The organism is Actinoalloteichus sp. GBA129-24 (genome assembly GCF_001941645.1).
Lineage (GTDB): Bacteria > Actinomycetota > Actinomycetes > Mycobacteriales > Pseudonocardiaceae > Actinoalloteichus_A > Actinoalloteichus_A fjordicus.
In genome coordinates, this window is record NZ_CP016077.1 from 2,757,421 (window position 1) to 2,815,091 (window position 57,671).

General features: G+C 70.4%; 49 protein-coding genes and 1 pseudogene (1 of these 50 running past the window's edge). 36 read left to right on the plus strand and 14 right to left on the minus strand.

Going from position 1 to position 57,671, the window contains the following annotated elements:
* The 6 genes from pyrF to metK all read left to right on the plus strand — a co-directional run.
* Positions 1 to 715: the 3' portion of an orotidine-5'-phosphate decarboxylase gene (gene pyrF, locus UA75_RS12350; RefSeq protein WP_075740369.1), read on the plus strand. The gene continues 128 nt to the left of window position 1, outside the view; 715 of the gene's 843 nt are visible here — the last part of the coding sequence; its start codon lies off the left edge, out of view; its stop codon occupies positions 713 to 715.
* Positions 716 to 1,702: 987 nt separating this feature from the next.
* Complete coding sequence (mihF, locus tag UA75_RS12355; RefSeq protein ID WP_069848754.1) at positions 1,703 to 2,020, plus strand: integration host factor, actinobacterial type; 318 nt, start codon at positions 1,703 to 1,705, stop codon at positions 2,018 to 2,020.
* A complete protein-coding gene (gene gmk / locus UA75_RS12360; RefSeq protein WP_083683151.1) occupies positions 2,017 to 2,655 on the plus strand; it encodes a guanylate kinase in 639 nt (212 codons plus the stop codon). Before mihF ends, gmk begins: the two co-directional genes overlap by 4 nt.
* Positions 2,652 to 2,942 (plus strand): DNA-directed RNA polymerase subunit omega, encoded by a 291-nt coding sequence (rpoZ, locus tag UA75_RS12365; RefSeq protein ID WP_075740370.1) that lies wholly within the window; start codon positions 2,652 to 2,654, stop codon positions 2,940 to 2,942. The genes gmk and rpoZ overlap by 4 nt, the downstream gene beginning before the upstream one ends.
* On the plus strand, positions 2,939 to 4,195 hold the full coding sequence (gene coaBC / locus UA75_RS12370; protein ID WP_075740371.1) for a bifunctional phosphopantothenoylcysteine decarboxylase/phosphopantothenate--cysteine ligase CoaBC: 1,257 nt from the start codon (positions 2,939 to 2,941) through the stop codon (positions 4,193 to 4,195). The genes rpoZ and coaBC overlap by 4 nt, the downstream gene beginning before the upstream one ends.
* 78 nt (positions 4,196 to 4,273) lie before the next feature.
* Positions 4,274 to 5,488, plus strand: coding sequence for a methionine adenosyltransferase (gene metK / locus UA75_RS12375; protein ID WP_198042999.1), 1,215 nt, complete (start codon positions 4,274 to 4,276; stop codon positions 5,486 to 5,488).
* 664 nt (positions 5,489 to 6,152) lie between these two features.
* Here metK and UA75_RS12380 read toward each other — a convergent pair.
* Positions 6,153 to 6,683, minus strand: a complete 531-nt coding sequence (locus tag UA75_RS12380; RefSeq protein WP_075740372.1) for a GbsR/MarR family transcriptional regulator — start codon at positions 6,681 to 6,683, stop codon at positions 6,153 to 6,155.
* 118 nt (positions 6,684 to 6,801) lie between these two features.
* On the opposite strand from UA75_RS12380, the gene UA75_RS12385 reads away from it, so the two are divergent.
* The 4 genes from UA75_RS12385 to UA75_RS12400 all read left to right on the plus strand — a co-directional run bounded on the left by UA75_RS12385 (position 6,802) and on the right by UA75_RS12400 (position 11,457).
* Complete coding sequence (locus UA75_RS12385; protein ID WP_075743724.1) at positions 6,802 to 8,007, plus strand: cytochrome P450; 1,206 nt, start codon at positions 6,802 to 6,804, stop codon at positions 8,005 to 8,007.
* A gap of 14 nt (positions 8,008 to 8,021) precedes the next feature.
* Positions 8,022 to 8,219, plus strand: coding sequence for a ferredoxin (locus UA75_RS12390; protein WP_075740373.1), 198 nt, complete (start codon positions 8,022 to 8,024; stop codon positions 8,217 to 8,219).
* Positions 8,220 to 8,309: 90 nt separating this feature from the next.
* Positions 8,310 to 9,077 (plus strand): class I SAM-dependent methyltransferase, encoded by a 768-nt coding sequence (locus tag UA75_RS12395; protein ID WP_075740374.1) that lies wholly within the window; start codon positions 8,310 to 8,312, stop codon positions 9,075 to 9,077.
* Positions 9,078 to 9,444: 367 nt separating this feature from the next.
* On the plus strand, positions 9,445 to 11,457 hold the full coding sequence (locus UA75_RS12400) for a primosomal protein N' (RefSeq protein WP_075740375.1): 2,013 nt from the start codon (positions 9,445 to 9,447) through the stop codon (positions 11,455 to 11,457).
* 875 nt (positions 11,458 to 12,332) lie between these two features.
* Here UA75_RS12400 and UA75_RS12405 read toward each other — a convergent pair.
* From UA75_RS12405 to def, 3 genes are read right to left on the minus strand one after another with little or no spacing between them, the layout of a single operon-like run.
* Positions 12,333 to 13,775, minus strand: a complete 1,443-nt coding sequence (locus UA75_RS12405; RefSeq protein WP_075740376.1) for an RsmB/NOP family class I SAM-dependent RNA methyltransferase — start codon at positions 13,773 to 13,775, stop codon at positions 12,333 to 12,335.
* Positions 13,772 to 14,701 carry a methionyl-tRNA formyltransferase gene (gene fmt, locus UA75_RS12410; RefSeq protein WP_075740377.1) on the minus strand — a complete coding sequence of 310 codons (930 nt, stop codon included), beginning with the start codon at positions 14,699 to 14,701 and terminating at the stop codon, positions 13,772 to 13,774. Before fmt ends, UA75_RS12405 begins: the two co-directional genes overlap by 4 nt.
* Before the next feature lie 6 nt (positions 14,702 to 14,707).
* Positions 14,708 to 15,253 carry a peptide deformylase gene (gene def / locus UA75_RS12415; RefSeq protein WP_075740378.1) on the minus strand — a complete coding sequence of 182 codons (546 nt, stop codon included), beginning with the start codon at positions 15,251 to 15,253 and terminating at the stop codon, positions 14,708 to 14,710.
* A gap of 252 nt (positions 15,254 to 15,505) precedes the next feature.
* Here def and UA75_RS12420 point away from each other — a divergent pair, with 252 nt between their 5' ends.
* The 18 genes from UA75_RS12420 to UA75_RS12505 all read left to right on the plus strand — a co-directional run bounded on the left by UA75_RS12420 (position 15,506) and on the right by UA75_RS12505 (position 35,662).
* Positions 15,506 to 16,087 (plus strand): RNA polymerase sigma factor, encoded by a 582-nt coding sequence (locus UA75_RS12420; protein ID WP_075743725.1) that lies wholly within the window; start codon positions 15,506 to 15,508, stop codon positions 16,085 to 16,087.
* Complete coding sequence (locus tag UA75_RS12425) at positions 16,084 to 17,463, plus strand: hypothetical protein (RefSeq protein WP_075740379.1); 1,380 nt, start codon at positions 16,084 to 16,086, stop codon at positions 17,461 to 17,463. The genes UA75_RS12420 and UA75_RS12425 overlap by 4 nt, the downstream gene beginning before the upstream one ends.
* A 57-nt stretch (positions 17,464 to 17,520) precedes the next feature.
* Positions 17,521 to 18,621: a homocysteine S-methyltransferase gene (mmuM, locus tag UA75_RS12430; RefSeq protein WP_075743726.1), complete on the plus strand. Its 1,101-nt coding sequence runs from the start codon at positions 17,521 to 17,523 to the stop codon at positions 18,619 to 18,621.
* Positions 18,622 to 20,069: 1,448 nt separating this feature from the next.
* Entirely contained in the window at positions 20,070 to 20,768 is a 699-nt protein-coding gene (gene rpe, locus UA75_RS12435; protein WP_075743727.1) for a ribulose-phosphate 3-epimerase, read from the plus strand.
* A 591-nt stretch (positions 20,769 to 21,359) separates the two neighbouring features.
* Positions 21,360 to 21,995, plus strand: a complete 636-nt coding sequence (locus tag UA75_RS12440) for a riboflavin synthase (RefSeq protein ID WP_075740380.1) — start codon at positions 21,360 to 21,362, stop codon at positions 21,993 to 21,995.
* The gene (locus tag UA75_RS12445; RefSeq protein ID WP_075740381.1) at positions 21,992 to 23,323 is read left to right on the plus strand and encodes a bifunctional 3,4-dihydroxy-2-butanone-4-phosphate synthase/GTP cyclohydrolase II; all 1,332 of its coding nucleotides are present in this window, start codon (positions 21,992 to 21,994) and stop codon (positions 23,321 to 23,323) included. Before UA75_RS12440 ends, UA75_RS12445 begins: the two co-directional genes overlap by 4 nt.
* Positions 23,320 to 23,814 carry a 6,7-dimethyl-8-ribityllumazine synthase gene (ribH, locus tag UA75_RS12450; protein WP_075740382.1) on the plus strand — a complete coding sequence of 165 codons (495 nt, stop codon included), beginning with the start codon at positions 23,320 to 23,322 and terminating at the stop codon, positions 23,812 to 23,814. The genes UA75_RS12445 and ribH overlap by 4 nt, the downstream gene beginning before the upstream one ends.
* Positions 23,811 to 24,281 (plus strand): PH domain-containing protein, encoded by a 471-nt coding sequence (locus tag UA75_RS12455; RefSeq protein ID WP_075740383.1) that lies wholly within the window; start codon positions 23,811 to 23,813, stop codon positions 24,279 to 24,281. Before ribH ends, UA75_RS12455 begins: the two co-directional genes overlap by 4 nt.
* 512 nt (positions 24,282 to 24,793) lie before the next feature.
* The gene (locus tag UA75_RS12460) at positions 24,794 to 25,885 is read left to right on the plus strand and encodes a hypothetical protein (protein WP_075740384.1); all 1,092 of its coding nucleotides are present in this window, start codon (positions 24,794 to 24,796) and stop codon (positions 25,883 to 25,885) included.
* 156 nt (positions 25,886 to 26,041) lie between these two features.
* Entirely contained in the window at positions 26,042 to 28,366 is a 2,325-nt protein-coding gene (gene uvrC, locus UA75_RS12465) for an excinuclease ABC subunit UvrC (protein ID WP_075740385.1), read from the plus strand.
* Between the two features lie 41 nt (positions 28,367 to 28,407).
* Positions 28,408 to 29,265 (plus strand): RNase adapter RapZ, encoded by an 858-nt coding sequence (rapZ, locus tag UA75_RS12470; protein ID WP_075743728.1) that lies wholly within the window; start codon positions 28,408 to 28,410, stop codon positions 29,263 to 29,265.
* Positions 29,266 to 29,315: 50 nt separating this feature from the next.
* Entirely contained in the window at positions 29,316 to 30,332 is a 1,017-nt protein-coding gene (locus UA75_RS12475) for a gluconeogenesis factor YvcK family protein (protein WP_075743729.1), read from the plus strand.
* Between the two features lie 2 nt (positions 30,333 to 30,334).
* A complete protein-coding gene (whiA, locus tag UA75_RS12480) occupies positions 30,335 to 31,321 on the plus strand; it encodes a DNA-binding protein WhiA (protein WP_075740386.1) in 987 nt (328 codons plus the stop codon).
* 548 nt (positions 31,322 to 31,869) lie between these two features.
* The gene (gene gap / locus UA75_RS12485; RefSeq protein ID WP_075740387.1) at positions 31,870 to 32,889 is read left to right on the plus strand and encodes a type I glyceraldehyde-3-phosphate dehydrogenase; all 1,020 of its coding nucleotides are present in this window, start codon (positions 31,870 to 31,872) and stop codon (positions 32,887 to 32,889) included.
* A 19-nt stretch (positions 32,890 to 32,908) separates the two neighbouring features.
* On the plus strand, positions 32,909 to 34,144 hold the full coding sequence (locus UA75_RS12490) for a phosphoglycerate kinase (RefSeq protein WP_075740388.1): 1,236 nt from the start codon (positions 32,909 to 32,911) through the stop codon (positions 34,142 to 34,144).
* A gap of 6 nt (positions 34,145 to 34,150) precedes the next feature.
* Positions 34,151 to 34,939, plus strand: coding sequence for a triose-phosphate isomerase (gene tpiA, locus UA75_RS12495; RefSeq protein WP_075740389.1), 789 nt, complete (start codon positions 34,151 to 34,153; stop codon positions 34,937 to 34,939).
* Between the two features lie 73 nt (positions 34,940 to 35,012).
* Positions 35,013 to 35,249, plus strand: coding sequence for a preprotein translocase subunit SecG (gene secG, locus UA75_RS12500; RefSeq protein WP_075740390.1), 237 nt, complete (start codon positions 35,013 to 35,015; stop codon positions 35,247 to 35,249).
* A 71-nt stretch (positions 35,250 to 35,320) separates the two neighbouring features.
* A complete protein-coding gene (locus UA75_RS12505) occupies positions 35,321 to 35,662 on the plus strand; it encodes an RNA polymerase-binding protein RbpA (RefSeq protein WP_075740391.1) in 342 nt (113 codons plus the stop codon).
* 60 nt (positions 35,663 to 35,722) lie between these two features.
* Here the strand turns inward: UA75_RS12505 and UA75_RS32790 are convergent, their stop codons facing one another.
* Positions 35,723 to 35,893 carry a hypothetical protein gene (locus UA75_RS32790; protein ID WP_157434143.1) on the minus strand — a complete coding sequence of 57 codons (171 nt, stop codon included), beginning with the start codon at positions 35,891 to 35,893 and terminating at the stop codon, positions 35,723 to 35,725.
* Between the two features lie 200 nt (positions 35,894 to 36,093).
* Between UA75_RS32790 and UA75_RS12510 the strand changes: the two genes are divergently transcribed.
* A complete protein-coding gene (locus tag UA75_RS12510) occupies positions 36,094 to 37,629 on the plus strand; it encodes a hypothetical protein (protein ID WP_075740392.1) in 1,536 nt (511 codons plus the stop codon).
* Positions 37,630 to 37,857: 228 nt separating this feature from the next.
* On the opposite strand, the gene UA75_RS12515 is transcribed toward UA75_RS12510, so the two are convergent.
* Positions 37,858 to 38,265: a DUF2267 domain-containing protein gene (locus tag UA75_RS12515; RefSeq protein WP_075740393.1), complete on the minus strand. Its 408-nt coding sequence runs from the start codon at positions 38,263 to 38,265 to the stop codon at positions 37,858 to 37,860.
* 141 nt (positions 38,266 to 38,406) lie between these two features.
* A pseudogene (locus tag UA75_RS35145) lies at positions 38,407 to 39,539 on the minus strand (FAD-dependent monooxygenase).
* Positions 39,540 to 39,599: 60 nt separating this feature from the next.
* Here UA75_RS35145 and UA75_RS35150 point away from each other — a divergent pair.
* Positions 39,600 to 39,758: a TetR/AcrR family transcriptional regulator C-terminal domain-containing protein gene (locus UA75_RS35150; RefSeq protein ID WP_404799988.1), complete on the plus strand. Its 159-nt coding sequence runs from the start codon at positions 39,600 to 39,602 to the stop codon at positions 39,756 to 39,758.
* A 216-nt stretch (positions 39,759 to 39,974) separates the two neighbouring features.
* On the opposite strand, the gene pgl is transcribed toward UA75_RS35150, so the two are convergent.
* The 6 genes from pgl to tkt are packed head-to-tail and all read right to left on the minus strand — an operon-like array spanning position 39,975 to position 48,338.
* Entirely contained in the window at positions 39,975 to 40,745 is a 771-nt protein-coding gene (gene pgl / locus UA75_RS12530; RefSeq protein WP_075740396.1) for a 6-phosphogluconolactonase, read from the minus strand.
* Positions 40,732 to 41,952 carry a glucose-6-phosphate dehydrogenase assembly protein OpcA gene (gene opcA, locus UA75_RS12535; RefSeq protein WP_075740397.1) on the minus strand — a complete coding sequence of 407 codons (1,221 nt, stop codon included), beginning with the start codon at positions 41,950 to 41,952 and terminating at the stop codon, positions 40,732 to 40,734. Before opcA ends, pgl begins: the two co-directional genes overlap by 14 nt.
* Positions 41,949 to 43,493 carry a glucose-6-phosphate dehydrogenase gene (gene zwf, locus UA75_RS12540; protein ID WP_075740398.1) on the minus strand — a complete coding sequence of 515 codons (1,545 nt, stop codon included), beginning with the start codon at positions 43,491 to 43,493 and terminating at the stop codon, positions 41,949 to 41,951. Before zwf ends, opcA begins: the two co-directional genes overlap by 4 nt.
* Positions 43,490 to 45,121 (minus strand): glucose-6-phosphate isomerase, encoded by a 1,632-nt coding sequence (locus UA75_RS12545; protein ID WP_075740399.1) that lies wholly within the window; start codon positions 45,119 to 45,121, stop codon positions 43,490 to 43,492. The genes zwf and UA75_RS12545 overlap by 4 nt, the downstream gene beginning before the upstream one ends.
* Complete coding sequence (gene tal, locus UA75_RS12550) at positions 45,118 to 46,242, minus strand: transaldolase (RefSeq protein WP_075740400.1); 1,125 nt, start codon at positions 46,240 to 46,242, stop codon at positions 45,118 to 45,120. The genes UA75_RS12545 and tal overlap by 4 nt, the downstream gene beginning before the upstream one ends.
* Positions 46,242 to 48,338, minus strand: coding sequence for a transketolase (tkt, locus tag UA75_RS12555; RefSeq protein ID WP_075740401.1), 2,097 nt, complete (start codon positions 48,336 to 48,338; stop codon positions 46,242 to 46,244). Before tkt ends, tal begins: the two co-directional genes overlap by 1 nt.
* Before the next feature lie 517 nt (positions 48,339 to 48,855).
* On the opposite strand from tkt, the gene UA75_RS12560 reads away from it, so the two are divergent.
* Entirely contained in the window at positions 48,856 to 49,788 is a 933-nt protein-coding gene (locus UA75_RS12560; RefSeq protein ID WP_075740402.1) for a heme o synthase, read from the plus strand.
* On the opposite strand, the gene UA75_RS12565 is transcribed toward UA75_RS12560, so the two are convergent.
* Positions 49,707 to 50,600 carry an SGNH/GDSL hydrolase family protein gene (locus UA75_RS12565; protein ID WP_075740403.1) on the minus strand — a complete coding sequence of 298 codons (894 nt, stop codon included), beginning with the start codon at positions 50,598 to 50,600 and terminating at the stop codon, positions 49,707 to 49,709. The genes UA75_RS12560 and UA75_RS12565 overlap by 82 nt on opposite strands.
* Before the next feature lie 60 nt (positions 50,601 to 50,660).
* On the opposite strand from UA75_RS12565, the gene UA75_RS12570 reads away from it, so the two are divergent.
* The 5 genes from UA75_RS12570 (at position 50,661) to UA75_RS12590 (ending at position 56,942) form a co-directional block, all read left to right on the plus strand.
* Positions 50,661 to 51,233: a PadR family transcriptional regulator gene (locus tag UA75_RS12570; RefSeq protein WP_075740404.1), complete on the plus strand. Its 573-nt coding sequence runs from the start codon at positions 50,661 to 50,663 to the stop codon at positions 51,231 to 51,233.
* 186 nt (positions 51,234 to 51,419) lie between these two features.
* Positions 51,420 to 53,375 (plus strand): M6 family metalloprotease domain-containing protein, encoded by a 1,956-nt coding sequence (locus UA75_RS12575; protein ID WP_075743730.1) that lies wholly within the window; start codon positions 51,420 to 51,422, stop codon positions 53,373 to 53,375.
* Complete coding sequence (locus UA75_RS12580; protein WP_075740405.1) at positions 53,372 to 53,899, plus strand: hypothetical protein; 528 nt, start codon at positions 53,372 to 53,374, stop codon at positions 53,897 to 53,899. Before UA75_RS12575 ends, UA75_RS12580 begins: the two co-directional genes overlap by 4 nt.
* A 301-nt stretch (positions 53,900 to 54,200) precedes the next feature.
* On the plus strand, positions 54,201 to 54,806 hold the full coding sequence (locus UA75_RS33815) for a TlpA family protein disulfide reductase (protein ID WP_075764406.1): 606 nt from the start codon (positions 54,201 to 54,203) through the stop codon (positions 54,804 to 54,806).
* Between the two features lie 648 nt (positions 54,807 to 55,454).
* Positions 55,455 to 56,942 carry an MFS transporter gene (locus tag UA75_RS12590; protein ID WP_075740407.1) on the plus strand — a complete coding sequence of 496 codons (1,488 nt, stop codon included), beginning with the start codon at positions 55,455 to 55,457 and terminating at the stop codon, positions 56,940 to 56,942.
* The last annotated feature ends 729 nt before the right edge of the window (positions 56,943 to 57,671 follow it).

Sequence of the window (57,671 nt, forward strand, 5' to 3'; positions counted from 1 at the left end):
GAGCTTCGCCGCGACCTGCGTGACGGCCCTGGCCGGGGAGGTCGCACTGCTCAAGCCGCAGTCGGCCCTCTTCGAGGCGCACGGCTCCGGCGGCGTGGCCGTCCTGGAACAGCTGATCGCCGATGCGCGGGCCGCGGGCGCGCTGGTGCTGGTCGACGCTAAGCGCGGCGACATCGGCTCGACGATGACGGCCTACGCCAAGGCCTATCTGACCGAGGGCTCGCCGTTGGCAGGCGACGCGGTCACGCTGTCGCCCTATCTCGGCTTCGGCTCGCTGGAGCCCGCGCTGGAGGTGGCGCGCGACTCCGGACGGGGAGTGTTCGTGCTCGCCAGGACCTCCAACCCCGAGGGCGCGTCGGTGCAGGACGCCGTCGTCTCCGACGAGAAGGGGACGCGGAGTGTCGCGCAACGCGTGGTCGACGCCGCGGCCCAGCTCAACGTGGGCGCCCCCCGACTGGGTGACGTGGGTCTGGTGGTCGGCGGCAATCTGCCGAGCCTGCAGCTCGATCTGAGCGGCCTCAACGGGCCGATCCTGGCTCCCGGGTTCGGGGCGCAGGGCGGCACCGTGGCCGATCTGCGTCGACTGTTCGGCCCCGCCCTGCCCGACGTGCTGCCGACCAGCTCTCGAGACGTCCTGCGCCACGGGCCGGACGTGGCGGCGCTGCGGGACGCCGTTCGCGGACTGCACGCCGGGCTGGCGCACTCGGGCAGCTGACCGGCCGGAACCGGCAGCCCGGCTCGGGAGCGACGACGCCAGGACGCGGGGTCACCAGCGGCGTCCGAGGTCGACGGCAGCCGGACTCCTCGACGGGGCGGCAGGCGGCGACCAACGGCTCTCGGCGGCTGCCGGGCGTCGAACTCCGCACCGCGGTCTGCGGCCACCGAGGATCACCCGGCGTCCCGTCGGCGGCCCCGCGAACGCCGATCGGCGGTGCGGGCCCGTCCGCCGGGGCCACGTCGAGGAGCGACCGCAGGCTCCGTCGGGCCCGACCTCCCGTGGCGGACGCCTCGTCGCCCGAGACCGATGCGCGGGTCGCCTCCGGTCACCGGAGGCGACCGGGAGCAGACGCGGACGCGGCGTCTGCGACGGGTGCCCTACGGCGCTGCCACCGGAGGCGAATCGGGCCGTCGATCGCTGCCCCGCACCGCCCTCGGCCGGTGCTCGGGAACGTTCCCGCCCCGGTCGCCTCTGGGCCTGCGGGTGCCGGAACGGGTGCCGGACCGACACGTCGGAGTCGGTCGACCCGCCCGACTTCTCGGGCGATCTCGGTCTCCTTTTCCGGTGGCGGGACGGCCCGTGCGGACCGGTTCGCGAAAGGAGGGAGACGGCCGCGCCTCGGCCCGGTCGACCAGCCGTCTCGTCGTGCGCCGAGCCTGTCGGAGCGCGGTCGACCCGACGCGGACGGGACGTCGCGACATCCCGCCTGCATCGAGCTGGCCAGCGACTTCGGTGCTCTCGGTAAGTCCATCATGATCATCTTAACGCGCGATCGGGTTCCGTCGATCGAGAGTGCTCCCGGCTTGATCGGCACCCTGGGTAATGAGCGCTCTACGCATGGCGGTAGCTTGTGCGCCCGCGCCACCGAAGGCGAACGCCCAGGTGAGAATCGCCTGGGTAGGCCGGACCCGTGTTGTGCCGCGTCAGACGCGGTCGGTACGGTCGCGGCACCGATCCAGAGGAACCCACACCACGGAGGAGATCGTGGCCCTTCCCCAGCTGACCGAGGAGCAGCGGGCCGCAGCATTGGAGAAAGCGGCTGCTGCCCGCCGCGCCAGGGCGGAATTGAAAGAGCGCCTGAAGCGCGGTGGCACCACTTTGAAGCAGGTGCTCACCGACGCGGAAGCCGACGAGGTCCTGGGCAAGATGAAGGTGTCCGCACTGCTGGAAGCGCTTCCGGGAGTCGGCAAAGTCCGGGCCCAGCAGATCATGGAACGCTTGGAAATCGCGTCCAGTCGTCGTCTGCGTGGATTGGGTGATCGGCAGCGCAAGGCGCTGCTCGCCGAATTCAGCAGCGAGTGAGTGATCCATCAAGGAGGGGCCGGCTGGTTGTACTGGCCGGCCCCTCCGGTGTCGGCAAGAGCAGTGTGGTGGCCCGGCTGCGGGAGCTCATTCCCGATCTGTGGTTCAGCGTCTCGATGACCACGAGGTCGCCTCGCCCCGGCGAGGTGGACGGCCGGGACTACCATTTCGTCGCCGCGGAGCGGTTCGATCAGGCGATCGCCGACGGCGACCTGCTCGAGTGGGCCGACATCCACGGCGGCACGCATCGATCCGGCACCCCACGCAAGCCCGTGGAGGAACGGCTGGCGCTCGGACGCCCTGCTCTGGTCGAGCTCGACCTTCAGGGCGCCAGGAACCTTCGGGAAGCGCTTCCCGAAGCTCTCACCGTCTTCATCGCCCCGCCGAGCTGGGACGCGCTGGTGTCTCGACTCGTCGGACGCGGCACCGAGCCCGACGACGTCGTGCGGCGGAGACTGGAGACCGCGCGACGCGAACTCGCCGCTCAAGGCGAGTTCGACGTGGTCGTGGTGAACGAGGACGTCGACCATGCCGCAGAACAGTTGCTAACCTTGTTGACCGGGCCCGATCCGCGCGCAGAGCCGCGGAATGGCGTCACGAGTCCGTCAAGCAGATCCCAGGAGTCAGCCACGTGATCACCCCCGCCGAACTGGGCGCGCTGGGCGCGCCGCCGAGCACCGCCCTGGAGGGCATCACCAACCCTCCCATCGACGATCTGCTCGAGCAGGTCAGCTCCAAGTACGCGCTGGTGGTCTTCGCGGCGAAGCGTGCTCGGCAGATCAACGACTACTACGCCCAGCTCGGCGAGGGCCTGCTGGAGTACGTCGGCCCCCTGGTCGAGCCGGGCCCCAGGGAGAAGCCGCTGTCGATCGCGCTTCGCGAGATCCACGCAGGGGTGCTTGAGCACACCGAGGGCGAGTGACCACACCGGAGACTCGGCAGGCTCCGCAGGCGGCGGAGTCCCGCTCGCCCGAGGTCGTGCTCGGGGTGGGCGGGGGCATCGCCGCCTACAAGGCGTGCGAGGTGCTGCGGCGTCTCACCGAGTCCGGCCATCGGGTTCGGGTGGTGCCGACGGCATCGGCACTGCGTTTCGTCGGAGCCGCGACCTTCGAGGCGCTCTCCGGCCGACCGGTGCACACCGACGTCTTCACCGACGTCCCCGAGGTCCCGCACGTCCGGCTGGGCCAGACCGCCGACCTGGTCGTGGTGGCGCCCGCCACGGCCGACCTGATCGCCAAGGCGGCCAACGGCCTGGCCGACGATCTGCTGACCAACACGTTGCTCACCGCGAGATGTCCCGTCCTGCTGGTGCCCGCGATGCACACCGAGATGTGGGAGCACCCCGCCACTCGGGCGAACGTCGCGACGCTTCGTTCGAGGGGCGTGGTGGTCGCGGAGCCCGCCAGCGGCAGGCTGACCGGTGCGGACACCGGTCGAGGCAGGCTGCCGGACCCGGCCGAGATCGTCGAGCTGGCTCGGCTGCTGCTGGCCAGGCGTGATGCGCTCCCGCGTGATCTCGACGGTCGTCGGGTGCTCATCTCGGCGGGCGGTACCCGCGAGCCGTTGGATCCCGTGCGCTTCCTCGGCAATCGGTCTTCTGGCAGACAGGGATACGCCCTGGCCAGGGTCGCCGCCCAACGCGGGGCAGAGGTCACCCTGGTTGCCGCGAACAGCGAGCTGCCTGCCCCGGCAGGCGTTCACGTCGTTCGGGTGGGCAGTGCGGCCGAGCTGCGCGAGGAGATGCTGCGGCTCGCCGCAGAGTCGGACGTGGTCGTCATGTCCGCCGCGGTCGCCGACTTTCGTCCGGTGAGCCGTGCTGAGCACAAGATGAAGAAGGGTGCCGCCGACCCCGAGGCACTCGAACTGACCCGCAACCCCGACATCCTCGTCGAGCTGGTCGCAGGCCGACGCCCCGGTGTCGTCGTCGTCGGCTTCGCCGCGGAGACGGGCGACGTGAGTGGTGACGTCCTGCATCACGGCAGGGAGAAGCTGCGCCGCAAGGGTTGCGACCTGCTCGTCCTCAACGAGGTCGGTGAAGGCCGGGCCTTCGAGACCGAGGACAACGAGGGCTGGCTCCTCTATGCGGACGGCCGTGAGCAGACGTTGCACCGGGCCGCGAAGTCGGAACTCGCGTCCATGGTGTGGGATGCGGTCTTGCGCCTGCTTCACGCTTGAGAATCCCTTCGACGCCGATGGATACGCTGGGCACAACTTGAAGCGCCCGGTGAAGTGGCGAACCGGGGCCGGAAGCGGATGGAGATTCACGTGAGTCAGCACGCCCGCAGGTTGTTCACCTCCGAATCCGTCACGGAGGGACACCCCGACAAGATCTGCGACGCGATCAGCGATTCCATCCTCGACGCGTTGCTGAGCAAGGACCCGCGTTCGCGAGTGGCCGTCGAGACGATGGTCACCACCGGGCAGGTGCACGTGGCCGGTGAGGTGACCACCGACGCCTACGCCGACATCCCGACCATCGTCCGCGAGGTCATCCTCGGCATCGGATACGACTCCTCGGCGAAGGGCTTCGACGGCCACTCGTGCGGGGTCAACGTCGCCATCGGTGCTCAGTCGCCCGACATCGCCCAGGGCGTCGACACGGCACACGAACGCCGCGTCGAGGGCCTGGAGGACGAGATCGCCCAGCAGGGCGCGGGCGACCAGGGCCTGATGTTCGGCTATGCCTGCTCAGACACCCCCGAGCTGATGCCGCTGCCCATCGCGTTGGCCCATCGGCTGTCCCGGCGTCTGACGGCCGTGCGCAAGAACGGCGAGCTGCCCTACCTTCGCCCGGACGGCAAGACTCAGGTGACCATCGAGTACGCGGGCGACCAGCCGGTTCGCCTTGACACGGTGGTGGTCTCCACGCAGCACGCGGCCGACATCGACCTGGACCGCATGCTCGGCGTCGACGTCCGGTCCAAGGTCGTCGACCCGGAGATCGCCGATCTCGGTATCGACGTCTCCGACGTCCGGCTTCTGGTCAACCCGACCGGACGGTTCGTCATCGGGGGCCCGATGGGCGATGCGGGGCTGACCGGGCGCAAGATCATCGTTGACACCTACGGCGGGATGTCCCGGCACGGCGGTGGCGCGTTCTCTGGCAAGGACCCGTCCAAGGTCGACCGCTCGGCCGCGTACGCGATGCGGTGGGTCGCCAAGAACGTGGTGGCGGCGGGCCTGGCGACCAGGGTGGAGGTCCAGGTGGCCTACGCCATCGGCAAGGCGGCGCCGGTCGGCCTGTTCGTCGAGACCTTCGGCACCGAGACGGTCGATCCGCTGAAGATCCAGGCGGCGATCGCCGAGGTGTTCGACCTGCGGCCTGGCGCGATCATCCGCGATCTCGACCTGCTGCGCCCGATCTACGCGCAGACCTCGGCCTACGGCCACTTCGGCCGGACGGACTGCGATCTGCCTTGGGAGCGCACGGATCGGGCCGATGCGCTGCGGTCCATCGCGGGGTCCTGACGGTTCGCCAGGACCGACCATCCGGTCGGGCCCGACGCCGTTCACGTCGGAGGAACGGGCCGAAGGTTGATCCGCCTGGTGCGATGGCGAGCATCTGACACGGTGCCCACCTCGATCTGATTCGAGGTGGGCGCCGTTCGTCATGCGGGGGAGGACCGATTCGTGTCTCGCGGGCGCGCCTCATCCGCACCACGACGTGATCGACGTCGTCGGTCTCGACTGCTCGTGGTCGAGATGTCTTCCGGCCTGCCCTGCGCGGGCTTCGGCCGGGTTTCGGTGTCGGCGAAGTCCGATTCCGACCGGCTCGGTTCTGACCGGGCTCGGTTCCGACCGAGTCCGGCCTCGACGGGGTGCCGGCCTCGGCGGAGCCGCGGTCGGGTTCGCGTGGCTCAGGTGGCCTGGCGGGGCGCGGTGTCGGGGCGCGACAGGAGGCCGGCAGGGTCTCCGTCAGGAAGCGGTGGCAGGCAGATCATCGAGCATGGCGGGGTGTCCTGAGACGCACCGGCTGGTCGGCGGCGGCGGTTGCGGCGAGCTGCTGCGCATCCCGCGTCGGGCCGATGCCCGCGCCATCCGCAGATCCAAGTCAGAGCCGGTCTAGAGGACCCGCGCGAAGCGGTCGTCCTGCCCGCCAGGAGAAGGACCAAGGATGGTGCGGGCTCGGCGATCAGCCCGCTTCGGCCTTGCGCAGAGCGGCCAGATGCTCCGACCACCGTCGCATCAGCTTCGGCAGCTCGGCGCGGATGAACGTGAGGAACTGCTCCGTCTCGGCGAGGCGTCGTCCGGCCGGGGTGGCGGGGCCCATGATCTTCTTGCCGTCGCGTGCACCCTCCTGCCAGGACAGCAGCCATTCGCTTCGTCGCGTGAGCAGCTCGCCCCACATGTCGTCGTCGATGCGGTAGTGGTCCCGACGCCTGCCCGGCTCACGCTCGCGAATGACCATCCGAATCTCGGTGAGGTGCTTGACCGCACCGGAGATTGCCGGCGCCCCCGCGTTCAGCAGCTCGGCCAGTTCCGCAGCGGTGCGCCGACCGTCGTCGGCGATCAGGATCGCCGCGAACGCCCTTGCCGCCATCCGGGGGATGCCGCTCGACGAGAAACCGATGGCGAGACGCTCCAAGAGGCGGGCGACCTCGGCGGGGTCACGTTCCTCCGGTGTCTGGGGTGGACCGGTGTTGTGCAGGGTGTCCTGATTCATCCGCTGATGTTATCTAATTCGAACACTTCACGAAATTCATGAACTTCGGGTAGCGTGATCTTCGGGCGACGCGATGAGGGCGATCCCGCTCTCCGTCGTCTCGGAGATGGAGTTCTCGATGACTGAGGCTGTCGACCGACCCGCCACGCTGACCCTGCCGACCACGCGAGACCACCCCTTCGATCCGCCCGCCGAGCTGTTACGGCTGCGGGCGGAGCGGCCGATGCACCCGTTGGCCTTCCCGGACGGCCATCAGGGCTGGCTGGTCACCGACTACACGCTGATCCGCGCGATCATGGCTGACCCGAGATTCAGCTCCAGGCAAGAACTGCGACACGTCCCCTTCGATCATCCGTTGGGCAAGACCCTGCCGCCGCCTGCGGAACCGGGAACATTCATCCGGATGGACGCGCCGGAGCACACCCGGTACCGCAGTGAGCTGACGGCGCAGTTCACCGTGCGGCGGATGCGTGCCCTGGAGCCGCGGATCACCGAGATCGTCGAGTCACACGCCCAGGCGATGCGCGAGCAGGGCCGGCCTGCGGATCTGGTGTCGTCCTTCGCGCTGCCGATCCCCTCCCGGGTGATCTGCGAACTACTCGGGGTCTCCTACGACCAGCGTGAGGTGTTCCAGGAGGCGACGCGTGACCTCCTGCAACTGCAGGGAACGCCGGAGAAGTTCGCTGCCGCGTTCACGAGCATCGAGGAATTCTTGACAGAATTGATCCTTGTCAAGCGCGCCGCTCCGACCGACGACATCCTCGGCGGGCTGATCACCGACACCGAACTCACCGACCTGGAACTGCGGAACATCGCCGTCGTGCTCTTGATCGCCGGGCACGAGACCACTGCGAACATGCTCGGTCTCGGCGCCTTGGCGCTGCTGCGCAATCCCGATCAACTGGCACTCCTGCGCGCCGATCCGACGTTGATCGACGGTGCGGTCGAGGAACTGCTCCGATACTTGTCGATCATCCAGTTCGGTGCGATTCGCGCCGCGTTGGAGGATGTCGAACTCGGCGGGGAGACCATCACGGCAGGGCAGACGCTCGTCCTCTCGCTCCCAGCGGCGAACCGCGACCCCGAGAGGTTCGCCGACCCGGACCGACTCGACGTGACCAGGGACTCGGTTCGCCACCTGTCCTTCGGCCATGGCATCCACCAGTGCCTCGGGCAGCAGCTCGCCCGCGTGGAGATGCGGGTTGGTTTCAGTACGCTGCTGCGCGAGTTCCCCGACTTGCGGCTGGCTGTGGAGCCCCACGAGGTGCCGCTGCGTACCGACATGGCCATCTACGGCGTGCACAGCCTGCCGGTGACCTGGTAGAGGGGGCGAAGTCGATGCAGGTCGAGGTCGACAAGGACCGTTGTGTCGGGGCGGGCATGTGCGCCCTGACCTGTCCGGAGGTGTTCGATCAGGACGAGGAGCAGGGTCGCGTGGTCCTGCTCCAGGCGGCGCCGGACGTGGAACGACAGGACGCCGTGATCGAAGCGGCGGAGGTCTGTCCCTCCGGGGCGATCACAGTCCACACCGAGTGAGCCGATTGAGCGATCGGGAGTGCAACGAGGGGCCTAGGGCGGTCACGGCATTTCACATCGGTGGACGTCCGCCGGCCTAACCTTGCTCGGATGAGATCGGTTCGCGTGGTTCTGGAAGATCGTCGGATTCATCCGGTCGACCCGCTGCCGGATCTGCCGCCCGAGACGGCCGAGGAGTTCTACGGGGGCATGGCGGCGGCCTGGTCGGAGACGGGCCTGGTGCTCGACGTGGGCACCGGTTCCGGCCTGGTCGCCGCCGAACTCGTCCGGCGAGGCGTGCCCGTGGTGACCTCGGACGTCGTGGACCGACGCGGTCCGACCTGTCCGAACGTGCCGTTCCTGCTGGCCGACGCCACCGCGCTGCCCCTGCGCAGCGGGTCGGTGGCGGGAGTGCACATCGCCAGGGTTCTGCACCATGTCATGGACTGGAGTGGGGCGGTCGGGGAGGCGACCAGGGTGCTCAGACCCGCCGGGGTGCTGTGTCTCGATCTGGGCGGCGGCCGCGCCCCCGACCCGATCGAGGAACTCCTCGACGACCTGCGTCGTCGCGCCGCCGAGGTCGGGGTACTGCCGCCTGCGGCGGGCAATGGCCTGAACTCCGCGGACCAGGTCGACGAGGTCGCACGGCGTGAGCTGACCCGCGCGGGCGACGTGGTCGTCGACTACGCGGTGGAGCGGACCCCCCGCGCCGCAGCGCAGTCCGCCGTCGACGACCCCGATCGCTGGGCGCCGGGCACCGATCTCCGTCCGCTGGCGGGGCTGCTCGACGACCTCCTCGCGGACACCGGACTGGACCCGGATCGGCCCTTGCGGCAGGCCAGGACCGCCCGCTACCGGGTGTACCGGCGCCCCGGCTGACCGGAGTCTCCAGGAACAGACGTCCTGACCGGGGACGACGCTCGGCGAGGGAGCAGACCACGGACCGGAGCAGGCGCCAGGCGGTGACACCCCCGCCGAGAACGAGGTCGGTCGGGCCCGCTCCGGCTCACGCGATCTCGACAGGCTGGGCGCGCAAGCGCAGACCCGGCAGGCAGCACGTGGCGATCATCACGGCGATGACTCGGGAGTCTGCCGAGCTCGCCGGGGCGTCGTCCTGAACGCGCTCGTCGCGATCTCCCGACACAGCTCACGCAGGCAGCCGATCGCCGACCGCCGTCCAGATCGACACGATGATCGGAGTGAGGCAGCACGGACACCGTCCGGCCGGTCTGGTAGACCCAACGACATGGCACGGTCGACGACCCCGCGACGCGGGGAATGGCAGCGAGCCTCGGCCGCCTCGGTCGCCAAGGTGTGCGTGAACCTTCCGCTGGCCCACCTCGACCACACCTTCGACTACCGAGTGCCCGCCCACCTTGACGAGCAGGCGCAGCCCGGTGTCCGGGTTCGCCTGCGATTCGCGGGGCAGCTCGTCGACGGATTCCTGCTCGACAGAATCGAGGAGTCGGACTTCGACGGGAAGCTGCTCTGGATCGACAAGGTCATCTCCCCGGAACCGGTGCTCAGCACGGAGATCGCGACGTTGGCCAGAGCGGTCGCGGACCGATACGCGGGCACTTTGACCGACGTACTCCGGCTCGCCATACCACCGCGTCACGCGGCGGTGGAGAAGGAGGACCGGCCGTGCGCCGCCGACCCGCCGCCGCGCCCCGACGTCGCGGGCTGGCGGCGTTATCAGCACGGTGAACAGCTCATCGGCGCACTCCATGCCGGGAAGCCCGCACGGGCCGTCTGGCAGGCGCTGCCCGGCGAGGACTGGCCCGCCCGATTCGCCGAGGCGGCCGCCTCGGTCGCCGCGACCGGCCGGGGCGTCGTCATCGTGGTCCCCGACCAGCGAGACCTCCTGCGGGTGGCCGCCGCCTGCACGACGCTCTGCGGAGCGGACCAGGTCGCCGCGCTGTCCGCAGGACTCGGCCCGGCCCGGCGCTATCGACGTTGGCTCGCCGTGCGACGCGGTACCGCCCGCATCGTGGTCGGCACCAGATCCTCGGCCTTCGCACCGGTCGCCGATCCCGGACTGTTCATCGTGTGGGACGACGGCGACGACGTGCACTCCGATCCCCATGCGCCGTATCCGCACACCCGTGAGGTGCTGGCCCTACGTGCCCACCTCATCGGCGCCGGGATGATCGTCGCGGGCTTCCCCCGCACCGCCGAGGCGCAGCTGCTGGTGGAGACCCGCTGGGCGCACGAGGTCATCGCGACCCGGGCCGTGGTTCGTGCCACTGCACCACGAGTGGTGGCGGTCGGCGCCAGCGCCGAGCAGGAGGCCCGCGATCCGGCGGCGCACAGCGCCCGCCTGCCCGGCATCGCCTTCGAAGCGGCCAGAGCAGCCCTGGGTGCCGAGGCCCCCGTGCTGGTCCAGGTCCCTCGACGTGGCTACGTCCCGACCCTGGCCTGTGGACAGTGCCGGTCCCGCGCGCGGTGCAGGCGTTGCGCCGGACCGCTGGCTCTGCCCGGCTCGGCCGACGGGATGCCACGGCCCGCCGCCTGCCACTGGTGCGGTGCGACCGAGGCGGGCTTCCGTTGTCCCGACTGCGGATCGCGTCGGCTGCGTGCCGTCGTCGTCGGTGCCGGGCGGACTGCGGAAGAACTGGGACGAGCCTTTCCCGGTGTCGTCGTGCGAACCTCCGGCGGCTCGGACGTGCTCGACACGATCCCGGCAGGCCCCGCCCTGGTGGTGTGCACGCCGGGGGCCGAGCCGTTGGCGCCGACGGGATACGGCGCCGCATTGCTGCTGGACGGCTGGGCACTGCTGACCCGGCCCGATCTGCGTGCCGAGGAGGAGGCACTGCGACGGTGGCTGTCGGCCGCAGCCTTGGTGCGGTCCGCCGAGGCGGGCGGGCGGGTGGTCGTCATGGCCGAGTCCTCGCTGGCCCCGGTGCAGGCGCTCGTCTGGTGGGACCCGGTCCGACACGCGACCGCCGAACTCGCAGGCAGGCGGGAACTCGGCTTTCCGCCTGCGGCGCGGATGGCCGCTCTCGACGCCGTCCCGCAGGCCGTCGAGCAGGTGCAGGGACTGCTGCGTCTTCCCGAGGGAGCCGAGGTGCTCGGCCCGGTCCCGCTGGGCGAGGTGGACGCCGACGGCGGTGCGGTGCGGGAGCGGCTGCTGCTGCGGGCGCCCCGCAGCCAGGGACGTGCCCTCGCCGCCTCGGTCGCCGAGGCGCTCGCCATCCGCACCGCACGGAGGGAACCGGACCCCGTTCGAGTACGAGTCGACCCGCTCGACCTCATTTGAGGCTTGCCCTCTCCTCGGCCACCGCCGGTGGTTCTGCCGGGCCGCAGTCTGCCCGTATCGGACAACCACAGCCTGGTTGTGACGACCACGGTTGCCTGCGGGAACCGCAGCCCCGTTCCGGCAACGCCTCGAACCTTCGAGGGACTCCTCGAACGCTGACGCCGAAGCTGTTGAGGGCTGGGTCTTCACCCGGCTCATCGATTCCTGGGCTCACCGACCGCGCGACCGAGGAATACTTCTCGCGACCTGCCGAATCCGTCTCGGGGTCGCTGTCTGTGGGGTCCGAGGCGGCCACGGGCCGGGGATCGGTCCGGTGCCGCCGTACCGTGCGTGCCCGGACCCGGCCTGGCGGGAGAGTCCGGCCGGTCGGAACAATGCGGCCTCACTGGATTCGGCCTCACCGGATCTTGTCTGCCGCTTCGGGCAGGCGAAGGGTCGGCACCGAACCGGTCGGCAGGGCTGCGGCGGGTTCTGCGTATCGCGCACGGTGGTCGGCTACTGGAAGCCCTGGAGCTGATCGGGCGCGAGTGCGACGGCGCGCGACGGGGCGGCCGACCAGGTGCGGCCTGCCAGCGGCGTCGGCACGACCCGGTGCGGCCTTACCCGGACCAAAGGACGCGCTCCGCAAGGTGCTTCCGGATCACGGTCCCGCCGCGCGGTGCCGCCCGCAGCCCTCCGGTGGTCGGCGACGTCTGGTCGCCGACCACCATCGGTGCGCCGGGCATGACCGGGCGACGCCGAGCACACCACGGCTGTCGGTGACACCCGCCCGACGGTGTGGGCCGAGTCCTTCGTCTAGACCGTGGTCCACCTCGGCTCAGGTCGGCTCGACTCGGGTCGGCTCGATCTGCTTCAGCCTGAACTGATTCGGCGGATCAGCCGGTCGTCGGGGTCTCGCGGCGGAACAGCGCGCAGAACATGGCGTCGGTCCCGTGGCGATGTGGCCAGAGCTGGACACCGGGACCGTCGCCGAGCCGTGGGACGTCCGGGAAGAACGGCCTCGCGTCGAGCTGGATCACACCCTCGCGCTGTGCTGCCTGTCTCGCCACGTCGACCGTCTCCGCCAAATGCGGCGAGCACACGACATAGGCCACCACCCCGCCGGGCCGCACCAGCTCGAATGCCGCGCGGAGCAGCTCGCTCTGCAACCGGGCCAGCTCCGCGACGTCCGACGGCCTGCGCCGCCAGCGAGCCTCCGGCCTGCGCCGCAACGCGCCGAGCCCGGTGCACGGAGCATCGACCAGCACCCGGTCGAAGCCGCCCGCCTGCAGCCCGCTGTCGCGACCGTCCCCGACGTGCACGGTGACCGGCAGCCCACGGACCAGCGAGCGGATCAGATCGGCCCGGTGCACGGCCGGTTCCACGGCATCCAGGGTGCCGCCGTCGATACCAACCAGTGCACCTAGCAGCGCGGCCTTCCCACCTGGCCCGGCGCACAGGTCGAGCCAGCGGAGATCCGAGCCCTCGACCGACGGCCTGGTCAACGCCAGCGCGGCGAGCTGGCTGCCCTCGTCCTGCACACCGGCGAGGCGCTCCCGGACCGGTTCCAGGTCGGCAGGGTCGCCCGCGCCCGCTTCCAGCCGCACTCCATACGGGGAGTAGGGGGCCTCATCACCTCCGGTGACTGCGGCCAGCTCGGCCGAGCTGATCTCGCCAGGGCGGGCGACCAGGTGGACGGCCGGTCGTGCGTCGTCGGCGGCCAGCGCCTCGGCGAGTTCGTCCGCTGCCGGGCCGAGCGCAGCAGCGAAAGCCTCCGCGACCCACCTCGGGTGCGCGTGACGCAGGGCCAGATGCCCGACCAGGTCCGATGTCGCGTCCGGGGCGAGCAACTCCATCCATTCGTCCTCGGTTCGCTCCGAGACCCGCCGCAACACCGCGTTGGCGAACCCGGCGGCACCGCTGCCCGCCCGACCCCGCACCAGCTCCACCGTGGCCGACACGGCCGCGTGCGTCGGAATCCGGGTCCGCAGCAGCTGGTAACAGCCCAGCCGCAAGGCGTCGAGGACGACACCGTCGATCTCGTCGACCGGCCGGTCACTGCATTCGCCGAGCACCGTGTCCAACAGTCCGGTGGCCCGGCAGGCGCCATAGGTCAGCTCCGTGGCCAGCGCCGCGTCGCGGGTCGTCAGCCGTCGGTCCCGCAGCAGCCTCGGCAGCACCAGGTTCGCGTAGGCGTCCTTCTCTCGGACCGCCCCGAGCGCGTCCAACGCGGCCTCCCTGGCCGAATCCTGCGCAGGCGGGCGCCGCGGCCCCTGCCGACCGCGCGGCGGCCCGGAAGGTCCGCCTCGGCGATCCCTTCGCGCGGGTGACGGGCTCATCGCAGCTCCTCGCCTTGCTCCATGCGTACCCCTCGTGCCCAGTCTGTCGCCGCCATCCGACGTTTGCCCTGCGCCTGTACCTCACCCAGTGCCACCGGGTCGGTCGCCGTCCCGACCAGCACGCGTTTGCGCTCGACGAGAATGCGGCCCGGCGGCAACGGATCGTCGAAGACCACCGGCAGCACGGGACCGAGCTTGAGTCGCTCGTCCCGAAACCGGGCCCAGGGGCCGGGCTCCGGCGTCAGCGCCCTGGCCGCGCGGTCGACGGCGAGCGCGGGCAGGGTGAAGTCGAGCCGAGCGTCCTCCACGGTGATCTTCGCCGCATAGCTGACGTCGGCGGGAGGCTGCTCCTGCGCCGACACCGTGCCGTCCTCGATGCCGTCGAGGGTGGCGCTCAGCAGACCCGCACCCGACTCGGCGAGCCTGCCCAACAGCTCGCCCGCGGTGTCACGCCTGCCGATCCGCTCGGTGACCACCCCGAACACCGGACCCGCGTCGAGTTCCTTGACGATCCGGAACGTGCTCGCCCCGGTGATCTCGTCGCCCGCACGGATCGACGCCTGAACCGGCGCCGCGCCGCGCCAGGCAGGCAGTAGGGAGAAGTGCAGATTGATCCAGCCGTGACGCGGGATCGCCCGCGCGGCCTTCGGCAGCATGGCGCCGTAGGCGACCACCGGGGCGCAGTCCGGCGCCAGTTCCGTCAGCCGTGTCAGGAAGTCGGGATCGCCCGCCTTCGTCGGCGTCAGCACCTCGATGCCGTGCTCCTCCGCCAGCGCGGCCACCGGCGAGCGCAGCAGGCGCCGCCCTCGGCCCGCCGGGGCGTCCGGTCTGGTCACCACCGCGACGACCTCATGACGTGCCGAGTCGATCAGCGTGCGTAGCGCCGGGAGCGCGGGCTCCGGCGTGCCCGCGAAGACGAGTCGCATGGTCTTCTAGTACCTCCGTGCCAGCGCGGGTGAGAGTTCCTCGGTGGAGACGTCGTCACCGTCGAACCAGGCGGTCTGTCGGATGTCCCGCATCACGCGGGCTGCCGTGTCCGGGGACAGTCGATCGATATAGAGCACGCCGTCGAGGTGATCGATCTCGTGTTGCAGGCACCGGGCCAGCAGCCCCTCGCCCTGGACCTGAACCGCTTCGCCGTGCACGTTCCAGCCGGTCGCCAGCACGCGATTCGCCCGCCTGCACGGCCTGCTCATGCCGGGAATGGACAGGCAGCCCTCCGGCTCCTCGTCGAGATCGTGCCCGAGCAGCCGCACCGTGGGATTGACCAGATGTCCGGCGTGCCCTGCGCAGTGATAGGCGAAGACCCGGCGGCCCACACCGATCTGCGGCGCTGCGATCCCGGCGCCGCCCTGCTGCTCCATGGTGTCCCACAGATCCTGGACTAGGGCGCGCAGCGCCTTGTCGAAGTCGACGACCTCCCGAGCTCTGGTGCGGAGCACCGGATCACCGAAGAACGTGATGGGCTGGACGGACACGAGGCTCCTCGTCCCAGGGGGACACTCGCCGGGTCGTTGGTCGCCAGGAGTCTAGCCGGCGACGGCCGAGGACCCGGTGCGGTGCGAACGGTGGCGGACTGATCGGCCCGCTGCCGGATCGGTTCGGGAATCCGGCGATTCCGTGCAACACCGTGTCGTGTTCGGCGACCAGTCACCGTGACCTTGCACTTGAACCCCGAGGAGACCGCCGTGGCGAAGAGTCCACCGAATGCGGCTCAGGGAGAGGGGCCGTTGCCTGCCGAGCAGATTCCCCTCGCCGCGCTCGCCGACGCTGCGCTGTGGCAGCGTTCGGCGCAAGGCGACCACGCGGCCTTCGGCGCGCTGTTCGAACGCCATTCCGAGGCGGTGTGGAATCACGCCTATCGCCTGACCGCATCGTGGAGCACCGCCGAGGACCTGACCTCCTCGACGTTCCTCGCCGCGTGGCATCGACGTGCCGACATGCGGTTGACGCGAGAGAGCGCCCTGCCCTGGCTGTTCACCGTCGCGGGCAACCTCGCCCGCACCGAGTTCCGGGGCAGAAGCAGGCTCCGCCGAGCGCTGAGTCGGCTGGGCGGCGACCGGGAACCGGTCACCGACCACGCCGAGCGGGTCGAGGACCGACTCGACGGCGAGGACAGGCTGCGGCGCGTCCTGGCGGCCGTCGACCGGCTGCCTCGGGCGGAACGAGAGGCGGTCCAGCTCTGTCTGCTGGGCGAGCTCTCGACCGCCGAGGCGGCCGATGCGCTCGGCATCGCCGAGGTCTCCCTCCGATCCCGTATCTCGCGTGCCCGCTCCCGGCTGCGCGCGCTGCTCGCCCTGGAGGCACGATGAACGACGACTTCGATCTGCCACCGCGTCGCGAACTTCCGCAGGAGGTCCGTGATCGGATGAGGTTTCGCCTTCGGCAGGGACTCGAGGGAGCAGGCTCGGCGCAGTCGAGGGCGAGCCGCCTTCGCGCCCCGGTTCTCGTCGCAGCCTCGGTGGGCCTGCTCGCGATGGCGGCGGTGGTGACGACCAACGTTCTCGCGGGCGATGCGGACGGCCCGGCCGGGCCTGCGCCGTCCGGTGAATCGGAAGCGTCCGAGGTGCCCGTCGGCGACGAGCCGTTCGATCGGTGCGGCGCGGCCGTCGCGGAGGCGGGGGCCGGCGAACAGTTCCCGGACCCGGGCTCCTGGACGGTCTCCAAGACCTTGTTCGACGGACAGGTCCTGGAGATCGAGGCGGCGGACCAGCGCTTCTTCTGTCACGTCACGGCGCTGTGGGCTCACGTGAGCGACCCTGCGGCGGCTGTCGCCGAACCCACCGACGACCGTCCGGTGGCCAGTATCGAGGTGACGGCGACGGGGAGCATCCTCGGACGGGTACCCGCGGACTACGGCGGAGAGTTCCCCTACGGGCTGTACTTCGAGGTGAGGGACGGCCAGGGGACCCTCACGGTCGACGTCGTCGTCGAGGACGGTGTGTTCTTCGCGCCGATGCACGGCGACCAGACCTTCGCCGAGGACTACCTGCCCTCGGCGGAGTTCTACCGCACCGGGCCCGCGCCTGAATATCAGCAGATCCCACTCGGCGATCTTCCCCCGGTCGCTCCCTTCCTGGTTGCGGTGGAAGACCGCCCCGACGCGGTGGAGGAATGGGAACAAGAGCGTGATCCCGGGCCTGATGCGCCGGGCGGCCCCGAAGACGAGGAGTGGGCGAGCACGGCTCCGGGCCAGGGCGTGGCGGAGAACGAGTGGCTGCGTCAGTGCCTGGAGGATTCCGCGTCGACGAGCCCGCAGTCGTGGCGGGCAGGGCCTGCCTTCTCGGTCTACCCGGAATCCGGCGCGGTCCCGAGGATATTGGTCGCCAGGACCAGGGCCGCGATGGGCATGTGCTGGCTGAACGCGGCGACGCCGGGGCCCGGTGCCACCAGCAGCCTGTGGGCGGCCAAACACCTCCCCGAGGACGTGACCGAGACGACTCCGGTGATGGCGGAGTTCGTCGAAGGGGGCGAGGCGCAGGCCGTCTGGGGAGTGGTTCCCGAGGAGGTGAGCAGGCTCGTGATCGTCGTCTCCGGCGGTGCCGAGGTGGACGCGTTGATCGAGGCGGGCATGTATGCCGCCCGGCTCCCGGAGGACAGCGCCCGGGAGGGCGACACCGCCTCCTTCCGGGCTTACGACGCCGCAGGGGCACTCATCGACGAGCAGGAGTTCCTGCTCGAGTGGTGACGGCTCCGGTCGCCTACGGTGGCGTGGGTGACGGACGGCGAGTTCGACAGGCTGCCCGTGCTCGGTGAGCCGTGGCTCAGCAGCGGCAGGCCCGTCGTCTTGGACGGCGGGCTTGCCACCGAGCTGGAGCGCAGGGGACATGACCTCTCCGGTGCCCTGTGGTCGGCGCGTCTCCTGCGGGACGCCCCCGAGGAGATCGTGGCCGCCCATCGCGCCTTCTTTCTCGCAGGCGCACAGGTGGCCATCACGGCGAGCTACCAGGCGAGCCTGCCGGGCTTGGCGGCGGCGGGCGTCGACCGGGCCGAGGCCGCCGCGCTGCTGTCCTCCAGCGTCGCACTCGCCCGACGGGCCCGAGACGAGATCGTGGCCGGACGACTGACCCGGTCGGCGGCTTCGTCGTCCCAGGACTCCCGAGACGTCGCCTGCCCCGTCGATGGTGGCCGGATCGACCCGGCCGCGACCCGGCATCGCGGCGCGGCCGCGCGGTCGAACTCGGTCGACCACGGTGGGACGCAGGCAGAAGCGCGAGCGCCGGGGGAGCGGACCGCCGACCGTGGGGAAGCGGAGCAGCGGCTCCTGGTCGCCGCCTCGATCGGCCCCTATGGCGCGTACCTGGCCGACGGCTCGGAATACCGAGGCCGGTATGGCCTGACCGTCGGTCAGCTTCGAGCCTTCCACCGACCCCGCCTCCGGCTGCTGGCCGAGACAGCGCCGGACCTGCTCGCGATCGAGACCATTCCCGACGTCGACGAGGCTGCGGCCGTGCTCGCCGAACTCGACGGGCTGGGGCTGCCCGCCTGGCTGACCTTCACCTCCACCGGGATGCACACCAGGGCAGGCCAGCCCCTGGCCGAGGCCTTCGCGATGGTGCGGGGCCGAGCAGACGTCGTGGCCGTGGGGGTGAACTGTGCCAGCCCGGTCGGCGTTGCCGAGGTGGTGCGACTCGCCGCCGAGTGCAGCGGTAAACCGGTGGTGGTCTACCCCGACGGCGGTGAGGTCTGGAATGCCTCGGAGCGGGCCTGGGCCGGACCCGGCCGGTTTCGTCCCGGCGACGTCCGCGACTGGATCGCAGCGGGTGCCCGCCTGGTCGGCGGCTGCTGCCGCGTCCGACCCGCCGAGATCGCGGCGCTGGCGGCCGAGGTCGACGCCTGCACGTGACTCGTGCGGACCGATCGGCGCGGGCGGGGGCTCGGGCCGAGCGGACGAGTGGTTTCCGGCCTGCCGGGCGGGTGCGCCGGCCTCGGCACGATCCGGTGCAGAGGGTGAGGACAGACCCGACCACCCGCTGATGGTGACTTCGGTGACAGCCGTCGGACACACCTCCCCGTTGCTCACCGAGCCCCCTTCGCCTGCGGCGTGGGCGACCGTCGTGGGGGCGACGTGATCGACCGTTCTCGGCAGCGACGTGTGCGGCGACCCGGCCGAGGAGCCGAGAGGTTCTCGGCGGTGAGTCGATGCCGCCCCGTGCTGAGCGGTGGGCCACGGCAGCCGTGCCAGGACGACGGCGGCCACCCGAGCGCGGGCACCTGCGAGGCCGTCATCGTCGGCGTGATCGGGGATACGGGTGGCGCCCTCGCCTGCGGCCCGGTCGGGACGACCCACGCCGGCAGCTCTCGGCCCTGCCCGCCCCCTTCGACAACCCGGCGGGCCCAGGGCATTGCTGAGCAGCCCGGCGACGAACCCGGCCAGGGCGAGAAACCCGGAGCCCGTTTGCCGTGGCTCGCGCCGCCCGGCCGCGATGATCGCTCGGGCCGACCTGGCGACGACCATCGTCCGCATGCGAGACCACCGGCGAGCGGACCGCCGTGACGGTGGGTGAGCCGCAGGCTCGGCGAGCCACGGCGCCGCCGTGGCGGGCGCGGTGCGGCGGGTGTCGAACAGTTGAGGAGTGTGGTGAGAAGTCATGATTCGATGATCGAACAGGTGTTCGATTTCGGCAAGATATCGATCGGGTGGAACACCTGCTCCGTCGCGATTGCGGCCGGGATTCGATCGAGCCCGGCTGCTGCCACGCCGTGCACGCCCTACTGCCCCGACGGCGACTCGGCTGGTCCTCGTGAGTGAGTGCCCGCGACGGGCCGGGGAGGTGCGGATCGAGAATCCGGACTTCTTTGCGCAGCAGGCAGGAGACCGAGAAACGGCTCTTTCAAGAGCAAGGACGAGTCGGCCACGGCGCGATCGAGGAGCCAGCCGTCCGGAGGCCACCGTCAGCGCCTCCCGCAGGCCGGGCCCGCCGCGCGATCGAACGCGCCTTGGACCTAGAAGGGCGGAGCTGCCTGATCGGGACCTCCTCCCGTAGGCGGTGGCCGTTCGCTGCTGCGGCTCGGGGTGGGCTGCAACCGCCGTCGACCGGCTGCGTGCGCCCCGTCACCGCGCCCGGGCTGACCGTCCGGAAGGAGATCGACGTCCATGCCTCGCCGCAGGTCTCGATCGGGCAGGTCTGGGCCGGGCAGGGCTTGCTCGGCGGGCTTGCTCGGGCGGGCCTCGCCGTCCTCCTCCTGTCGTGGCGACCGCGTTCCGCAGGCGGTACAGGCCCGTCTCCTACACTCCGGTGCGTGTCCGTCGCACCAGAACCAGCTCAGCCCTCGACCGTCGATCGTCGACCGATGATCGCTCCGTCGATCCTGTCCGCCGATTTCGCCCGGCTGGCCGACGAGGTCGCCTCGGTGGCGGGGACCGTGGGGCGCCCCGGCGCCGACTGGCTCCACGTCGACGTCATGGACAACCACTTCGTGCCCAACCTGACGCTCGGACTGCCCGTGGTGCAGGCCCTCCTGGCCGCCACCGACATCCCGCTGGACTGTCATCTGATGATCGAGGACCCGGATCGATGGGCTGTCGGCTACGCCGAGGCGGGCGCACACAACGTCACCGTGCACGCCGAGGCCGCCGCCGACCTGCTCGGCATCGCCCGTGATCTGCGGGCGGCCGGGTCTCGGGCCGGACTCTCTATCAAGCCGAACACCCCGTTGGAGCCGTATCTCGACGTGCTTCGCCACTACGACACGCTGCTGGTGATGTCCGTGGAGCCCGGTTTCGGCGGGCAGTCCTTCATCCCGGAGACCCTGGCCAAGGTCCGGCAGGCCCGACACCTCGTCGACACCGGGCACCTGCGGCTGCTGGTGGAGATCGACGGCGGCATCAACGCCCAGACGATCGAGGCTGCGGCCGAGGCGGGTGTGGACTGCTTCGTCGCGGGCTCGGCCGTGTACTCCGCAGCCGATGCCGGGGAGGCAGTGGAGTACCTGCGATCCAAGGCCGCCGCCGCAGCCCCGGCCCATCGGACACCGGCTGAGCGGCCGTAGCGGATCGTGTGGTCCCCCGACGGCAGCCCCGCCTGCCGTCGCATCGTGCACGGTCGGCATGTCTGTTGTGTCGTCGTGCACGGTCGGCGTGCCTGTCGTGCCAGACCTGCGATCGGCCGGTCTGCTGTCTCGTCCCCCGCGGTCGCAGGCCTGCTGCTGCACCCGACGCGGCGGCATGTCTGCCGCTTCGGCTCGCAGAGTCGACCTGCCCGTCGAGCGGCGCTGCCATGCCGAGGCGCCCCCTCCGCCAGGCGGTCAACACCCCGCCTCGCAGTCGGTCACCCGGCCGTCGCACCGGCACGTCGACGGCGGTCCGGGGCGCCTCGTGTCCACGGCAAGCCGTGTGACCTGCGATGCGACGCCGTGGCGAGCATGCGCCCATGGGGCGGCCGCGCTTCGACCACGTCGGATTCGGGCGTCCGACGAATCATCTCGGTGATCGGGTTCCCGTCGCATGAGACCAGCACACCCGAGATAAGAGTCGATCCCCCGACGGTGGGAGACTCGGACTGCAGGTGCCGCAGTCGCCGCACACCTGGTTCGTCGCCGCCGCGCGTGCGAACGGTCGTCCACTCGTCATGGAGGTCACCAGTGTTCACCGGGATCGTCGAGGAACTGGGCGAGATTCGCGAGGTGACTCGCCTGCCCGACGCCGCTCGACTCACGGTCGCCGCCGCCTCGGCGGTCTCCGACGCACGACACGGCGACTCGATCGCGGTCAACGGCGTCTGTCTGACCGTTGTCGACGTGCGCGACGGGACGTTCACCGCAGATGTGATGTCGGAGACACTGCTGCGCAGCAACCTCGACGGCATCGAGCGTGGCGACGTGGTCAACCTGGAACGAGCGCTGGCCGTCACCGCCCGGCTCGGCGGACACATCGTGCAGGGGCACGTCGACGGCGTCGGCGCCGTGGTGGAGCGCAGCCCGGCTGAGCACTGGGAGCTGGTGCGGATCGCCCTGCCCTCGGCCCTGGCCCGCTACGTGGTCGAGAAGGGCTCGATCGCCGTCGACGGCATCTCGCTGACCGTGAGCGCCGTCGACGCGGACTCCTTCACGGTCAGCCTGATCCCGACCACACTCGAACTGACCACCCTGGGTCGGCGAGCGCCGGGTGATCGAGTCAACCTGGAGGTCGACGTGTTGGCCAAGTACGTGGAGAAGCTGACTGCGCACGCCGCCCGTCCCGTGTCGCCCAGCCCGGTCACGACGGAGGTGACGCGATGAGCGAGGGGCGGCCGGGCTCCGGGCCCGACGTGGCGATGATCGAGCGGGCGATCGCCGACATCGCCGCAGGCAGGCCGGTGATCGTCGTCGACGACGAGGACCGGGAGAACGAGGGCGACCTGATCTTCGCTGCGGCGAAGGCCACCCCTGAGCTGGTGGCGTTCATGGTGCGACACACCTCGGGGTACCTGTGCGTGCCCCTCACCGAGCAGGACTGTGCGCGGTTGGACCTGCCGCCGATGTACCACAGCAACCAGGATCGGCGGGGCACCGCGTACGCGGTGACGGTGGATGCCAAGGACGGGGTGACCACCGGCATCTCCGCCGCCGATCGCAGCCACACCATCCGACTGCTCGCCGACCCCGAGGCCACCGCCTCCGACCTGCTCCGTCCCGGACACGTGGTGCCGCTGCGGGCCAAGGAGGGCGGGGTGCTCCGGCGTCCCGGCCACACCGAGGCGGCCGTCGACCTGGCGAGGCTCGCGGGACTGCACCCTGCGGGTGTGCTGTGCGAGATCGTCAGCCAGAAGGACGAGGGCGAGATGGCGCGGCGGGAGGAATTGGAGGTCTTCGCCGCAGAGCACGACCTCGCCCTGATCAGCATCGCCGACCTCGTCGCCTATCGGCGCAGGTTCGAGAAGCAGGTGGAGCGGGTCGCCGAGGCCCGCATCCCCACTCCGCACGGGAACTTCCGTGCCTATGGCTACGACAGCACGCTGGACGGCATCGAGCACATCGCCCTGGTCTTCGGTGAGGTCGGCGACGGCGAGGACGTCCTGGTCAGGGTGCACTCCGAATGTCTCACCGGCGACGTCTTCGGCTCGCTGCGCTGTGACTGCGGTCCGCAGCTCGACGCCGCGTTGGCCGCCGTCGCCGCCGAGGGTCGGGGCGTCGTGCTCTACATGCGGGGGCACGAGGGCCGGGGAATCGGGCTGATCCACAAACTGCAGGCCTATCAGCTTCAGGACGCCGGGGCCGACACGGTCGACGCGAACCTCGCGCTGGGACTGCCCGCCGATGCCAGGGACTACGGCACCGGAGCACAGATCCTGGTGGACCTCGGGGTGCGGTCGATGCGTCTGCTCACCAACAACCCGGAGAAGCGGATCGGCCTGGAGGGCTACGGACTGCGGGTCACCGGCCGGACGGCACTGCCCATCCGACCGAACCCGGAGAACCTGCGGTACCTGCGGACCAAGCGGGACCGCATGGGGCACGAACTGGGCGACCTCGGCGAGATCGGCAGGCGTGCCCACGACGGACGAGCGGGCGGAACCGATCGCGCCGACGGTGTCGACCACAGCGGTGAAGCAGGAGCGAAGTCATGAGCGGAACAGGACGACCGAGCATCGAGGTCTCCTCGGCGGCCGGGCTGCGGGTGGCGATCGTCGCCACCCGCTGGCACGAGAAGATCGTCGAGACCATGGTCGATCGTGCGGTGGCCGCCTCGACCGAGGCGGGCTGCCTCGCCCCGCTGGTCGTGCGGGTCACGGGCGCTGTGGAGCTGCCCGTGGTCTGTCAGCAGCTGGCTCGCGACCACGACGCGGTGGTGGCGCTCGGCGTCGTGATCCGCGGCGGTACACCGCATTTCGAGTACGTGTGCGACGCGGTTACCGCAGGGCTCACCAGGGTGGCGCTCGACGAGTCGACTCCGGTGGGAAACGGCGTGCTGACCTGCGATGACGAGCAGCAGGCGCTGGACAGGTGCGGGCTGCCGGAGTCGACAGAGGACAAGGGACGGGAGGCGGCCGTCGCGGCGCTGGCCACGGCCGCCCTGCTGCGGGAACTGCGACGTGAGTCGAGTGGGAGTGCGGGATGAGCGAGTCGATCAGCACGGCGGAGTCGCGACCGATTCTGGTCGTCCGCCCGCGTAGGGCCCGCCGGGTGGCGATCGGGGCCGCGGCGGTGCTGATCGCCGTGTTCGGCGTGGTCGCGGTGTTGTTGCGGGACACTCCGACGGGCGTGTACTTCCGCCTCGCGGACCAGATCGCGATGGCGGGTCTCGGCATCCTGCTGGGCTGTGGGGCGCTGGTGTTCGCGCGTCCCCGACTGACCATCGATGCCGAGGGCCTCACGGTACGCAACTTCATCAGCACCCGGCGCCTGGAATGGGCGCTGGTACTGGACGTCACCTTCCCCGACGGCACGCCGTGGGCTCGGCTGGAGCTGCCCGAGGACGAGTACGAGGCCGTGATGGCCGTTCAGGCTGCCGACGGACAGCACGCCGTCCGAGCGATGCGGGAACTGCGCAGGCTGTATTACGAGTACAGCCCTCACGCACGTTGACCTCCGCGGTGGTCGCCGGTCCGCTGCTGCACGGCGAATCGGGGGCATCGGGTATCGGGGGCGTCACAGCGCCGCACTCGCCGGACCGGTGACATGCGCCGCCGCAGGCGATGCCCGGGGCCTTCTCGACCCGGTGCGGCTGGTCCGTCGGCCTGCATTGGACGGAGGCGCGTTCGGACGACAGCGAGAATGGGATTCGATTGCCGGGACGTCCTCGCTCACGCGCAGCGGGCGGTCGGGGTGCCGCGTTGTGGTGCCGAGTCCCGCGTTTCGTGCCGGTTGGCCCGCCTGCCCGCCTCAGCCGGCTCGCCCGGTCGCTGTCTCGACCGGAGCATCGGTCGACCCCGGCCGGGCGCAGCGACCGCGACACCGTGCGACCGCGCGGCGATCACTCTGCGCCGGGCGGGTGAGCTGATGCGGCCGTCTCGGTGGTGTCGCCGCAGCACCCTCGGCAGGCACGAATCGCTGCGCTAGGTTGCCGATTGGTCGCGCACAGTCGCACAGGAGGCGGCATGCAGGTCGTCGGAACACAGCGTGCGAAGCAGTTGTCCAGCACCGCGGGCTCGTGGTTCCGGCAACGGCTCCTCGAAGCCGGTCGGGGCAGCGGCCTCTCGGGACTGGCCTACTTCGAGATTCCCGTCCCGATGCCCAACGGCGAGCAGCAGGAGGCGCATGCGGTCCTGCTGACCCCCGCGATGCTGATCGTCGTCGAACTCCGCTCGCTGCCCTGGTATCGCGGCGGCAGACTCCGTGCGGACGCAGGCGGCGCCTGGACGGTGGACGGGATGGACGCCGCCCTGGGCACCGAGCAGGACGCGAATCCGGGGGAGCGGGTCACGCGACTCGTCTTCGCGCTGCGCGAGCACCTTCGGACGCTGGGCGTCCGGGACGACGCCGTCGCGGGTCTGGTGTGCGTGGCGGGACCCGATCTCAAGGTCAAGCAGGATCGGGCGAGCGGGCGACTGGGCAACTACCTGGTCTGCGCAGGCGATCACGAGTCCATCCGCCGCACGGTGGTCCGGCTGGACCGGGGCGGGCGCCGGTGGAGCACCTCCGACGTCCGAGCCGTGCTGTCGGCGCTGCACCTGGCCTTCGACGTCCCCAGCAATGAGCAGCTCAACCAGGAGTCCTTCGTCGAGCACTCGATCCCGGAGCCGAGGCAGGGCCGCGAGGACGACGCGTCCGACGATCCCGAGGAGGCCGTGGACTCCTCGGCCGCCATGGCGGCCCGCCTCCGACCCCGTCGGAGCTTCAAACCCGAGACGCTGGTGATCCCGGCCTTCGTGGTTCCCGTGGTCCTCGCGACGGTGTTCCTGGTGATGCTGCTGTTGTGGCTCGGACGCGGCCTCGCCGACCTGTTCACCGGGGTCGCCGGGAACGCCGAGGACGACGGTGCGCGTCCGGTCACCGAGCAGATCGGCCTCCGTTCGGAGCCGGCACCGGTCTTGTCCCGGCCTGCCTCGGCGACTCCGTCGGGATGGGCGTGGCACGCCGAACCACCGGGGAGCGGGCCTGTCTCTGATGTCTCTGCCGGGCTCGCCGCTGATGCGGCCGAGGAGACACGGGGGCGGTACCTGCTCGATCCCTGGCCGTCGGCGGAGTGACCACCCTGCTCTGTGCCGTACGGACGCCCGAGTGAGCGGCGGGGCGGCGGGTATGCGATCTCGCCAGCCCGTCGGTACCGAGCCCGTCCCGGCTCTCGACGCGATCTTCGACCGGGTGTGGCGGCGGTGTCGGAGCGCCGCCGTAGGCTTGGGCGGGTGGCAGACCCCTCGACGTATCGCCCCGCCTCGGGTGCCATCCCGGACGAGCCGGGCGTCTATCGCTTTCGTGACGACACCGACCGGGTGATCTACGTCGGTAAGGCGAAGAGCCTGCGCTCGCGGCTCTCCTCCTACTTCGCCGATCTGTCCACCTTGCATCCGCGGACGCGACAGATGGTCACCACCGCGTCGTCGGTGGCGTGGACGGTCGTCGGCACCGAGGTCGAGGCACTTCAGCTGGAGTACTCCTGGATCAAGGAGTACGACCCGCGCTTCAACGTCCGCTACCGGGACGACAAGTCCTATCCCGTGCTCGCGGTCACCCTGCACGAGGAGATCCCTCGGCTGTTCGTCTACCGGGGGCCTCGCCGCAAGGGCGTGCGGTACTTCGGTCCGTACGCCCATGCCTGGGCGATCCGGGAGACCCTGGACCTGCTGCTCCGCGTCTTCCCGGCCAGAACCTGCTCGAACGGGGTGTTCCGTCGTCACCAGCAGATCGGACGGCCCTGCCTGCTCGGCTACATCGGCAAGTGCTCCGCGCCCTGTGTGGGTCGGGTCGACGCCGAGGAGCACCGGGCGATCGTCGACGACTTCTGCGACTTCCTCGCCGGGCGCACCGACTCGCTCGTCCGGAGGCTGGAGCGAGAGATGCAGGAGGCCTCCGCCGAACTGGAGTTCGAGCGGGCCGCACGGCTTCGCGACGACGTGGGCGCCCTGCGCCGTGCCATGGAGAAGCAGGCGGTGGTGCTGGGTGACGGCACCGATGCGGACGTGATCGCCTTCGCGCAGGACGAGCTGGAGGCCGCCGTCCAGATCTTTCACGTTCGCGGCGGGCGGGTCCGGGGACAGCGGGGCTGGGTCATCGACAAGACCGACGATCCTGCCGCCGCCGCGCCGGAGTCCGCCGAGACCGTCGTGGAGCCCGCGCAACGGTCGGCCGCCGATTCGGGCTCGGGCCCTGCCGCGGAGCCTGCCGAGACGGATTCGGCGGCGGAGTCCGATGCGGCCGCCGAGCTCGATGCCGAAGACCGGCAGCCGGGCGCCGCGGATTCGATCTCCCCGGTACTGGTGAGCCGCTTCCTGAGCCAGTTCTACGGCGAACAGGCCGGCCTGGCCGAGCAGGCCGATGGCGGTGGCAGCCCCGTGCCGAGAGAGGTACTGGTGCCTCGGCTGCCCGAGGACGCCGAGGCGATGACGGAGTGGCTGTCTCGCCTGCGCGGCGGGCGGGTCAGTCTTCGCGTACCGCGTCGCGGCGACAAGCGGACTCTGATGAGCACCGTGGCCCGCAACGCCGTCGAGGCATTCACCCAGCACAAGATGCGCAGGGCGGGCGACCTGACCGCGCGGTCCAAGGCGTTGCAGGAGCTTCAGGAGGCCCTGGCGCTCGACAGCGCGCCGCTGCGAATCGAGTGCATCGACGTCAGCCACGTGCAGGGCAGTGACGTGGTGGCCTCGTTGGTCGTCTTCGAGGACGGCCTGCCGCGCAAGTCCGACTACCGGCGGTTCGCGATCCGCGAAGGCGTCGAGGGCGGTGACGTCGGCTCCATCGCCGAGGTCGTCCGCCGACGCTTCGCCCGCCACCGTGCCGAGGCGGCCAGCGGGGAGCAGCCGGGAACCGAGGCTGCTCCCGAGCAGGTCGCTGTCGGAACGGACGCCGCCGGACCCGCCGCGAGCCGGGACGCCGAGCCGCCCGTCGAGTTCGAGCGGACTGGAGGCGGGGACCCCGTCGACCAGACGGAAGGCCCGACGGCGGCGCTCGCCACCGGCGATCTCGATCTCGATCTCGACACCCCCTCGTCCCGACCCGGCATCGACCCCGAGACCGGCAGGCCGAGGCGGTTCGCCTACCCGCCCAATCTGCTGGTGGTGGACGGGGCCGGACCGCAGGCCGCCGCAGCCGCCGAGGAACTCGACCAGGCAGGCGTCACCGACGTGGCGGTGGTCGGCCTCGCCAAGCGACTCGAGGAGGTCTGGGTTCCCGGCGAGGCGGAACCGGTGATCCTGCCTCGGACCAGTGAGGCGCTCTACCTGCTGCAACGGGTGCGAGACGAGGCACACCGCTTCGCCGTCGGCTATCACCGGCAGAAGCGCTCGCGGCGCATGACGACCTCCGCACTCGACGAGATCCCCGGACTCGGTCGAACCCGGCGGGCCGCCTTGCTGAAACACTTCGGTTCGCTCCGCAGGTTGAGGGCTGCGGACGTGGCGGAGATCAGCCTCGTCCCCGGCGTCGGACGACGGACCGCGGAGGCGGTGCATCTGGCGCTGAACGGGAACGCGAGTGGGAGCAGCACATCGAACGGGGAACAGGAGGGGACGTGACGAGCGCACCCGAGAACGAGGGGTCGCAGGACAAGCCGGGCATCGAGGTGGCGGTGGTCACCGGGCTGTCCGGTGCGGGGCGGAGCACCGCGGCCAAATGCCTGGAGGATCTGGGCTGGTTCGTGGTCGACAACCTGCCGCCGGAGCTCATCTCGACCATGGTCGAGCTCGGCGCGAGGTCGAGTTCGGTGATCACCAGGGTCGCCGTCGTGATGGACGTGCGGAGTCGGGCGTTCACCGAGGATCTGGCCTCGGTGATCAAGGATCTGGACGCCAGGGGCTACAAGCCCAGGGTGTTGTTCCTCGAGGCCACGGACGCGGTGTTGATCCGCCGGTTCGAGGCCGTCCGACGCGGCCACCCGCTGCAGGGTGACGGGCGGCTGGCCGACGGCATCGGTGCCGAGCGGGCGCTGCTGTCGCGGCTGCGCGAGGAGGCCGACCTGGTGCTGGACACCACCGGCCTGTCGGTGCATCAGCTTCGCGGCAAGATCGAGGACGCCTTCGGCTCGGAGGCGAGCACCAGGACCAGGGTCACGGTGTTGTCCTTCGGGTACAAGTACGGTCTCCCGATGGACGCCGACCTGGTGATGGACGTGCGATTCCTGCCCAATCCGTTCTGGATCCCCGAGCTGCGGGACCAGACCGGCCAGGACTCCGACGTCAGCAACTACGTCCTCTCCCAGGAGGGCGCCGAGGAGTTCCTGCACCGCTATCACGAGCTGTTGCGGCTGGTCAGCGCCGGATACCGGCGGGAGGGCAAGCGATACCTGACGCTCGCGCTCGGCTGCACGGGCGGCAAGCACCGCAGTGTCGCGTTGTCGGAGGAGCTGTCCCACCGCCTCTCCAGCGAGGACCGGCTGACCGTCAAGGTCGTGCATCGGGATCTGGGACGCGAGTGACGACACAGCGTGCGGGGACGCTGGGTTCGGGAACCCCGCAGGACGGCGAACTGCGGGCGGTCGCGCTGGGCGGCGGGCACGGGCTTCAGGTCACGCTCGCCGCCCTGCGACGACTGGCGGTGCGACCGACCGCCGTGGTCACCGTCGCCGACGACGGCGGGTCGTCCGGGCGGCTGCGCCGCGAACTCGGCCTGCTGCCGCCCGGTGACCTGCGCAAGGCGCTCGCGGCCCTCGCCACGCACGATGTTCCCGGGACGCGGTGGAGCGAGGTCTTCGAGCACCGGTTCGGCGGTCACGGCGCGCTGGCGGGCCACGCGGTGGGAAACCTGCTGCTCGCCGGGCTCCTGGAGGTGGTCGGCGATCCGGTCGTCGCGCTTGACCAGGCCGGGCTGCTGCTGGGGGCGAGCGGCCGGGTGCTGCCGATGTCGACCGAGCCGTTGGACATCGAGGCAGACGTGGCCGGTCTGGACGAGGACCCCGCCGTGATCCGCCGGATTCGGGGTCAGGTCGCCGTCGCGACTACCCCCGGACGAGTGAAAAGAGTCCGGCTGCACAACGCCACGGGTCCCACCCGGACGCCTCGGGCGACCCCGGAGGCGGTGGCGGCCGTGCTCGATGCGGACGTCGTCCTTCTCGGTCCTGGATCATGGTTTACCAGCGTGTTGCCCCATCTGCTGGTGCCGGAGCTGCATGAGGCACTGGTCCAGACGACCGCGAGAAGGGTCGTCGTGCTCAATCTCGTGCCCCAGCCGGGCGAGACGGCCGGGTTCTCACCGGAACAACACCTGCACGTACTCTCCGAACACGCCCCCCGACTACGGGTGGACGCGGTGGTCGCGGACGTTGACTCGGTGCCGACCCCGGATCGGCTGCGCAGAGCGGCCGATTCTCTGGGCGGCACGGCCCATCTTCGTCGGGTCGCCGTCGTCGGCGCACCTGAGCGACATGATCCCGAGGCTCTGGCCGAGGCCTTGGCCGAGGCGTTCGCCACTGCGGGGGCGCAGGGTCGGGACGCGGAGTCCGGCCGTCGCGGTGTGGCGCGGCGGGCCGAGGGAGAGGAGGACTGATCGTGGCGATGACCGCGTCGGTCAAGGACGAGCTGAGCAGGCTGACGGTGACCAAGACGTGCTGCCGTCGAGCCGAGGTCTCCTCGCTGTTGCGTTTCGCGGGGGGCCTGCACATCGTGGGCGGAAAGGTCGTCGTCGAGGCCGAGCTCGACACGGGCTCGGTGGCTCGCCGACTTCGCAAGGAGATCCACGATCTCTTCGGCTATACGGCCGAGGTGCATGTGATCACCTCCGGCGGGCTGCGCAAGGGCAGCCACTACGTGGCACGAGTCGCCGCCGACGGTGAGGGGCTGGCCCGGCAGACCGGGCTGCTCGACCCCAGGGGGCGGCCGGTGCGGGGCCTGCCCGCCCACGTCGTCTCCGGCGGGGTCTGCGATGCGGAGGCCGCGCTGCGCGGGGCCTTCCTCGCGCACGGCTCGCTGACCGAGCCGGGGCGTTCCTCCGCCATGGAGGTGACCTGTCCCGGTCCGGAGGCTGCGCTGGCGCTCGTCGGCGCGGCCCGCAGGCTCGGCGTGCAGGCCCGTTCGCGGGAGGTGCGGGGCGCCGACCGCGTGGTGGTCCGCGACGGCGATGCCATCGGAGCACTGCTCACCAGGCTCGGCGCGCATTCCAGCGTGCTGGCGTGGGAGGAGCGTCGAATGCGCCGCGAGGTGCGGGCCACGGCGAACCGACTGGCGAACTTCGACGACGCCAACCTGCGGCGCTCCGCGCGAGCGGCGGTCTCGGCGGCGGCCAAGGTCGAGCGGGCGCTGGAACTGCTGGGGCCGGAGACGCCGGAGCATCTGCTCGCGGCAGGCAGACTGCGGCTGGCGCACCGACAGGCCTCGCTCGAGGAGCTGGGCCAGCTCGCCGACCCGCAGATGACCAAGGACGCGGTGGCGGGACGGATCCGCAGGCTGTTGGCGATGGCGGACAAGCGCGCTCGTGATCTCGGAGTTCCCGACACCGACGCCGCGGTCACCGCCGAGATGCTGGAGGCGGAGGTCTAAGAGCCTGTCTTTGGTCCCCCTGGAGTCGTGAGCGGGGATCAGCGTGGATGAGCTGCCAGGTGGAGGAAGGAGGCATAACGGAGTTATGTTGACTGACGACAACGCCGCAGATCGCCGCGCCGGCCCCCCGCGCAACAGGAAAGTGGGGATTAAAGACAGGCTCTAACGGCGGGCGGCCCATGCCTGCGAGTTCCTGCGGTGGTGCGCCGCCCTGCCGACGGCGCAGAGCGGCCTCGCTGCCGGTCGCGGCCGCCGGTCGCCTGCGGCGAATCGGGATCGATCGTCGTCGTGCGGGCAGGCTGGGGGGTCCCGAAGTCGTATCACCGCAGCGAGCGTGCGGTGCGCCGGGCCTGCTGCCGCTACTCGATGTTCGAGGGGGGTGGGCAGCGGGCAGGCGCGCCGGTTACCGTGTGCTGGCTCGATCAAGAGAGACATCAGGTCGTGATGACCTGTGCTTCTCGTCGGGCGATAGGGTGGCGGCTGGCAGCGTGGCCATCCGTGTGTAACTCACCGGCAATCAATCGTTCGAGTATCTGAGGAGACGCACCGTGACGGTTCGTGTAGGCGTCAACGGCTTCGGTCGCATCGGGCGCAACTTCTGGCGCGCAGTCAACGCATCCGGTCTGGACGTCGAGATCGTCGCCGTCAACGACCTGACCGACATCGCCACCCTCGCACACCTGCTCAAGTACGACAGCGTGCTGGGCACGCTGAATGAAGAGGTCACTGCAGAGGGTGACTCGATCAAGGTCGGCGGCAAGACCATCAAGGCGCTGGCCGAGCGTGACCCGGCCGCGTTGCCGTGGGGCGAGCTGGGCGTCGACGTCGTCATCGAGTCCACCGGCCACTTCACCAAGGCCGAGGACGCGCGCAAACACATCGAGGCGGGCGCGAAGAAGGTCATCATCTCGGCGCCTGCCAAGGGCGAGGACCTCACCGTGGTGCTCGGCGTCAACGACGACAAGTACGACGGCAGCCAGGTCGTGCTGTCCAACGCCTCCTGCACCACCAACTGCGTGGCGCCGATGGCGAAGGTTCTGCACGAGGCGTTCGGCATCGTCAAGGGCCTCATGACGACGGTGCACGCCTACACCAACGACCAGGTCATCCTCGACTTCCCGCACAAGGACCTGCGTCGGGCGCGTGCCGCCGCGACCAACATCATTCCCACCACGACCGGTGCCGCCAAGGCCACCGCGCTGGTGCTGCCGGAGCTCAAGGGCAAGCTGGACGGCATGGCCATGCGCGTCCCGGTGCCGGACGGCTCCGTGACCGACCTGACCGTGGAGCTGTCCCGGCCGGTGACCAAGGCCGAGGTGAACGCGGCGTTCAAGGCCGCCGCCGAGGGGTCGCTCAAGAACGTGCTGGTCTACACCGAGGACCAGATCGTCTCCAGCGACATCGTCGGTTCTCCCGCGTCCTGCACCTTCGACTCGTCGCTGACGCAGACGGCGGGCCCGGACGAGGCGGACACCACGGTGAAGGTCGTCGGCTGGTACGACAACGAGTGGGGCTACTCCAGCAGGCTGGCCGACCTCGCCGTGCTGGTCGGCGCCAAGCTCTCCTGATCAGGAAGAGGACGGCCCAGTGACGACGTCAGAGTCCCCTCGCGGGGACGTCGCGACAGTTCAGGACCTGCTGGCCGAGGGTGTTCGGGGTCGGCGCGTGCTCGTGCGCGCCGACCTCAACGTCCCCCTCGACGGGCAGCGGATCACCGACGACGGCCGGGTGCGCGCCTCGCTGCCCACGCTGTCGGCGCTGATCGCGGCGGGCGCCCGTGTGGTGATCGCCGCGCACCTCGGCAGGCCCAAGGGCGTGCCGGAAGAGAAGTTCTCACTGGCCCCGGTGGCCGCGCGGCTCGGTGAGCTGCTCGGCGTCGAGGTCGCCGCGGCCGAGGACGTGGTGGGTCCGTCTGCCAAGGCAGCGGTCGACGGCCTGGCCGACGGCTCGGTGGCGCTGCTGGAGAACGTGCGCTTCGACCCGAGGGAGACCAGCAAGGACGAGGCCGAGCGCGGTGCGCTGGCCCGCGAGCTGGCCGACCTGGTCGGCTCCGACGGCGCCTTCGTCTCGGACGGCTTCGGCGTGGTGCACCGCAAGCAGGCCTCGGTGTACGACGTGGCCCGGCTGCTCCCGCACTATGCGGGCGAGCTGGTGCTCGCCGAGGTGACGGTGCTGCGCAGGCTCACCGAGGAGCCCGCCAGGCCGTATGCGGTGGTGCTGGGCGGGGCGAAGGTCTCCGACAAGCTGGCGGTCATCGAGAACCTGCTGGCCAAGGTCGACCGGCTGCTCATCGGCGGCGGCATGGCGTACACCTTCCTCAAGGCTCGCGGGCACGAGGTCGGCAAGTCGTTGTTGCAGGCCGATCAGCTCGACGCGGTGCGCGGCTTCATCGCCGAGGCCGAGCGACGCGGTGTCGAGCTGGTGCTGCCGGTCGACGTGCTGGCCGCCACGGACTTCGCCGCCGACGCCGACGTCAAGGTCGTGTCCGCCGACGCCATCCCGGCCGACCGGGAGGGCCTCGACATCGGCCCCCGAACTCGTGAGCTGTTCGCCGAGCGGCTGGCCGACGCGGCCACCGTGTTCTGGAACGGCCCGGTGGGCGTCTTCGAGTTCGCCGCCTTCGCGGAGGGCACCAGAGCGGTCGCCACGGCGCTGGTCGACGGCAAGGCGTTCAGCGTGGTCGGCGGCGGGGACTCCGCTGCGGCGGTCCGAGCCCTCGGACTGCCGGAGGACGGTTTCTCGCACATCTCCACCGGTGGTGGGGCGTCCCTGGAGTTCCTGGAGGGCAAGGTCCTTCCCGGCGTCGCGGTCCTGGAGGACTGAAGGCAGATGGCTGTTCGTCAACCGCTCATCGCGGGCAACTGGAAGATGAACCTCAATCATTTCGAGGGCATCTCGCTGACGCAGAAGATCGCGTTCTCCCTGCCCGAGAAGTACTTCGCCAAGGTCGAGGTGGCGGTGATCCCGCCGTTCACCGACATCCGCAGCGTGCAGACGCTGATCGACGGGGACAAACTGCTGCTCAAGCATGGTGCGCAGGATCTCTCGCCGCACGAGTCCGGTGCCTACACCGGCGACGTGTCCGGCGCGATGCTCGCCAAGCTGGGCTGCTCCTACGTGATCGTGGGGCACTCGGAGCGGCGTGAATACCACGCCGAGGACGACGACCTGGTCAACAAGAAGGTGCGGGCCGCGCTCAAGCACGGCCTGACGCCGATCCTGTGTGTCGGCGAGCCGCTGGAGGTCCGTGAGGCGGGTGGGCACGTCGCACACGGCCGTGCCCAGCTCATCGCGGCGCTCAAGGGGCTCAAGGCCGAACAGGTGGCCGAGGTCGTCGTGGCCTACGAGCCGGTGTGGGCCATCGGCACCGGCCGGGTCGCCACGCCTGCCGACGCGCAGGAGGTGTGCGGCGAGCTCCGGGCCGCGCTGGTCGAGAAGTACGGTGCCGAGGTCGGCAACCAGGTGCGGGTCCTCTACGGTGGTTCCGTCAAGTCCGGCAACATCGGCGAGTTGATCGCTCAGTCCGATGTGGACGGCGCTCTGGTGGGCGGCGCCAGCTTGGACGCCGACGAGTTCGCTAAGCTCTGCGCGCTCGCAGCGGGTGGACCGCTGCCCTGAGCTAGCCGTGCGTACCACCCGCGGTCACCGACCCGGTACCCTTTGATGCCTACCGCCACAACGCGAGGGTGAGATGAGACTCTTCCTGCACGTCATGCTGGTGATCTCCAGCCTGTCTCTGATCCTGCTTGTCCTGCTGCACAAGGGTCGCGGGGGCGGCTTGTCGTCGTTGTTCGGCGGCGGCATGCAGTCGACCTTGTCCGGATCTAACGTCGCGGAGAAGAATCTCGACCGGATCACGTATTTCACGAGCGCGATCTGGGTCATCTGCATCGTGGCGGTGGGTCTGCTGGTCCGGATCGACGCTTGATCCGCGACGAGCACGTGTCGGTCCCTCCGGTCGGCATGTAGGGCTACCACGTTGTGGGGTGTTGAGCGTCGATGGCTGGTGGTAACGCGATCAGAGGCACGCGAGTCGGCGCGGGCCCGATAGGCGAGTCGGAGCGTGGGGAGTCGGCGCCTCGGCGTCGGGTCTCCTACTGGTGTGCGAACGGCCACGAGGTGCGGCCTTCGTTCGCGGTCGACGCGGACGAGCCGGAGTTCTGGGACTGTCCGCGCTGCGGGTGCCCCGCAGGTCGTGACGAGGAACAGCCTCCGGCGCCGCCGCGCAACGAGCCGTACAAGACGCATCTTGCGTACGTGAAGGAACGGCGCAGCGACTCCGACGGCAAGGCGATACTCGATGAGGCGCTCAAGCGACTGCGCGAGCGTCGAGGCGAATAGGCGCGGGTTCGCCCGATCTTGATGACGACACCGTCCGTTCCGGGCGGTGTCGTCGTCGTCTCAGGCCCTGCCGTCGCTCTGTCCGACGTGACAGGTGTGCAGGACGACGTCGTGGCAGCTCCGGCTCTGCTGCCTGCCCAGGCGCCCGACCGAACGCGGTACCGGAGTCTCGGCGCGGCCGGGTCCCTGCCGAACCATCAGCTCCGCCTGCCCGTCGAACTGCCGCACCATCGTTTGTGATTGCTATCGTGTGGTCTTCGAACGATCAAGGTGGTGGGGTTCACATGGCCATTCTTTATCGCGCGTTATGGAGCGATCGCGATGTGGACCTGGTGGCTCGCGTGCGCCGGGTGTTCTCCGCGTGGGTCACGACGAAGAGCCGCGGTCGTCTCCTCACGGACTCACCTCAGGAACGGACTGACGACGGGACAATGCGGTCTCGGATCGCCTATGAGGTCAGCAACCGTCCTGGCACCGAGATCTCGGCGGTCTTTCGCGGCATGCTCGTCGAGACACGAGACGACGGCTCGCGATGGACGACGACCGTGCGTTCGTGGGCAGGTGACTGCGTCGAGAAGGACCTCGGCGGACAGCATGGCTGGATCTGGGTCGACGTCGAGGCGGTGAGTTACGAGTCGCTCGATGACGTCACGGTCGCCGCTCCGAAATTCGTCCGAACTCTCCTTTCTGAAGGGGTGAATCCGACCGACTCAGATGTGCTGCTGTCACATCAGCCTCGAGAATTCGTGGGCGCCGACGGGGCCGAAGAACTTGCCGAATTGATCACGAGTATGGGTCGAGTGGTGCCCGTGGTCGTCTTCACGCCACTCCCGCGCGACTCCTCGTTCCGTGCTTCGCGGGCGGCGATGCCGATGCGGGACCGATTCGACGAGCTGATGGTGCGGGCCGCCGGTATGGCTGCGGGTCTCGCGCTGATCACTCTGCTGGATGAGACGGGCGTAGAGCAGTTCAATCTGATCATGGGTGACTCCTACGCGGTCCGGGACGGCGCGTTCCGGATCTATGAACCCGGCGTGGACCCTGCGTTGGACGAGGGCTGGCGGCATCGGTACACCCTGCCCACGCGTTTCCTGCGCTATCGCCAGACTGCGGGACAGGTGATCAACCGGGCGATCTCGCTGCGAGCGGGCGCCCGGCGGGCGCCCGCGAGCTTCGAATTCGCCGAACGAATGCTCAATGACGCGGTACGACGGGAGCCTGCCGAGTGGGCCGAACTCATCACGATTGCGGAGGAGGAGTCGGCCGAGCTCCGCACCAGGGTGTCCTCGCTCGATCAGCGATATCTCGATCTCCTCGATGAGCAGTATCAGCTGGAGGGGGACAACAACAGGCTTCGGGCGGAGCTCGGTGAGGCACGTCGGAAGCTCGCCCTCGCCGAGCCTGCGTTATGGCGCGATAAGCCGGAGGCGATGCAGCAGCTCCTCGCCGAGCAGGTGCCCGCGAGCGCGGATTCGCCCACCGACGCGATCCTGCTCGCACAGGAGCATCTGAATGATCGGTTGTGTCTTCCCGCCGAAGCATGTGCCCATATTGCGCATCTCGACAACGCGGTTGAGGCGCGTGCCTGGGGTGAGACCTCGTGGCGTGCGTTTCTGGCCCTCCACGCCTACGCGGTGGCGCTGGTCGGAGGCGAGGCTCCTGGCACGTTCTGGACCTGGTGTGAGACCTCGGGCCATCCCGCTGCCTGGCCCGCCACCACCAAGAAGCTCGCGATGAAGGAGAGCGAGACCGTGCGGAATTCCACCCGGCTATGGAGTAAACGGGAGTTCATCGTCGATCGGCGAGTGTCTCCCTCTGGGCGCATCTACATGGAGGCCCACATCAAGATCGCCACCGGTGGCGGGCCGTTGGCCCCTCGCATCTACTTCCATCCGTCCAGGGAGACCGGCATGGTGCACATCGGCTATTACGGGCCGCATCGCAATGTGCCCAACACCTTGACGTGACTGTGCCCCCGCCGGCCGGTCGCGTTCCACCAGGTGAGGTGAGTACGCGACCGGACCGCCTCCTGAGAGCCTGTCTTTGATCCCCACTTTCCTGTTGCGCGGGGCAGGTGGCGGCGATCTGCGGCGTTGTCGTCAGTCAACATAACTCCGTTATGTCTCCTTCCTCCGCCTTGCAGCTCAGCCACGCTGATTCCCGCTCACGACTCCAGGGGGATCAAAGACCGGCTCTTAGCGCAGCGGGCCGCTGCTGCCCGCGTCGATCAGGGTGCGCAGCTCCTCGGGGAGCTGGTGTCGCACCTTGTCCAGCACGCCCTCGGTAGCCTCGCCGGTCACCTCCAGCACCACTCGTGAGCGGTACACGGCGTCCGGTTCGTGCATGTGACCGCGCTGGGCGACTCGCCGGATGAACTCGTCGAGGTCGAACCGCTCTCCCGTGCCTGCCCCGCCCATGACCTCGGTGCGGCGCAGATGTTCGGCGATCTCGGTCGGCAGCTGGTCGGCCAGGTGGTCGGCCGCCTGCTCTGGCACTCGCTCGCCCAGCGTCTCCAGGGCGGCCCTGGTCGCGGTCTCGGCCTCGCCCCGGCTGGACAGTCGTGCCCGCGCCTGAACCTGGCCGATGAACTCGTCATGTCTCATGCCGTCGCTCCTCTCCGGGTCCCCATTGCCGTACCCGCCGGGGCGCCGGGCTACACCGGCGCTGGTGGGAGGTCCCGCCCGTGCCTCCCTCGCAGGTCCACAGGTCTGCCCTGGATCGCTCGACCCCGATCCGGTGTGTCGTCAGGCGCAGGCCGAGGCGGTCCGACGCCTGTTTCGCCGCCCGGTCAGCAGGGTGAACTCGGATCGGATGAGGTCGAATGTCGAGAGCGGCGGGCCGTCACTCTCCAGCCACGCGTGCGGCAGGCGAGGACGCCGCTCCGCCTGGTAGGTCTCCACCAGGGCGCCGCCCGCGTGGCCGTCGAGCACAGCGGCCAGTTTCCAGGCCAGGTTGTGTGCGTCGGCGATGCCGGTGTTCACCCCGGACGTGCCCACCGGCGGCATCGCGTGCGCCGCGTCTCCGATCAGGAGGACCCGACCATCCTGGAAGCGGTCGGCGAGCATGCCGCGCGGCTGCCTAGGGAGGATGCGCAGCACCTCTACGTCGAGGTCCGGATGCCCACCGCGGCCCGGATCAACTCGCGGCATCGCCGAGGAGTGAGCTGCCTTGCCCGACCTGCGATCGATTCGGCGGCGGTGTGGAAGATCCAGTTCGTCGCCCCGCCGACGGTGACCAGCATGCCGGGCGCCTCCGGAGTCGTGATGTCGCAGCCGGCGAATCGACGTCCCGCCGTGTACGCGTCGAGATCGGCGTGGAACAGAACGTTGATCATCGGCCTGCCCAGTCCGCTCGGCCCGGACGTGCCGATCTCGAGTGCGTCGCGCACGCCGCTGCGCGCGCCGTCGGCGCCGATCAGATAGTCCGACCGGACCGACCGGGTGCCATCGGGGCAGTCCAGCACCGAGGTGACGCCGATGTCGTCCTGGGAGAAGGAACGGAGCCGGGTCAAGTGGACGACGGCGGCGCCGCCCTTGCGTGCGGCCGACGACAGGACGGCGTCCAGACGGTTCTGCGGGCAGGAAGCGGAGAGTTCGACAGGACCGAGGCGACTCTGCCGCGTCGGCGGCAGCTCGGTGCGGCCGTGGCGTCGTGGGGTGGCGGACAGGTCGGCCGAGGCCAGCGTCGGGGCGGAGATCTTGCCCATGCTGCCCGCAAGATCGACGGCCAAGGCGCCGACCTGCTCCGCGAGGCCCGCCTGTCGGAGGATCTCCATCGTTCGTCGCCCGAGTCCGGTGGCGCGGGGATGGATGGACGGTGTGGCCTCGGCTTCCGCGACGAGGGACACGATGCCGTGGTCGGCTAGGAACGCGGCCATGGCCGATCCGACGGTGCCGCCGCCTGCGATCACGACGGGAATTCGGTCATCCGACACGGGCTGTCCGGGGGCGGCGCTTATCCGGAGTTCGCGCGGCGGCTGCGCGACGCACAGGACGTCGACGCGGACCGGCGCTTCGACTTCGGACTGGCCTGCCTGCTCGACGGCGTGGCCGCGAGGGCCTCCGCCGCACGAGACGCGGCGGGCCCACCGGCATGACGCGGCCTGCTCCGGCCGGGGACTCCGCCGAGGGGTGGGGAAGGGGCGTGCGATCGCCTCGGCATCGCCGCCGGGGCGTCTCGGCCGGTCCGGCGCGGAATCCACGTCGATGCCGATCGAGTGCGGGCCGGGACCAGCCGAGCGCCGCCGACCGGCGTGGTGCCGGGGCGGCCCGCGAACGGACCACGCCCGGCACCAGCCGGTATCAGCACGTGCTCAGCGCGGCGGCCCGCCGTCGGGCAGGGCTGCGGCGGCCGAGTCCACGATCCACAGGGTGCGCTGTCGTCCGGTGGCTCCCGCAGCGGGCACGGCGACCTCGTCGGCGCCCCGCATGGCCGCCGCGACGGCCTCGGCCTTGCCCGCCCCGGTCGTGATCAGCCACACCTGCGCCGAGGCGCGGATGGCGGGCAGGGTCAGGGAGATCCGGGTGGGCGGCGGCTTCGGACAGTCCCGCACCGCGACGACGCTGCGCTGCTGCTCGTGCACGGCGGGGGAGTCCGGGAAGATCGAGGCCGTGTGGCCTTCCTCCCCGACCCCGAGCAGGCAGACGTCGAAGGCGGGCACGGACTCGCCCTCCCATCGCCCGGCCGCCTCGGCCAGCACCTCGGCGTAGGCGGCCGCCGCCGCGTCGGGGTCGGCTCCCAGCGGCCCGTCGGAGGCGGCCATCGGGTGCACCCTGGCGGGGTCGATCGGCAGGTGATCCAGCAGTGCCTCTCGTGCCAGGGTCTCGTTGCGTTCGGCGTTTCCTGCGGGCAGGAATCGCTCGTCGCCCCAGTAGAAGTCGACCGCCGACCAGTCCACGGCGTCCCGAGCCAACGAGGTGCGCAGTGCGGCCAGCACCGCCCCGCCGGTGCGCCCCCCGGTGAGGACGAGCGACGCGCGCCCGCGTTCGGTCTGGGCGTCCACCAGCACCGTCACCAGCCGTGCCGCGACGGCATCGGCCAGCAGCTCTCCGGTCTGATGGACGACCAGTTCAGGCCTGCTCACCAGCGGTGTCCTCTCCGTTCTTCGCGGCCCTGCTCCTGCTGCGGGCCGCCGAGGTCGAGCCTCGCCTGCTGGGCTTGGGCTCGGCGATCCGCCGACCGGTGCGGGCGACGCCTGACGTGCTCGCCGTCGAGGAGGACGCCGAGGACGAGGACGTCGTCGTCCGGGTGCCCCCCGCCTTGGTCGTGGTCTTGCCGACCGGCTTGCCCGCAGTCGCCGACTTCGTCGACTTCACCGCCGCCGTCCGCGTGCGGCCTCCGGTGTTGCGCCGCCCGGACGCCGTCCCCGTCGCATGCCCCTCGACCTTCGGCAGCGCCTGCAGAGTCTGCGAGTAGATCTCGTCCGGGTCCAGCCTGCGCAGCTCCTCGATCAGGCAGTCTCGCATCGGCCGACGGTGCAGCGTGACCCTGCGGTCGGGCTGGCCGGGCTGGGTGAGCGTGGCGAACTGGCCGTCGGGCCGCTCCAGCTTGATCTGACCGGAGCGGCGTTGGAGCACCACCGAGACGATGCCTTGTCCGTCCTGGGACCGGACCCGCGTGACCGGCACGCCCAACGCCGAGGCCAGCCAGGCCGCCAGCAACGTCGTCGAGGGCGAGTCGGCACGGCCGGTGACGATCGCGGACTCCACCATCTCGTGCGGCGGCAGGTCCAGCGCCGTGGCGAGCAGCGCCCGCCACGACGTCAGTCGCGTCCAGGCCAGGTCGGTGTCGCCGTCGGCATAGACGGCGGCCCGATGTTCCAGGGCCTTGACGGGATTGCGCTCCGACTTCGCGTCGGTGATCCGCCGATGCGCCAGCCGACCGATCGGGTCCTCGGCAGGCACCTTCGGCGTCTCGTACGGCCACCAGGCGACCACGGGGGCGTCCGGCAGCAGCAGCGGGACCAGGCAGCTCGCGCCCTCGTCGGCGAGCGGACCATAGAGCCGCAGCATGATGACCTCGCTGGCCCCCGCATCGCCGCCGATCCGGATCTGGGCGTCCAGCCGAGCCGCAGCCCGGCGGGCGCCCTTGGCGATGAGCACGACACGGCAGGGATGCTCCCGACTGGCCTCGTTGGCTGCCGTGATCGCCTCCTCGGCCTGTGTTCCGTCGTCGGTGATGATGGCGAGGGTGAGGACCCGGCCGAGCGCGACGGCCCCGCCGGTCTCGCGCAGCTCGACGAGCTTCTTGTTGACCTGAGAAGTGGTTGTCGAGGGCAGGTCGATGATCACGGCCGCCTCCAGTGCCTTCCTGTTCTGGCGAGCATTCGGTCAGCGGAGGGCGGACCCCAGGTTCCCGCCGCGTAGGGCTCGGGAGTCCCCTCGGCGTGCCAGGACTCCAGTACCGGGTCGAGGATCCGCCAGGACAGCTCGACCTCCTCGTTCATCGGGAACAGCGAGGGCTCGCCCAGCAGCACGTCGAGCAGCAGCCGCTCGTAGGCCTCGGGGGAGTCCTCGGTGAAGGCGTGGCCGTACCCGAAGTCCATCGTGACGTCGCGGATCTGCATCGCGGTGCCCGGCACCTTCGAGCCGAAGCGCATCGTCACGCCCTCATCGGGCTGGACCCGGATGACCAGGGCGTTCTCGCCCAGCTCCTCGGTCGCGGTGGCGTCGAAGGGCAGATGGGGCGCCCGCTTGAACACCACGGCGATCTCGGTCACCCGCCTGCCGAGTCGCTTGCCGCTGCGCAGGTAGAACGGGACCCCGGCCCAGCGCCGCGTGTTGACCTCCATGGTCATCGCCGCGTAGGTCTCGGTCACCGAGTCGGAGGCGAAGCCGCCCTCGTTCAGCAGGCCGGGCACCTTCTGTCCGCCCTGCCAGCCGCCGGTGTACTGACCTCGGGCGGTCGTCTCGGCGAACGGCACCATCGGCCGCGTCGCCGCCAGCACCTTGACCTTCTCGGTGCGCAGCGCCCTGGGATGGAAGGAGACCGGCTCCTCCATCGCGGTTAGCGCCAGCAGTTGCAGAAGGTGGTTCTGGATGACGTCGCGGGCCGCGCCGATCCCGTCGTAGTACCCGGCCCGGCCGCCGAGGCCGATGTCCTCGGCCATGGTGATCTGCACGTGGTCGACGTAGTGCGCGTTCCACAGCGGCTCGAAGAGCTGATTGGCGAAGCGCAGAGCGAGGATGTTCTGCACCGTCTCCTTGCCGAGGTAGTGGTCGATGCGGAAGACCGACTCCTCGGGGAAGACCTCGTTGACGATCCGGTTGAGGTCCTGAGCGCTGTGCAGGTCATGACCGAAAGGCTTCTCGATCACCACCCGCCGCCATTGATCGGTGCTCGCCGTCGGATCGGACAGCCCCGAGCGGGCGAGCTGCCTGCACACCAGCGGAAACGCCTTCGGCGGCACCGAGAGGTAGAAGGCGTGGTTGCCGCCGGTGCCGCGCACCTCGTCCAGTTCGCGGACGGTCTCGGCGAGCCGGTCGAAGGCGACGTCGTCGTCGAAGCTGCCCTGGACGAAGCGCAGCCCTTCCCCCAACCGGTCCCAGACATCCTGCCGGAAGGGCGTCCTGGCGTGCTCCCGCACGGCATCGTGGACGACCTTGCGGAAGTCCTGGGTTGCCCACTCCCGCCGGGCGAAGCCGGTGAGGGCGAAGCCGGGCGGGAGCAGACCTCGGTTGGCGAGGTCGTAGATCGCGGGCATCAGCTTGCGCCGGGACAGGTCGCCGGTGACCCCGAAGATCACCAGACCGCAGGGACCGGCGATGCGGGGCAGTCGCTTGTCCCTGTCGTCGCGCAGGGGGTTGCGCCATTCCTTCCTGGTGACGCTCACCGGCTCACTCCCTGGACCGCCTCGGCCAGGCGGGCGAGTCCGGCGAGCCGGTCCGTCAGATGCAGCCGCAGCACCGGGCGACCCCGATCGGCCAGCACCGTGCCGTCGCCCAGCGCCTGGGCGAGTTGCAGCGTGGCCAGCGTGTAGGGCCGGTCCGGAACCGCCAGATCCTCCTCCGCCGCACCGGTGATCTGGAGGAACGCGCCGTTCTGGTGTCCGCCCTTGTGGTACTGGCCCGTGGAGTGCAGGAAGCGGGGACCCCACCCGAAGGTGGTCTGCACTCCGGTGTTCCTGGCCAGCTCGCGACGCAGCACCGCCGCCGACGCGTCCTGTTCGCGGTCCAGGTACGCCTGGAGCGACAGATAGCCCGTCTCGGGCACCGCCGCCACGAACGACGCGATCAGCTCGTCGAGGCCCGCGCCCTCCGGCGGCTGCCACGATCCCGCGACATAGGCCTCGACCGGCCCGTCGACCAGCAGCGGCGTCGGAGTCGCCGAGCCGTCCGACGAGTCGAGCAGCGACCGGGCGGCGGTCTTGGCCGCCTCCACGTCGGGCTGGTCGAAGGGATTGATGCCCAACAGCCTGCCCGCGATCGCGGTGGCGTACTCCCACAGCAGGAAGGACGCCCCCAGCGAGCCAGACACCGTCAGCGTCGCCGCCGAGTCCGGCGAGCCGAGGGCGACCGTGGTGGCGTCGTCGCCTGCATCGACGAAGCCCGGTGCCGAGACGTTCTCCACCACCACCGGCAGCAGACCGGTGCCGTTCTTCCCCGTCGACTCCGCGATGAGCTGCTCCGCCCAGTCCGCGAAGCCGGGCAGGCCGGAGTCGTTGTCGGCGAAGACGACCTTCTCCGCGCCACGCGCCAGCGCCGCGCCGAAGGCGCCTGCCAGCCGCAGCGCCGGGTTGTCCGGCTCGTCCTGGGCCAGCGTCGGGGCGGCCGAGGCGGCCTCGGCCAGCAGCCCGGCCACATCGGCCCCCGCCAGTCCGGCGGGCACCAGCCCGAAGGCGGTGAGCGCCGAGTACCGGCCGCCCACGTGCGGATCGGCGCGGAAGACATGCCGGTAGCCCGCCGCCCGAGCCGCCGTCTCCAGCGGCGACTCCGGGTCGGTGACCACGACGATCCGTGAGGCGGCCGGGATGCCCGCCGCCTCGAAGGCGTGCTCGAAGATCCGTCGATGGCTGTCGGTCTCCACGGTGGAGCCCGACTTGGAGGACACGACCAGCACCGTGCGGGACAGGTCGCCCGCCAGCGCGTCGGCCACCTGGCCGGGATCGGTGGTGTCCAGCACCGTCAGCGGCACGCCTGCGGCGGCGGTGATCACCTCGGGAGCCAGCGACGAGCCGCCCATCCCGGCCAGCACCACCCGATCGACGCCCTCGGCATGCAGCTCGCCGCGCAGGGCCGCGATCTCGCCCAGCAGGGGGCGGGAGGTCTTGGGCAGGGTCGTCCAGGCCAGTCGCACGGCGGCCTCGGACTCGGCGTCGGCTCCCCACAGCGTCGGATTGCCCGCCGTCAGCTCGCCTGCCACGGCCTCCGCCGCGAGCCGCTCGGCCAGCTCGCCTGCCTCCTGGGCCCACGGCCCGTCGGCGATCACGACCGACGGGGCCGCGTTGTTCACCTCGGTCATCGAGTGCTGTCCTTCGCCTTCGTCAACTGACCGCTCACGGTCTCCAGCAGCTCTTCCCAGGACTTCTCGAACTTGGCCACGCCCTCGTTCTCCAGCACGACGTAGACGTCGTCGATGTCCACGCCCTCCCTGGCCAGGGCGTCGAAGACCTCCTGAGAGGCGGACCCGGTGCCCCGCACCGTGTCGCCTGCGACCGTCGCGTGGTCCGCGGCGGCGAACAGCGTCTTCTCCGGCATGGTGTTGACCACGCCGGAGGTCACCAGCTCGTCGACATAGCGCGTGTCGGAGTAGGCCGGGTCCTTGACACCCGTGGACGCCCACAGCGGCCGCTGCGGACGAGCACCCTCCTCGGCGAGGGCCTGCCAGCGCTCCGAGCCGAAGACCTCCTCGTAGGCGGCGAACGCCAGCCGCGCATTGGCGATGGCGGCCTTGCCGCGCAGTGCCTCGGCGGCCGGGGAGCCCAGCGCGTCGAGCCGCTTGTCGACCTCGCTGTCCACCCTGGACACGAAGAAGGACGCCACCGACGTGATGGAGCGCAGGTCGTGGCCGTTGGCCTTGGCCTGCTCCAGTCCCTCGAGGTAGGCGTCCATGACCTCGCGGTAGCGGTCCACCGAGAAGATCAGCGTCACGTTCACGCTGATCCCGGCGGCCAGCGTGCGGGCGATGGCGGGCACGCCCTCGACGGTCGCCGGGATCTTGATGTAGAGGTTGGGTCGGTCGACCGCCTCCCACAGCGCCGCGGCCTCCGCCTCGGTCGCCGCGGTGTCATGGGCCAGCCGAGGGTCGACCTCGAGGGAGACCCGGCCGTCGACGCGGTCGGTGGCCTCCCAGGTCGGCCGGAAGACGTCACAGGCCCGCCTGACGTCCGAGGTGGTGATCTCATGGACGGCGGTCTCCACCGACGCGTCGCGGGCCGCCAGCTCGGCGACCTGCTCGTCGTAGGCGGTGCCCTTGGCGAGCGCGCCGGCGAAGATCGTCGGATTCGTGGTGACGCCGACGAGGTGGCGGTCTCGGATGAGCGTGTCGAGACTGCCGGAGTCCATCCGGTCACGGGACAGGTCGTCGAGCCAGATCGACACCCCTGCTTCGGACAATGCGGCCAGCGGGTCGTTGCTGCTCATCACTTCTCCTCGACTCTGGTCAGAGTGACGCGTGCGGCGGCCAGCACGGAGTCCGTGGTGAAGCCGAACTCGCGGAACAGCGTCTGGTAGTCGGCTGAGGCGCCGAAGTGCTCGATGGACACGATCACGCCGTCGGAACCGGCGAAGCGGTACCACGGCTGGGCGATGCCCGCCTCGACCACGACGCGCGCATGCAGCGAGGGCGGCAGGACGCTCTCGCGGTACTCCAGGTCCTGTGCCTCGAACCACTCCACCGAGGGCATCGACACGACGCGGGTCGGCACGCCCTCGGCCTGGAGGACCTCCCTGGCCTCCACGGCGATCTGCACCTCGGAGCCGGTGGCGATGAGGATCAGGCGCGGCTCGCCGCCCTCGGCCTCGGCCAGGACGTAGCCGCCCCGGCTGACGCCCTCCGTGGAGGTCCCCGCAAGGATCGGCAGGTTCTGCCTGCTGAGTACCAGGCCGACCGGGCCGTCGGGACGCTCCATGATCGTCCGCCAGGCCGCCGAGGTCTCGTTGGCGTCGGCGGGTCGCACGATCGTCAGGCCGGGGATCGCCCGCAGCGCGGCCAGGTGCTCGATCGGCTGGTGCGTCGGGCCGTCCTCGCCGAGGCCGATCGAGTCGTGCGTCCAGACGTAGACGGCGGGCGCCTTCATCAGAGCCGCCAGCCGGACTGCGGGGCGCATGTAGTCGCTGAACACCAGGAAGGTGCCGCCGTAGGGCCGGGTCGGTCCGTGTAGTGCGATGCCGTTGAGGATCGCGCCCATCGCGTGCTCCCGGACGCCGAAGTGCAGCGTGCGGCCGTACGGATGCGCGGTGAACTCCCTGGTGGAGGTGCTCGCAGGCCCGAAGGAGTCCGCACCCTTCATCGTCGTGTTGTTGCTCTCCGCGAGGTCGGCCGAGCCGCCCCACAGCTCCGGCAGCACCTCGGCCAGCGCGGCCAGCGTCTCGCCGGAGGCCTTGCGCGTCGCGATCCCCTTGGGGTCGGGCTCCCAGCTCGGCAGCTTCTCGGTCCAGCCCTCGGGCAGGACCCGCGCGCTGAGCCGTTCCAGCAGGGCCTTGCGCTCCGGCTCCCGCGCAGCCCAGGCGTCGAAGTACTGCTGCCATTCGGCGTGGGCCTTCGCGCCCCGATCCACCACCGCGCGGGCGTGCGCCAGCACCTCGTCGTCGACCTGGAAGGACCGTTCGGGGTCGAAGCCCAGGATTCGCTTGACCTCGGCCACCTCGTCCTCGCCCAGCGCGGCACCGTGCGCCTTGCCGGTGTTGGCCTTGTTCGGCGCGGGGAAGCCGATGACCGTGCGCAGCAGCACCAGTGAGGGTCTGCCGGTCTCGGCCTTGGCCCTCTCCAGCGCCGCGAGGATGTCCGTGACGTTCTCGCCGCCGTTGACGACCTCGACGTGCCAGCCGTAGGCCTCGTAGCGCTTCGCGGTGTCCTCGGACAGCGCGATCGTCGTGTCGTCCTCGATGGAGATCTTGTTGTCGTCGTAGATCACGACGAGGTTGCCGAGTTGCTGGTGTCCGGCCAGCGAGGAGGCCTCCGAGGTGACGCCCTCCTCGATGTCGCCGTCCGAGGCGATCACGAAGATCTGATGGTCGAACGGGCTCTGGCCGAACTCGGGCGTCGGGTCGAACAGACCGCGCTCCCGCCGGGCGGCCATGGCCATGCCCACCGCGGAGGCCAGCCCCTGTCCCAACGGGCCGGTGGTGATCTCGACGCCGGGGGTGTGCCGGTGCTCAGGATGGCCCGGCGTGTTGGACCCCCACTTGCGCAACGCCTTCAGGTCGTCCAGCTCCAGCCCGTAACCGGACAGGAAGAGCTGGATGTAGAGGGTCAGACTGCTGTGACCTGCGGACAGCACGAAGCGGTCCCGGCCGATCCAGTCTGCGTCGGTCGGGTCGTGGCGCATCACTCGTTGGAAGAGCGCATAGGCGACAGGCGCCAGGCTCATCGCGGTGCCGGGATGCCCGTTCCCCGTGCGTTGCACGGCATCGGCGGCCAGCACTCGAATGGTGTCGACCGCGCGCCGGTCCGCCTCCGACCAGTCGGCGGGCAGGTGGGGCGTGGTCAGGCGGCTCAGATCGTCGCTCACGGACAAGGAATCTGCTCCTGTTTCGCTCGTCAAGCGGGCTGTACCGGAGGGCACCCGAGTACCTCAGCACTTTCTGGGGATCACGCCTCCGCTCACGCAGCCCTTCGTCCGCCGACCAGCCTAGTCCGGCCGGACGCGAACGCAGGGTTCCGTGTCGGGGCCCGCCGCGGCGGCCTTGGTCACTTTCGCCTGGACGTTCGCCCGGCAGCGTCCCCCAGGCACGGTCCCGAGGCGGTCGTCGATCCGCGGAATGGTCGACTGCGGAGCCTGCGGACGGCGGGGATCGCCTCCCGCCGGTCCGGCGAGCCGTTCGCGGCCGGTCCGGTGGAGCGTTCCGAGCCGTCCCGAGCCGGACGAAAGGGGCGAAGCGCTAGGTCAGGGCGGCTTCGCGCTCCGGTCGTGAACCCGGTGGGCGGGGCGATCAGGTAGCGCGGCTACCATTCGGGCGGCCCAGTTGTCCAGGGCCGCGAACCACGCTGCTAAGGAGTCTCATGTCGTCGGCGAGCACTGTGGGAGTCACCCGGTGAGCACCGTCGTCACCGAGAATCCGCCCCGGTCCATCGGATCCGTCCTCCGCGCGTACGTCGCGCTCACCAAGCCGAGGGTCGTCGAGCAGCTCCTCGTCACCACGATCCCGGCGATGCTGCTGGCCCAGCGTGGCGTCCCCTCCCTGTGGCTGGTGCTGGCGACGCTGGTCGGCGGAACGATGGCCGCTGCCAGCGCGAACGCGTTGAACTGCGTCATCGACGCCGACATCGACGCCGTCATGAAGCGCACCAGCACTCGCCCGCTGGTCCGGTCCCAGGTGTCTCCGCGCAACGCGCTGATCTTCGCCGTCACGCTCGGCCTCGGCTCGTTCGGCTTCCTGTGGCTCACGACGAACCTGCTGGCCGCCGTGCTCGCGGTGGCCACGATCCTGTTCTACGTCCTCGTGTACACGATGGTGCTCAAGCGCCGCACGGCGCAGAACATCATCTGGGGCGGCGCGGCGGGCTGCATGCCCGTCGTGATCGGCTGGTCCGCGGTCACGGGCACGGTGGAGTGGCCTGCGCTGGTGATGTTCGGCGTGATCTTCTTCTGGACGCCGCCGCACACCTGGGCACTGGCGATGCGTTTCCGGGAGGACTACAAGCGGGCAGGCGTGCCGATGCTGCCTGCCGTGGCGCCCGCCGAGTACGTGTCGCGACAGATCGTGATCTTCAGCTGGGTGATGGTCGTCTGGACCCTGCTCCTGGTCCCCGCCGCGAGTTGGATCTACCTCGCGTTGGCCGTCGTGAGCGGCGCGTGGTTCCTGATCTCGGCGCATCGACTGCACCTCGGTGTGCGCCGTGGCGTCGAGGTGCGGCCGATGCGCCTGTTCCACCTGTCCAACACCTATCTGATGGCGTTGTTCGTGGGGTTGGCGGTCGACTCGGTGATCGGTTGGCCCGCGTTCGGCTGGACCTTCAGCTTCTGAGCCTCGGTAGCGTCGCTCCGCCGCGCGGGGGTGGTCCCGCCCTGCCGGGCGGGGGCGGTGGCCCATGCCCAGCGGTCGACGGCGGCGTCGGCCAGCAGTTCGGCCCACTTCCGCACGCCGACGGCCGAGGGATGGAAGCCGTCCGAGGCGAAGAATCCCGCTCCGTCGATCAGGCGTGGCGAGACGGCGACATGTCGTCCGTTCGCCGCCTGTAGGACTGCGGCGTAGATCCGGTCCAGCAGCGCGGCATAGGCGGCCAGCATCGTCCGCAGCGGGTTGGGCAGGGTGGGGAAGCGACTGAACGGCGGAAGGCCCGCCGCCAACGTCGGCACCGCGCCGAACCGGTGGCGCACGGCGCTGACCAGCGCGGTGGTGTCTCGTCGCCAGGCTGCGGGCGGGCGAAGGGCGGTGACGTCGTTGACGCCGAGTGAGAGGACCACCAGGTCCGGCCGCCAGCCTGCATCGTCCAGCTCGGGCAGCAGGTCGGCGTGCGCCTGCCGTGCCGTCGCACCCGGTCTGGCCGCCAGCCGCCAGTGGACGTCGCGACCCGTGCGGACGGCGAGTGCCTCGGCGAGCTGCGGCGCCAGCGAGTCCCGGATGTCCGCCAGTCCGACGCCTGCCCCGGTGGAGTCGCCGAGCACGGCCACCCGCAGCGCGGGACCCGCGCCGGGGGAGCGGCCTCGTCGCGGACCGTCGGCCGCAGGCAGCCGAGGGATCTCCTCGCGGATGCGCCTGCCCTGCGCGACGACCAGGCCGAATAACACGGCCGTCGCGGTTCCGGCGGCGAGGGCCGCCGTCCTGACGACTCTCATCGGGGCTCCTAATATTCTCGATTAAACTAGTCAACTATTTGAGTATGAGAGACGATCATAATGGCCCTTCGTCATGCCGTCCTCGCCGCGCTGGCGGATCGCAGGCTCTCGGCTTATGAACTCGCCCGGCGATTCGACGTGACCGTTGCTCACTTCTGGCACGCCACCGCGCAGCAGCTCTCCGTCGAGCTGGCGAGGATGGAGGCCGCCTGCCTCGTCGTCGGTCACGAGGTCGTCCGGGATCGACGGCCCACCAAGCGGGTTTTCACGATCGCGTCTGCGGGTGCTGACGAGCTGGCGGCCTTCATCGAAAGGCCGACCCGGCCCACCGCGATCAAGGACGACCTGACGGTGGCCGTGCACGCGGCCGAGTTCGGCTCGTCTGCCGCCGTGCTGCGTGACCTGGCTGAACGCCGGGAACAGGCCGAGGTCAAGCTGGCCGACTTCCACGGGATGGCCCGCGAGATGCTGGCCGGGCGGACCGAGGAGGAGTACCTCGAGACCGCTGAACGGATCGGTCCCTACCTGGCGCTCCGCCGGGGAATCGCGTTCGAGGAGCAGACCGCGGCCTGGTGCGAGTCCACCGCGCACGCCCTGTCCCGGCGGCTCGACCGGGCCCGCCGGGGAACTTAGCGTGACTAAAGGATTCCCCCGTCTGGCCGCAGAATCCGACCGCGACGCTGCCTAGCCTGTGACTGGCGACTCACCCGGATCTCACCTCGGCAGCCCGCGCCGAGGCCGCGGCGCCGGGCAGGCGGAGGTCTTTCCATGCGTGTGCGGCACATCGGGATCGGGCGACGAGCGGTGGTCACGGCCACCATGGCGGCCTTACTGGCCTCGTCGGGGGCGCTGACCGCCCAGGCGGCGGTCGCCGACGGCGTGGGAGGGCCCGGCGGGCCCGCCCGAGTCGAACCGATCGACCCGCAGAGCTGGGTCAATCCCGAGGACATGACCTGGGAGGACTACCGGGCGGTGCCCGGCACCACGTGGGCCGACCCCTCGCTGGTGCCCACCGAGCAGACCTTCCGGGGCGCGCTCGTCCTCGCCGACTATCCCGATCAGGACTTCGTCGTCACCCGGCCCGCCGGGTCGACGGTGTTCGGCAACCCGGACGCGCTCGCCGCCGACGTCCCGCGCGAGGACGTCGCCGAGTTCTACGAGGGCTTCCTCAACAGCCCTGGCGAGCTCAACCGGGGCCACACGATCAACGAGTACTGGATGGAGGACTCCCGAGGGCGCTTCGGCGTGGAGCTCACCGGGTTCGGCCCGTACCGGCTGCCGGGGCAGTCCTTCGAGTACGGGATCGACATGCAGGGTCCCGAATTCTGTCCGGCAGGCTACTCGTGCGATCGCGACCTGCGGACCGACGCGGGCGCCGCCTGGCGAGCCGAGGTCGGCGACCAGGTTCCCGAGGGCTTCGACTTCGTCTTCTTCCTCAGCGCGGGCCAGGACGAGTCGTCCACCTGGCAGGAGTTCGGCGAGATGATGTTCCAGAATCGCGAGGACGTCCCGGACGAGTTCGGCCCGCCGGACCCTGACCTGCCCAACTGGTCGGACACCCGCTACGTCGACTGGACCTCGTGGCGCGCGGCGGCGGGCATCTGGCCCAACGCGCGGGCGGGCTCCTCCACCCAGGCCGAGAGCTCCGGCCAGGGCGTCTACGCCCACGAGCTGAGCCACATCCTGGGCATCGGCGACAACTACAACAACCCCTTCGCCGATCCGCCGATCCGCTCCTACAGCGGTCTCTGGGACATGATGAGCCGAGGCACCTTCAACGGACCCGGCGGCACCCATACGCGATGGCTGATCCCGCCGACCTCGGGCAGCGCGATGGGCGCGCATCACATGGTGCGCAACAAGCTCCAGCTCGGCCTGATCGACGAGTCCGAGGTGCTGCGCGTCGACGGCGGCGACCTGGCCGAGAGCGGTCTGGTCGTCGCCGAGGTCACCGCCCGCGCCGCCGAGCCGACGGGCGATGCGGTGACGGGACTGAACGTGGTGCTGCCCGACGGTGACCTCTCGCCGCCCTGCGATCAGCGGACCGACCCGCTGTGCGACGGCGGTGGCTACCAGAACTACACCCTGGAGGTCGTCGACCGGATGGGCAGTGACTCCTTTGCCCCCGACAGCGGGGTGCTGCTGGCCAAGACGAAGGATGAGGACCGGGCGCCCTTCATCTGGGTGATCGACGCCAACCCCGAGGACATCGGGCTGGTCGACTTCTACCGGCCCGACGGCACACCAGCGATGGTCACGGTCGGCGATGCACGGCAGCTCGCCGACGCACTGTTCAAGGCGGGCACCGGCTCCGGCAGCCTTGCCGAGCACGTCGACGAGGCCAACCGTCTGCATTTCTACGTCCTGGGTCTGCGACGCGACGAGGACGAGGTCCTGTCCTACACCGTCGCGGTGCGGTCGCTGGACGGCGACGGCCCGCACCGCAGGGGACTGTCGCTTCGCCCCGCCCGCGCCGCACAGACCGAGGACGGGATCGCCCGCTGTTCGTTCCCGCTGCGCAACACCGGGGAGGCGGCGGCGGAGCACGGCGGCGACGTCTACCGGCTCAGCGCGGCCACCGGAGCGCAGGGCTGGTCGGTGCGGCTGCCCGCCGAGCTGGCGGCGGCGGCACCGGGGGAGACCGTGGACGTCGGGGTGATCGCGACGGCCGACCGCGACGCCGCCCGGACCGGCGAGGTCACGCTGACCGCCGTGTCGGAGAGCGATCCGGAGCAGACGCAGACCGCGCGCTGCCGGGTCATCCGCTCTCGATGAGCCGTGACCACGGGCCTGCCCGCTGCTCGACGCCTGCCGGACTCGGCGCGGCGTCGGGACGCGCCCCGGCCCGGTTCTCCGCACTCCTCCTCGCGCTCGCCTGCCTCGCCGGGTGCGGGGCCGAGGAGGCGATCCCGGCTGCGGCGTCCTCGGGGGCCGACGGCGAGAGGCTGACCGTGCGGGTGCTGCTGCGCGACGGCGTCTTCCGGGCGCCCGGCGCGGAATGCTCCGGGACGGCCTCGATGGCCGACCTGCACGCCACCGCGCCGTTCCGGCTCCTCGACGACGAGGATCGGCTGCTGGCCGAGGGGGAGCTGCCGGCAGGCCGGGCCGTCTCGGCGGTGGAAGCGGAGTTGGACGCGGCACTGGACGAGGACACCGCTCCGCGCCGACCCACGTTCTGCGAGGTGACGGTGACGGTGACCGCGCCGTCGTCGCCGAGTTACCGACTCGCCGTCGCCGACCGGGAACCGCTGCCGCTCACCGCCGCCGAGGATGACCAGTGGGTTACCGCTCTGCCTTGATCAGCACCTTTTGGCCGCCGATACCGGCCGGACCGGAGATCCGTTCGTGCCCAGCCGGGACGTCCACCGGGGCGCCTTCGACGGGCGGGCCAGCCGGGCGGCGACCGGTCGGCGTCGCCCCGGCCGATCGCCGCAGCAGGCCGGGCAGGCGGACCCGGTCCGGCGAGGCCGCCGGCTCGGAACCACCCCGCCCGACAGAGAGGATGCACCGCGTGCGGATGTCCCCCGACCGCCTGCCGCCCTGCGTAGTCGCGGCGAGCGCTGCCCCGTTCTCGCCGCCGTGGAGCACCGGGGCGCGGACATGACCGCCCTCGATGCGCCGCCTCGCACCCGACGTCTCCTCGGCACGCTGGTCGCCGCCCTGTTCGCCGTGTCGGCCTGTGACCCCGGCGCGGCCCGGGACGGGGTCGCCCCTGGCGGCGCCGATCGACTGCCGGGACCCGTCGCCGAGGAGATCCGCTACCACGAGCCCGAGGCGGCTCCCGCCGCGCCCGATCTGGAGCTGACGCTGCTCGACGGTGCCGAGATCGGCCTGTCGACGCTGTGGGACGACCGCCCGGTGGTGCTGGTCTTCTTCAGCTCCTGGTGTGCGACGTGCGCCGATCAGCAGCAGGCGCTCTCGGACCTGGCCGAGGTGCACGGCGATGCGGTGTCGTTCGTCGGGGTCGCGAGCCGCGACGACCCCGCCGCCGTCACGGACTTCCTCGTCGAGCACGAGGTGCCCTATCCCGTCGCGGTGGACGCCGACCGTGCGGCGGCGCGACACTACGCCGCCGAGGAGCCGCCGCTGATCGCGGTGATCGGTCGGGGCGGCGGCCTGCTGCGCGGGATTCCGGGCGGCGTGGCCGATCCGGCGAGGGCCGAGGAGCTCGACGCGGAGCTGTCGGCGCTCTACCGCCGGGGCTGAGCCCCGGTCGATTCCGCCTGCCAGGGCGCGCATCCTCTCCCTCGATGCGGGTCCGCTGCCCGCCCGCCGAAAGAAGCCGGAGCGGGCGTCGTCGGCTGATCCGAGCCGTCCGACACTCCGGACTCGCCACAGCCGGGCACCGGCCGGGCCGCCGTGCGCCGCGCGGCGTGTCATCGGCGGCGATCCCGCGCTCGTTCGGGCCGCCGCCGATCGACCCTGCGCTGCCAGGACGCGATTTGACAATTCGTCAAGTCCGGAGAGTGTCGGTGCCGACCGGCGACCGCCTTGTGAATCGACACGGCAGCCGCGATTCTGAATCCGGCACGGCGTCGAGGACGATGTCCGAGTCCGTGGTGAGACGTCAATCAGAATGGAGGGTCCGCCGCTCGAAGAATGATCGATGGCGATCTCCCTTCGGCTGTTCCCAGGGTGAACTCACCATTCATCTCAGCAAGGCGATCGACGGTCGATGCTGGTCAAGTCGGTTACGACGAAGCGAACACCGACTTTTTCGGGATCGCGACCGAGTCGGATGACGGCCTTTCCCTCGCCGCCTGACTCGTCGTCCGGTCGATCGCAGTCGGCAATCAGTGAATTCCTGCCCATGTCGAGCATGGGCAGCCTCTCTCGCGCAGATCAGGAGAATTCGTGACCATTCAAGAAGGCGTGTCGTCGGTCGCCTCGGGGCATTCCGGTGCCGACGTCGACACTGCGGTGGACAGCCAGGAGCGGAGACAGTTCTGGATTCTGCTCGTCACCATGGCGGGCACCTTCCTCGCGTTGCTCGACTCCTTCATCGTCAACGTCGCCATCCCGTCGATCCAACGCGACCTGGGGGCGAACCTCGCCGAGATCCAGCTCATCGTCGGCGGCTACACGCTCGTCTACGGTCTGCTGCTCATCACCGGCGGCAGGCTCGGTGACATCCGCGGTTACCGGCCCACCTTCATCGTCGGCGTCCTGGTGTTCATCGTCGCGTCGGCGGCCTGTGCGCTGGCGTCGAGTCCCGGTGCGCTCATCGCATTCCGCGTCGCGCAGGGCGTCGGCGCCGCGCTGTTCTATCCGCAGGTGCTCTCCATCCTGCAGACCGCGTTCAGCGGTCGGCGGCGGACGATGGCCTTCGGCGTCTTCGGGGCGACCATCGGCCTCGCCTCGATCGCCGGACAGGTCCTGGGCGGCATCCTGACCAGCGCCGACCTGTTCGGACTCGGGTGGCGGACGATCTTCTTGATCAACGTGCCGGTCGGCCTGCTCGCGGTGGTCGGTGCGTGGCGGGTGCTGCCCCGCACGCGATCGGACTCCCCGCCCCGCCTCGACCTCGTCGGCTCGGTGATCGTCAGCGTGGCGTTGGGCATGCTGGTCCTGCCGTTGGTGATCGGCCGGGAGATCGGCTGGCCGGTCTGGACGACGGTGCTGCTCGCGGCCTCCGTGCCCGCCCTGATCGGTTACGTGGCCTGGGAGAACCGGGTGGCCCGACGCGGCGGCGATCCGCTCACCGATCCGGCGTTGTTCCGCAGCGGACCCTTCGCGGCGGGCTCGGGTATCGCGCTGGCCTTCTTCTCGGGCAACGCCGCCCTCTTCCTGCTGCTGACGCTGGAGTTGCAGACCGGGCTGGGCATGTCGGCGCTCGGGGCGGGACTGGTCTTCGTCCCGCTGTCGGCGGCCTTCATGATCTCCTCCGTCGTCGCGCCGAGGCTGACACCCCGGTTCGGCAACGGCGTCCTCACCTTCGGCTACGTGCTCAATGCGGCGGGGACCGCGCTGCTGATCGGGACCTCGGCGGTGCTGGGTCCGGACCTCACCGGGCCCGCGATGATCCCCAGCCTCATCCTGATCGGCTTCGGCCAAGGGCTCGGCGTGAGCCCGCTGCTGGGCGCGGTGCTCAGCGCCGTGCCGCCGAGGGAGGCGGGCGCCGCCTCCGGCGTGATGGAGACCCTCATCCAGATCGCGATGTCGTTGGGCATCGCCGTGATCGGGCTGATCTTCTTCACGCTGCTCGGCCCGGTCGAGGGCGTGGTCGACCCCGCGCACGCCACGCGGGCCTTCACCCTGGCGCTGATCGCGAACCTCGTGGTCGCGCTGATCGCGATCCCGCTGACCCGGCGGCTGCCTCCCATGCGGCGAGCCGGGGGCTGAGCGTCCGGGCGTGGGGCCGATCGAGTCGATGGGCGGGGACACGATGCCGTCGTGCTCCGCCCACCGGGACAGGCCGCAGGGTCGAGCGGAGTCGGGGGGCACCGTTCGAGACACCCGATCGCCGAGTGGGATGCGCCTGGCTGGTGCTGAGAACGCCTCGGCACCATCCTAGCCAAGAGTCTTAACTCAATTTGCGAGAGGCTGGAAATTTTAATAGAAATCTGTCGAAATCTTTGATAAGGGCGAGCTCGAGGCTGCCGTCGAATGGGTGATTCCTCCTGAGGGGGTGTACTCTATTCGTGTGATCTGTGTCGTTTGCTCTTCCCTTCTGGGTGATTCACAATCAGGATTGATGTTGCGCTGATATTAAATGGAAGGAATTCGTGATGACGTTGTCGAGTAGACCTGTTAGAGCGCTGATTGGGCTGATGGTGGTCGTGCTTATTCAGTTAGGTTCTTTTTCTCAGGCGGCCGCGTCGTCGCCGGATGAGCTGGGTCACGCGTACGAGCAGGAATTGATGCAGACTCAAGCGTGTGGAAATAGTGAATTTGGTCCGGTGAGAGTTCGAACTGGACCCGGCACGAATTACAGTTCCCCGGTCTCGCTCGGGGTGGGGGAATGTCGAAGTATTCAGGGGTCCGCGTATGCTGGTAGTTACACATGTGTTCCCGGTGGGCCAGTGTATGAATTCTGGTATGAGATCGTCCGTGTTCCGATGTTGACGGCGT

Bases quoted from the DNA above. Each gene is read 5' to 3' on its own strand.
- metK (WP_198042999.1), top strand. From the start codon at position 4,274: ATGGAGATTCACGTGAGTCAGCACGCCCGCAGGTTGTTCACCTCCGAA.
- UA75_RS12380 (WP_075740372.1), bottom strand. From the start codon at position 6,683: ATGAATCAGGACACCCTGCACAACACCGGTCCACCCCAGACACCGGAG.
- UA75_RS12385 (WP_075743724.1), top strand. From the start codon at position 6,802: ATGACTGAGGCTGTCGACCGACCCGCCACGCTGACCCTGCCGACCACG.
- UA75_RS12390 (WP_075740373.1), top strand. From the start codon at position 8,022: ATGCAGGTCGAGGTCGACAAGGACCGTTGTGTCGGGGCGGGCATGTGC.
- UA75_RS12395 (WP_075740374.1), top strand. From the start codon at position 8,310: ATGAGATCGGTTCGCGTGGTTCTGGAAGATCGTCGGATTCATCCGGTC.
- UA75_RS12400 (WP_075740375.1), top strand. From the start codon at position 9,445: ATGGCACGGTCGACGACCCCGCGACGCGGGGAATGGCAGCGAGCCTCG.
- UA75_RS12405 (WP_075740376.1), bottom strand. From the start codon at position 13,775: ATGAGCCCGTCACCCGCGCGAAGGGATCGCCGAGGCGGACCTTCCGGG.
- fmt (WP_075740377.1), bottom strand. From the start codon at position 14,701: ATGCGACTCGTCTTCGCGGGCACGCCGGAGCCCGCGCTCCCGGCGCTA.
- UA75_RS12425 (WP_075740379.1), top strand. From the start codon at position 16,084: ATGAACGACGACTTCGATCTGCCACCGCGTCGCGAACTTCCGCAGGAG.
- rpe (WP_075743727.1), top strand. From the start codon at position 20,070: ATGATCGCTCCGTCGATCCTGTCCGCCGATTTCGCCCGGCTGGCCGAC.
- UA75_RS12445 (WP_075740381.1), top strand. From the start codon at position 21,992: ATGAGCGAGGGGCGGCCGGGCTCCGGGCCCGACGTGGCGATGATCGAG.
- ribH (WP_075740382.1), top strand. From the start codon at position 23,320: ATGAGCGGAACAGGACGACCGAGCATCGAGGTCTCCTCGGCGGCCGGG.
- UA75_RS12455 (WP_075740383.1), top strand. From the start codon at position 23,811: ATGAGCGAGTCGATCAGCACGGCGGAGTCGCGACCGATTCTGGTCGTC.
- UA75_RS12460 (WP_075740384.1), top strand. From the start codon at position 24,794: ATGCAGGTCGTCGGAACACAGCGTGCGAAGCAGTTGTCCAGCACCGCG.
- tpiA (WP_075740389.1), top strand. From the start codon at position 34,151: ATGGCTGTTCGTCAACCGCTCATCGCGGGCAACTGGAAGATGAACCTC.
- secG (WP_075740390.1), top strand. From the start codon at position 35,013: ATGAGACTCTTCCTGCACGTCATGCTGGTGATCTCCAGCCTGTCTCTG.
- UA75_RS12505 (WP_075740391.1), top strand. From the start codon at position 35,321: ATGGCTGGTGGTAACGCGATCAGAGGCACGCGAGTCGGCGCGGGCCCG.
- UA75_RS32790 (WP_157434143.1), bottom strand. From the start codon at position 35,893: ATGGTGCGGCAGTTCGACGGGCAGGCGGAGCTGATGGTTCGGCAGGGA.
- UA75_RS12510 (WP_075740392.1), top strand. From the start codon at position 36,094: ATGCGGTCTCGGATCGCCTATGAGGTCAGCAACCGTCCTGGCACCGAG.
- UA75_RS12515 (WP_075740393.1), bottom strand. From the start codon at position 38,265: ATGAGACATGACGAGTTCATCGGCCAGGTTCAGGCGCGGGCACGACTG.
- UA75_RS12545 (WP_075740399.1), bottom strand. From the start codon at position 45,121: ATGACCGAGGTGAACAACGCGGCCCCGTCGGTCGTGATCGCCGACGGG.
- tal (WP_075740400.1), bottom strand. From the start codon at position 46,242: ATGAGCAGCAACGACCCGCTGGCCGCATTGTCCGAAGCAGGGGTGTCG.
- UA75_RS12565 (WP_075740403.1), bottom strand. From the start codon at position 50,600: ATGAGAGTCGTCAGGACGGCGGCCCTCGCCGCCGGAACCGCGACGGCC.
- UA75_RS12570 (WP_075740404.1), top strand. From the start codon at position 50,661: ATGGCCCTTCGTCATGCCGTCCTCGCCGCGCTGGCGGATCGCAGGCTC.
- UA75_RS12575 (WP_075743730.1), top strand. From the start codon at position 51,420: ATGGCGGCCTTACTGGCCTCGTCGGGGGCGCTGACCGCCCAGGCGGCG.
- UA75_RS12580 (WP_075740405.1), top strand. From the start codon at position 53,372: ATGAGCCGTGACCACGGGCCTGCCCGCTGCTCGACGCCTGCCGGACTC.
- UA75_RS33815 (WP_075764406.1), top strand. From the start codon at position 54,201: ATGACCGCCCTCGATGCGCCGCCTCGCACCCGACGTCTCCTCGGCACG.